The sequence below is a fragment of the Streptomyces vietnamensis genome (assembly GCF_000830005.1).
Classification (GTDB): domain Bacteria; phylum Actinomycetota; class Actinomycetes; order Streptomycetales; family Streptomycetaceae; genus Streptomyces; species Streptomyces vietnamensis.
The window spans coordinates 7630985-7687885 of record NZ_CP010407.1 but is presented as its reverse complement, the minus strand read 5'-3'; the positions used below and the strand labels follow the sequence as shown (position 1 = coordinate 7687885).

50 protein-coding genes and 1 pseudogene (2 of these 51 only partly in view) are annotated in these 56901 nt (G+C 72.6%); 22 read left to right on the top strand and 29 right to left on the bottom strand.

The window, feature by feature from the left end; genetic code table 11:
- Positions 1–128: the 5' end (the start) of an MFS transporter gene (locus SVTN_RS34340; RefSeq protein ID WP_063782299.1), read on the bottom strand. Its footprint begins 1351 nt before the window's first position; the window shows 128 of its 1479 coding nt (coding positions 1–128); it begins with the start codon at positions 126–128; its stop codon lies off the left edge, out of view.
- A complete protein-coding gene (locus SVTN_RS34335) occupies positions 125–1327 on the bottom strand; it encodes a M20 metallopeptidase family protein (protein WP_041132586.1) in 1203 nt (400 codons plus the stop codon). Before SVTN_RS34335 ends, SVTN_RS34340 begins: the two co-directional genes overlap by 4 nt.
- A gap of 104 nt (positions 1328–1431) precedes the next feature.
- Between SVTN_RS34335 and SVTN_RS34330 the strand changes: the two genes are divergently transcribed.
- The gene (locus SVTN_RS34330) at positions 1432–2493 is read left to right on the top strand and encodes an Lrp/AsnC family transcriptional regulator (protein ID WP_052499457.1); all 1062 of its coding nucleotides are present in this window, start codon (positions 1432–1434) and stop codon (positions 2491–2493) included.
- 209 nt (positions 2494–2702) lie between these two features.
- On the opposite strand, the gene SVTN_RS34325 is transcribed toward SVTN_RS34330, so the two are convergent.
- The 5 genes from SVTN_RS34325 to SVTN_RS34305 all read right to left on the bottom strand — a co-directional run bounded on the left by SVTN_RS34325 (position 2703) and on the right by SVTN_RS34305 (position 6162).
- Positions 2703–3044, bottom strand: coding sequence for a MerR family transcriptional regulator (locus SVTN_RS34325; protein WP_041132585.1), 342 nt, complete (start codon positions 3042–3044; stop codon positions 2703–2705).
- A 311-nt stretch (positions 3045–3355) separates the two neighbouring features.
- Entirely contained in the window at positions 3356–3709 is a 354-nt protein-coding gene (locus tag SVTN_RS34320) for an SCO5918 family protein (protein WP_052499456.1), read from the bottom strand.
- A 51-nt stretch (positions 3710–3760) separates the two neighbouring features.
- Positions 3761–4147: a CBS domain-containing protein gene (locus SVTN_RS43420; RefSeq protein ID WP_245727748.1), complete on the bottom strand. Its 387-nt coding sequence runs from the start codon at positions 4145–4147 to the stop codon at positions 3761–3763.
- A 46-nt stretch (positions 4148–4193) separates the two neighbouring features.
- Positions 4194–5702, bottom strand: coding sequence for a DEAD/DEAH box helicase (locus SVTN_RS34310; protein ID WP_041132584.1), 1509 nt, complete (start codon positions 5700–5702; stop codon positions 4194–4196).
- 256 nt (positions 5703–5958) lie between these two features.
- Complete coding sequence (locus SVTN_RS34305; protein ID WP_041132583.1) at positions 5959–6162, bottom strand: cold-shock protein; 204 nt, start codon at positions 6160–6162, stop codon at positions 5959–5961.
- 283 nt (positions 6163–6445) lie between these two features.
- Here SVTN_RS34305 and SVTN_RS43415 point away from each other — a divergent pair, with 283 nt between their 5' ends.
- Positions 6446–6574 carry a hypothetical protein gene (locus SVTN_RS43415; protein ID WP_342669698.1) on the top strand — a complete coding sequence of 43 codons (129 nt, stop codon included), beginning with the start codon at positions 6446–6448 and terminating at the stop codon, positions 6572–6574.
- Positions 6575–7025: 451 nt separating this feature from the next.
- On the top strand, positions 7026–8000 hold the full coding sequence (locus SVTN_RS41245) for a helix-turn-helix domain-containing protein (RefSeq protein WP_159026545.1): 975 nt from the start codon (positions 7026–7028) through the stop codon (positions 7998–8000).
- Positions 8001–8073: 73 nt separating this feature from the next.
- On the opposite strand, the gene SVTN_RS34295 is transcribed toward SVTN_RS41245, so the two are convergent.
- Positions 8074–11373, bottom strand: coding sequence for an AfsR/SARP family transcriptional regulator (locus SVTN_RS34295; RefSeq protein ID WP_052499454.1), 3300 nt, complete (start codon positions 11371–11373; stop codon positions 8074–8076).
- A 454-nt stretch (positions 11374–11827) separates the two neighbouring features.
- Here SVTN_RS34295 and SVTN_RS46270 point away from each other — a divergent pair, with 454 nt between their 5' ends.
- Complete coding sequence (locus tag SVTN_RS46270; protein ID WP_281192595.1) at positions 11828–11959, top strand: hypothetical protein; 132 nt, start codon at positions 11828–11830, stop codon at positions 11957–11959.
- Between the two features lie 99 nt (positions 11960–12058).
- A complete protein-coding gene (locus SVTN_RS34290) occupies positions 12059–13495 on the top strand; it encodes an aKG-HExxH-type peptide beta-hydroxylase (RefSeq protein WP_041132582.1) in 1437 nt (478 codons plus the stop codon).
- 231 nt (positions 13496–13726) lie between these two features.
- Here SVTN_RS34290 and SVTN_RS34285 read toward each other — a convergent pair whose 3' ends face one another.
- A complete protein-coding gene (locus SVTN_RS34285; RefSeq protein ID WP_041132581.1) occupies positions 13727–14008 on the bottom strand; it encodes a hypothetical protein in 282 nt (93 codons plus the stop codon).
- Positions 13969–14172: pseudogene (locus SVTN_RS42675) on the bottom strand (PrpF domain-containing protein); the annotation flags it as partial. The pseudogene SVTN_RS42675 and the gene SVTN_RS34285, both read right to left, overlap by 40 nt.
- 18 nt (positions 14173–14190) lie before the next feature.
- Here SVTN_RS42675 and SVTN_RS34280 point away from each other — a divergent pair.
- Positions 14191–15063, top strand: coding sequence for a LysR family transcriptional regulator (locus SVTN_RS34280; protein WP_245727747.1), 873 nt, complete (start codon positions 14191–14193; stop codon positions 15061–15063).
- Positions 15064–15228: 165 nt separating this feature from the next.
- On the opposite strand, the gene SVTN_RS34275 is transcribed toward SVTN_RS34280, so the two are convergent.
- From SVTN_RS34275 to SVTN_RS34260, 4 genes are all read right to left on the bottom strand, one after another.
- Complete coding sequence (locus tag SVTN_RS34275) at positions 15229–17853, bottom strand: RICIN domain-containing protein (protein WP_041132580.1); 2625 nt, start codon at positions 17851–17853, stop codon at positions 15229–15231.
- Positions 17854–17891: 38 nt separating this feature from the next.
- Positions 17892–20291: a non-reducing end alpha-L-arabinofuranosidase family hydrolase gene (locus tag SVTN_RS34270; RefSeq protein WP_041132579.1), complete on the bottom strand. Its 2400-nt coding sequence runs from the start codon at positions 20289–20291 to the stop codon at positions 17892–17894.
- Positions 20292–20548: 257 nt separating this feature from the next.
- The gene (locus SVTN_RS34265) at positions 20549–22183 is read right to left on the bottom strand and encodes a sigma-70 family RNA polymerase sigma factor (RefSeq protein ID WP_041132578.1); all 1635 of its coding nucleotides are present in this window, start codon (positions 22181–22183) and stop codon (positions 20549–20551) included.
- 219 nt (positions 22184–22402) lie between these two features.
- Entirely contained in the window at positions 22403–23131 is a 729-nt protein-coding gene (locus SVTN_RS34260) for a DJ-1/PfpI family protein (RefSeq protein ID WP_041132577.1), read from the bottom strand.
- Positions 23132–23272: 141 nt separating this feature from the next.
- Here SVTN_RS34260 and SVTN_RS34255 point away from each other — a divergent pair, with 141 nt between their 5' ends.
- Genes SVTN_RS34255 through SVTN_RS34245 form a run of 3 tightly spaced genes read left to right on the top strand, consistent with a single transcriptional unit; the run spans position 23273 to position 25535 of the window.
- Complete coding sequence (locus SVTN_RS34255) at positions 23273–23908, top strand: metal ABC transporter ATP-binding protein (RefSeq protein WP_041132576.1); 636 nt, start codon at positions 23273–23275, stop codon at positions 23906–23908.
- Complete coding sequence (locus SVTN_RS34250) at positions 23905–24783, top strand: metal ABC transporter permease (RefSeq protein ID WP_041132575.1); 879 nt, start codon at positions 23905–23907, stop codon at positions 24781–24783. The genes SVTN_RS34255 and SVTN_RS34250 overlap by 4 nt, the downstream gene beginning before the upstream one ends.
- Positions 24732–25535: a metal ABC transporter solute-binding protein, Zn/Mn family gene (locus tag SVTN_RS34245; RefSeq protein ID WP_041132574.1), complete on the top strand. Its 804-nt coding sequence runs from the start codon at positions 24732–24734 to the stop codon at positions 25533–25535. Before SVTN_RS34250 ends, SVTN_RS34245 begins: the two co-directional genes overlap by 52 nt.
- A gap of 65 nt (positions 25536–25600) precedes the next feature.
- On the opposite strand, the gene SVTN_RS34240 is transcribed toward SVTN_RS34245, so the two are convergent.
- Together SVTN_RS34240 and SVTN_RS34235 are read right to left on the bottom strand one after the other, a co-directional pair.
- Positions 25601–27256, bottom strand: a complete 1656-nt coding sequence (locus tag SVTN_RS34240) for a class I adenylate-forming enzyme family protein (protein WP_041132573.1) — start codon at positions 27254–27256, stop codon at positions 25601–25603.
- A complete protein-coding gene (locus tag SVTN_RS34235; protein ID WP_041132572.1) occupies positions 27253–29040 on the bottom strand; it encodes a CoA transferase in 1788 nt (595 codons plus the stop codon). The genes SVTN_RS34240 and SVTN_RS34235 overlap by 4 nt, the downstream gene beginning before the upstream one ends.
- A 144-nt stretch (positions 29041–29184) precedes the next feature.
- Between SVTN_RS34235 and SVTN_RS34230 the strand changes: the two genes are divergently transcribed.
- Positions 29185–30369 carry an acyl-CoA dehydrogenase family protein gene (locus tag SVTN_RS34230; protein WP_041132571.1) on the top strand — a complete coding sequence of 395 codons (1185 nt, stop codon included), beginning with the start codon at positions 29185–29187 and terminating at the stop codon, positions 30367–30369.
- Here the strand turns inward: SVTN_RS34230 and SVTN_RS34225 are convergent.
- Together SVTN_RS34225 and SVTN_RS34220 are read right to left on the bottom strand one after the other, a co-directional pair.
- Positions 30356–31444: a sugar ABC transporter permease gene (locus SVTN_RS34225; protein ID WP_078908616.1), complete on the bottom strand. Its 1089-nt coding sequence runs from the start codon at positions 31442–31444 to the stop codon at positions 30356–30358. The genes SVTN_RS34230 and SVTN_RS34225 overlap by 14 nt on opposite strands.
- Positions 31441–32661: an MFS transporter gene (locus SVTN_RS34220; RefSeq protein ID WP_041132570.1), complete on the bottom strand. Its 1221-nt coding sequence runs from the start codon at positions 32659–32661 to the stop codon at positions 31441–31443. The genes SVTN_RS34225 and SVTN_RS34220 overlap by 4 nt, the downstream gene beginning before the upstream one ends.
- Before the next feature lie 242 nt (positions 32662–32903).
- Here SVTN_RS34220 and SVTN_RS34215 point away from each other — a divergent pair, with 242 nt between their 5' ends.
- The 5 genes from SVTN_RS34215 (at position 32904) to SVTN_RS34195 (ending at position 39573) form a co-directional block, all read left to right on the top strand.
- Entirely contained in the window at positions 32904–33569 is a 666-nt protein-coding gene (locus SVTN_RS34215; RefSeq protein ID WP_245727745.1) for a hypothetical protein, read from the top strand.
- A 157-nt stretch (positions 33570–33726) separates the two neighbouring features.
- Positions 33727–34422 carry a sigma-70 family RNA polymerase sigma factor gene (locus SVTN_RS34210; RefSeq protein WP_052499452.1) on the top strand — a complete coding sequence of 232 codons (696 nt, stop codon included), beginning with the start codon at positions 33727–33729 and terminating at the stop codon, positions 34420–34422.
- A 377-nt stretch (positions 34423–34799) separates the two neighbouring features.
- Positions 34800–37076, top strand: coding sequence for a heavy metal translocating P-type ATPase (locus tag SVTN_RS34205; protein ID WP_052499451.1), 2277 nt, complete (start codon positions 34800–34802; stop codon positions 37074–37076).
- Between the two features lie 309 nt (positions 37077–37385).
- A complete protein-coding gene (locus tag SVTN_RS34200; RefSeq protein ID WP_245727743.1) occupies positions 37386–38015 on the top strand; it encodes a hypothetical protein in 630 nt (209 codons plus the stop codon).
- Between the two features lie 112 nt (positions 38016–38127).
- Positions 38128–39573 carry a PepSY-associated TM helix domain-containing protein gene (locus tag SVTN_RS34195; protein ID WP_041132565.1) on the top strand — a complete coding sequence of 482 codons (1446 nt, stop codon included), beginning with the start codon at positions 38128–38130 and terminating at the stop codon, positions 39571–39573.
- Between the two features lie 142 nt (positions 39574–39715).
- On the opposite strand, the gene clpB is transcribed toward SVTN_RS34195, so the two are convergent.
- From clpB to dnaK, 5 genes are all read right to left on the bottom strand, one after another.
- Positions 39716–42361, bottom strand: coding sequence for an ATP-dependent chaperone ClpB (clpB, locus tag SVTN_RS34190; RefSeq protein ID WP_041132564.1), 2646 nt, complete (start codon positions 42359–42361; stop codon positions 39716–39718).
- A 5-nt stretch (positions 42362–42366) separates the two neighbouring features.
- Entirely contained in the window at positions 42367–42729 is a 363-nt protein-coding gene (locus SVTN_RS34185) for a chaperone modulator CbpM (RefSeq protein WP_078908615.1), read from the bottom strand.
- Complete coding sequence (locus SVTN_RS34180) at positions 42726–43712, bottom strand: DnaJ C-terminal domain-containing protein (RefSeq protein WP_041132563.1); 987 nt, start codon at positions 43710–43712, stop codon at positions 42726–42728. The genes SVTN_RS34185 and SVTN_RS34180 overlap by 4 nt, the downstream gene beginning before the upstream one ends.
- Before the next feature lie 30 nt (positions 43713–43742).
- On the bottom strand, positions 43743–44408 hold the full coding sequence (locus tag SVTN_RS34175; protein WP_063782298.1) for a nucleotide exchange factor GrpE: 666 nt from the start codon (positions 44406–44408) through the stop codon (positions 43743–43745).
- Positions 44409–44472: 64 nt separating this feature from the next.
- Positions 44473–46365, bottom strand: coding sequence for a molecular chaperone DnaK (gene dnaK, locus SVTN_RS34170; protein WP_041132562.1), 1893 nt, complete (start codon positions 46363–46365; stop codon positions 44473–44475).
- A gap of 212 nt (positions 46366–46577) precedes the next feature.
- Here dnaK and SVTN_RS34165 point away from each other — a divergent pair, with 212 nt between their 5' ends.
- On the top strand, positions 46578–47003 hold the full coding sequence (locus tag SVTN_RS34165) for an Hsp20/alpha crystallin family protein (protein WP_041132561.1): 426 nt from the start codon (positions 46578–46580) through the stop codon (positions 47001–47003).
- Between the two features lie 259 nt (positions 47004–47262).
- Here the strand turns inward: SVTN_RS34165 and SVTN_RS34160 are convergent, their stop codons facing one another.
- Together SVTN_RS34160 and SVTN_RS34155 are read right to left on the bottom strand one after the other, a co-directional pair.
- Entirely contained in the window at positions 47263–47703 is a 441-nt protein-coding gene (locus SVTN_RS34160) for a hypothetical protein (protein WP_063782297.1), read from the bottom strand.
- A gap of 44 nt (positions 47704–47747) precedes the next feature.
- The gene (locus tag SVTN_RS34155) at positions 47748–48143 is read right to left on the bottom strand and encodes a hypothetical protein (protein WP_041132560.1); all 396 of its coding nucleotides are present in this window, start codon (positions 48141–48143) and stop codon (positions 47748–47750) included.
- A 238-nt stretch (positions 48144–48381) separates the two neighbouring features.
- Between SVTN_RS34155 and SVTN_RS34150 the strand changes: the two genes are divergently transcribed.
- On the top strand, positions 48382–48774 hold the full coding sequence (locus SVTN_RS34150) for a J domain-containing protein (protein WP_041132559.1): 393 nt from the start codon (positions 48382–48384) through the stop codon (positions 48772–48774).
- Here SVTN_RS34150 and SVTN_RS34145 read toward each other — a convergent pair.
- A complete protein-coding gene (locus tag SVTN_RS34145) occupies positions 48771–49583 on the bottom strand; it encodes a VOC family protein (RefSeq protein ID WP_041132558.1) in 813 nt (270 codons plus the stop codon). The two genes, SVTN_RS34150 and SVTN_RS34145, sit on opposite strands and share 4 nt — an antisense overlap.
- 180 nt (positions 49584–49763) lie before the next feature.
- On the opposite strand from SVTN_RS34145, the gene SVTN_RS34140 reads away from it, so the two are divergent.
- Positions 49764–50132, top strand: a complete 369-nt coding sequence (locus SVTN_RS34140) for an STAS domain-containing protein (protein WP_041132557.1) — start codon at positions 49764–49766, stop codon at positions 50130–50132.
- Between the two features lie 44 nt (positions 50133–50176).
- On the opposite strand, the gene SVTN_RS34135 is transcribed toward SVTN_RS34140, so the two are convergent.
- The gene (locus tag SVTN_RS34135) at positions 50177–51142 is read right to left on the bottom strand and encodes a pirin family protein (RefSeq protein WP_041132556.1); all 966 of its coding nucleotides are present in this window, start codon (positions 51140–51142) and stop codon (positions 50177–50179) included.
- Between the two features lie 104 nt (positions 51143–51246).
- On the opposite strand from SVTN_RS34135, the gene SVTN_RS34130 reads away from it, so the two are divergent.
- From SVTN_RS34130 to SVTN_RS34115, 4 genes are all read left to right on the top strand, one after another.
- Positions 51247–51591: a tetratricopeptide repeat protein gene (locus tag SVTN_RS34130; RefSeq protein ID WP_041132555.1), complete on the top strand. Its 345-nt coding sequence runs from the start codon at positions 51247–51249 to the stop codon at positions 51589–51591.
- Between the two features lie 52 nt (positions 51592–51643).
- The gene (locus SVTN_RS34125) at positions 51644–52117 is read left to right on the top strand and encodes a hypothetical protein (protein ID WP_041132554.1); all 474 of its coding nucleotides are present in this window, start codon (positions 51644–51646) and stop codon (positions 52115–52117) included.
- A gap of 106 nt (positions 52118–52223) precedes the next feature.
- A complete protein-coding gene (locus tag SVTN_RS34120) occupies positions 52224–52853 on the top strand; it encodes a DUF305 domain-containing protein (protein ID WP_041132553.1) in 630 nt (209 codons plus the stop codon).
- Between the two features lie 111 nt (positions 52854–52964).
- The gene (locus tag SVTN_RS34115; RefSeq protein WP_041132552.1) at positions 52965–53849 is read left to right on the top strand and encodes a F510_1955 family glycosylhydrolase; all 885 of its coding nucleotides are present in this window, start codon (positions 52965–52967) and stop codon (positions 53847–53849) included.
- 41 nt (positions 53850–53890) lie between these two features.
- On the opposite strand, the gene SVTN_RS34110 is transcribed toward SVTN_RS34115, so the two are convergent.
- Both SVTN_RS34110 and SVTN_RS34105 read right to left on the bottom strand, forming a co-directional pair.
- Positions 53891–55552 carry an amidohydrolase gene (locus tag SVTN_RS34110; RefSeq protein ID WP_041132551.1) on the bottom strand — a complete coding sequence of 554 codons (1662 nt, stop codon included), beginning with the start codon at positions 55550–55552 and terminating at the stop codon, positions 53891–53893.
- A 30-nt stretch (positions 55553–55582) separates the two neighbouring features.
- A protein-coding gene (locus tag SVTN_RS34105) for a purine-cytosine permease family protein (protein WP_041132550.1) crosses the window boundary here: on the bottom strand, positions 55583–56901 show its 3' portion. The gene runs 85 nt beyond the window's last position; 1319 of the gene's 1404 nt are visible here — the last part of the coding sequence; its start codon lies off the right edge, out of view — the gene reads right to left on this strand; the stop codon is at positions 55583–55585.

Here is a 56901-nt window from a genome sequence, read left to right as displayed (position 1 = left end):
ACGGCGGGCACCAGCACGGGGCCCGACCCCTGGAGGAAGCCGCTGATCAGCTCGAAGACGACCAGCAGACCGACGACGGCGGTGACCCGGGGCGCCGCCACCTCCTCCGTCCCGCCAGGCGCTCTCATGCGGACGCCCCTGCGGCGAGCCGCCGCTCCGCGAGCTCGGCGAGCAGCGCCGCCTGGCGGTGGAGCACCCGGTCGTCGAACACGGCCCGCGGGGAATGGTTCTGCGGCGCCTTTTCCACGTCCACGCCCTCGGGCGCCGCGCCGACCATCAGCATCGCGCCGGGCACCTTGTTCAGCACCAGGGAGAAGTCCTCCGAACCGTTGGCGGGCTGCGGGGCGTGCCACACCTCGCCCGCGCCGAACAGGTCGCGCGCCGTCTCCAGGGCGAACTCCGTCGCGGCCGGCTCGTTGACCGTGACCGGGTAGAGCATCTGGTACTCCACGTCCGCCTCCAGGCCGTGCGCGGCCGCGATCCCGCGTACCAGACGCGGCAGCCCCTGGGCCAGCCGCTCGTGGTTGGCTTCCGAGTAGCTGCGTACGGTCGCCTCGAACTCGGCCGTGTCCGGGATGACGTTGTGCTGCGTACCGGCGTGCAACCGTCCGACGGTCACCACCACGGGGTCGAAGACGTCGAAGGTGCGCGTCACCCAGTTCTGCAGCGCGGTCACCATCTCGCAGACCGCGGGCACCGGGTCCTTGGCATGGTGCGGAGCCGAAGCGTGCCCTCCCTCGCCCCGCACCGTCACCCGCAGGACGTCGGACGCCGTCATGACGGTGCCGGGCCGGGACGCGACCCAGCCACCCGGCAGCCGGTTGGCCGACACGTGGAGTGCGAAGGCCGCGTCGAGCGGCTTGCCCGCCGCGTCCAGGACACCCTCGTCGATCATCGCGCCCGCGCCGTTGTGTCCCTCCTCGCCCGGCTGGAACATGAACACCACGTCGCCCTGGAGGCTCTCCCTGCGGTCCGCGAGCAGCGTCGCCGCGCCGGCGAGTCCGGCGGTGTGCAGATCGTGCCCGCAGCCGTGCATCCGGCCCGGCACCTCGGAGGCGTACTCCAGCCCGGTGAGTTCATCCACCGGCAGTGCGTCCATGTCGCCCCGCAGCAGGACCGCCCCGCCGGGACGGCCACCCCGCAGCACGGCGGTGACGGAGGTCAGCTCCCGGCCGAGCGTGATGTCGAGCGGGAGACCGTCGAGCGCGGCGAGGACTTTCTCCTGCGTACGCGGCAGCCGCAGACCGAGCTCCGGCTCGCGGTGGAGCGAGCGGCGCAGCCGCACGAGATCGGGCTGGAGTTCCCTGGCGCGTTCCAGTACAGACATGCTGTGTCGACCTCCTGGTACGGTTCCGGCTTTCGGTGGGGCAAGACTGAAGTACTCACCGTCCCGTCGACTCTGAATCGCAGGAAACACGCAAGGGGCATCGAATGACGCAGCATTCCGCGCACGGTGCGGTACGGGCGCTCGACGACGTCGACCAGGCCCTGGTGCACGCACTGCAGATCGCCCCACGATCCGGGTGGAACGAGATCGGCACCGTACTCGGCCTCGACGCCGTGACCGTGGCACGACGCTGGCAGCGGCTCACCGAAGCCGGCGCCGCCTGGATCAGCTGCTCCCCGTCGCCCGCCCTCGCCTCGGCGGGACAGGGACTACTCGCCTTCGTCGAAGTGGACTGCGCCGGCGGCAGCCTGCTGACCGTGGCCCAGGCCCTCGCCCGGCTGCCCCACGTCACTGCCGTCGAACACGTCAGCGGAGACCGCGACCTGCTGCTCACCGTGATGGCACCGGACCTCGCGGCACTCACCCACTGGATGACCCGCGGCATCGGCGCCATGCCCGGCGTCATCGCCAGCCGCACCCACCTGGCGAGCACCGTCTACACAGAGGGCAGCCGCTGGCGGCTGCGCGCCCTCGACCGCACCCAGATCGCCCGCCTCGTCGACACTGACACCGCCCGCACCGGGGCACCCGTCTTTCCGCTCACCGACCTGGACCACGCCCTGGTCGCCGCCCTTTCCATGAACGGCCGCGCCACCTACCGCGCGCTCGCCGACGCCTGTGGGGCGAGCCCGGACACGGTCCGCCGACGACTCGGCCGGCTCTTCGCCGCCGGCATGCTCCAGACCCGCTGCGAGGTCGCACGCCCCCTGTCGGAGTGGCCGGTCACCGTGATCCAATGGGGGCGCGCGGCCGCGGGAGAGTTGGAACGCGTCTCGCGCGGAGTCACCGGGGCCCGGGAGGTACGGCTGTGCGCCGGCGTCACCGGCCGGAACAACGTCCTCATCATCGCCTGGGTGAAGTCCCTCACCGACGTGCAGCGCTTCGAGGTACGACTCGCCCAGCGCGTTCCCGGCCTGGAGATCACCGACCGGGCCGTGGCACTGTGGCCGCTGAAGCTCAGCGGCCATCTCCTCGACGAACAGGGCTACCGCATCGGCGGCGTCCCCCTGGACGTTCGCACGGCCGGAGCGAGTACCCGCGCCTAGGTGAGGAGGCCGGGAGTCCGGCCGCTCGCCTCCTCGGGCGCGGCACTTCCTCGCTGTGTCCGGTACCCGGCGATCAGCAGTCGGGCGGGGCTTCCTTCCCCGAGCCCACCGACGCCGAGGGAGGGGCGAGGAGCCCGACCGTTCGCGGCCCGATGCCGATCGCACAGCGTCTCGTGCGACGCCGTGCCCGTCGATCGCCCGGAACCGCTTCAGTCGGCAGTGGTGTCATCGGCCTGCTGAGCCGCTGCGCGGCGGTACTCGGCGTTGATGCGCTGGGCTTCTTCGAGCTGGTCTTCCAGGACGATGATGCGACAGGCGGCCTCGATGGGGGTTCCCTGGTCGACGAGTTCACGGGCGCGGGCGGCGATGCGCAGCTGGTAACGGGAGTAGCGGCGGTGGCCGCCCTCGGAGCGCAGCGGGGTGATCAGGCGTGCTTCTCCGATGGCGCGGAGGAAGCTCTGGGTGGTACCGATCATTTCGGCGGCCCGGCCCATCGTGTAGGCGGGGTAGTCGTCGTCGTCAAAACGGTCGTACGAGTCGTCTGCTGTCATTTGCACCTCTCCGCGGAACGCGTTGAGGGGCCCTGGTGCCGTACGGCACCAGGGCCCCGAAGGAACTACTACACCATCTGCCGGTCCTGATACCGCGCCGGCCTCCTGTGTCCGTCGCCCCGACCCGGCTGCTGTCGGGGGCGAGGGGATCGCGATCGCCCGACCGGAGACCGCCTCACTGTCGATGTCCCGCGGCACCCGGGCTCACCGCCCACGCCCCGCGTACGGAAGGCCCGCCCGGCAGCACTTCGCCCCGCCGGATGACCCGGCGGGGCGAAGTCGAGCCCGAGGAGTGCGCCGACCGGGCCCTCCTACCCGTTCGGGTGTCGGCTCGCGTTCGTCCGTATGCGGGGCCAGGCCCCCGTCGAGGCGCCGAGCAGCGCGGAGGCGTGCCGAAGAGGGTCGGAGGCGGGGAGCGGCGCGGGCGTCAGGGGAAGGCGGCGGCAGATGAAACCGAGCTTGGTCAGGGCCCGGATGACCTCACCGGCGGTGAAGTCGCGGCGGTCCTGGCGGGTGATGACCTGGCCGACCTGCTTGACGGGGTAGTGGCGACGGCCGATGGTCACGGACTCGCCGGTGATCTCCTCGGGCTTGACGCCCTTCATGGAGTCCAGGACACCGCTCTTGGTGAGCTCGAAGGGGAAGCGGGCGATGACACAGCGCACGATGCCTCACAGGTGAGAGGAAGGGGTCGGTTTCCGCGAGGGCGCGGGGGTTCAGGCGAGGGCGAAGGCAGGCCCGGAGGCGTCCGGGATGCCGTCCCGTTCGTCCATGACGCACGCGACGAGGAGCCGGACGTGGGTTCCGGCGGGCCCGGCGGGCGGCGTGCCGTCGCGGGGCAGATCGCGCAACCGGAGACGGTCCGTGTAGGCGGGGCTGTCGCGGACGGCGGTGAGCTGGGCCGGGGTGACCAGCCCGGTGCACAGGCCGTCGTCGTCGCGGACGAGCAGACGTCCGGCGCGGGCACCGGCCAGGACGGCCAAGGCCACCTCGACGGTCATGTGGTCCCCGACCTGGAGTCCTTCCATGTCCACGAGGTCGGTCACCGTCCTTGCCGCGGGGACGGCAGGGGTCGAACGGGGCTGCGTCTGGACCGGTGTCACCACGTGCCTCCTGAGGGGATGGTTCGGCTTCCGGATCACCTGGTGCTCAGGCCGCCGTGTCGGCGGAACGCCGTGTGCCGGCGCGCCGCGCCGCCGGGGCGGGACGGCGCCGGCCGCGGGAGGTCGCGTCCCGCTTGCGCTGTTCGACGGGCGGCGCGGTGATCGTCACGGGAATGCCGGACGGGGTCCGCGCGCCGGTGATCCGGGCGAGTGTTTCCTCACCCGAGTGGACCTGGGTGGTCTCGGGCACGATGCCGGCGGTCGCCATGAGGCGGGTCATGTCGCGGCGCTGGCCGGCGGTGACCAGGGTGACGACGCTGCCGGACTCGCCGGCCCGGGCGGTACGGCCGCCGCGGTGGAGGTAGTCCTTGTGGTCGGTCGGCGGATCCACGTTGACGACGAGGTCGAGGTGGTCGACGTGGATGCCGCGGGCGGCGACGTTCGTCGCGACCAGGACGGTGACGTGCCCGGTCTTGAACTGGGAGAGGGTACGGGTGCGTTGGGGCTGCGACTTCCCGCCGTGCAGGGCGGCGGCCCGGACACCGCAGGCGAGGAGGTCCTCGGTGAGGCGGTCCACCGCGTGCTTGGTGTCCAGGAACATGATCACCCGGCCGTCGCGCGCCGCGATCTCGGTCGTCAGCCGGTGCTTGTCGGCACCGCGCACATGGAGGACGTGGTGCTCCATCGTGGTGACCGCGCCCTGGGAGGGGTCCACGGAGTGGACGACGGGATCGGTGAGGTAGCGGCGGACCAGGAGGTCGACGTTGCGGTCCAGCGTCGCGGAGAACAGCATCCGCTGGCCCTCGCGGCGGACCTGGTCCAGGAGCGCCGTGACCTGCGGCATGAAGCCCATGTCGGCCATCTGATCGGCCTCGTCCAGGACGGTGATCGAGACCTGGTCCAGCCGGCAGTCACCGCGGTCGATGAGGTCCTTGAGGCGGCCGGGGGTGGCCACGACGACTTCGACGCCCCCGCGCAGCGTGTTCGCCTGCCGGCGGATCGGCATGCCGCCGACGACGGTGGTCAGGCGCAGCTTCACGGCGCGGGCGTAGGGCGTGAGGGCGTCGGTGACCTGCTGCGCGAGTTCCCGGGTGGGGACCAGGACGAGCGCCAGCGGCCGGCGGGGCTCGGCGAGCTGTCCTGCGGTGCGGGCGAGCAGGGAGAGACCGAAGGCGAGGGTCTTGCCGGAGCCGGTCCGGCCGCGGCCGAGGACGTCACGGCCGGCCAGGGAGTTCGGTAGCGTCGCGCCCTGGATGGGGAACGGCACGGACACGCCCTGCGCGGTGAGCGCGGCCAGGAGGCGTCGGTCCAGGGCCAGGTCGGCGAACGTCTCGACGGGGGGCAGCGCCGGGGTGACCGTCTTCGGCAGGGCGAACTCGCCCTGCGCCGGGGCGGGCCGCCGACGGCCTCCGCCGAAGCGCCCCGGAGCTCCCGACCGGCTCGGGGCGGACGAACCGAAGCGGCTGCTCAGTCCCGAACCGGCGGCGGAGCCGTACGCGCGGCCGCCGCTGCGGCGGGCTCGGGAGGAACGGCCGTTCGTGCGTGTGGGGTTCATTCAGAACCTTCCTTGATGCGGCACGTATCGAGGAATTCCGGCGGCGGGCGAGCGGCGTCGGGAATCACGGGCACGGGCCGAATGAAATGCGACCGGCAGACGGCGTGGCCCAGGGCGAGAAATTTTCGGTGCAACTGGGCAGCTGAAGAAATGCGAGAGGCGCAGGCGTACGTGAAGGGCCTGCGAAATGCATGCAGCTGGGGCCCGCACCCCGAGGGATGCGGGCCCCAGCTACGTGTTACGCGTCGGCGCGGCGTCAGGCGGAAACGATGTTCTCGGCCGTCGGGCCCTTCTGGCCCTGCGCGATGTCGAAGGAGACCTTCTGGCCCTCCTGGAGCTCGCGGAAGCCCTGGGTGGCGATGTTGGAGTAGTGGGCGAACACGTCAGGGCCGCCACCCTCCTGCTCGATGAAGCCGAAACCCTTTTCCGCGTTGAACCACTTCACGGTGCCAACAGTCATGTCATTTCTCCTTTGGGGCAGTACGCCGGAATCCGTACCGTACGGACGCCGTGTCGCCGCGATGATGCCCTGCCCGGAAAAATGACCGGAAATGTAAAGCGCTTCCGTGCGGCGTGGGGCCGACGAGAGGCGCCTGAAGTCTGGGTACCAAAACTGCAACTGATTTCGACAGTAGCACGTCGCCGCAGACCGTGGGTGATCGAAATTTCCCCCTGCGTGTTGCCGGTAAAAACTCTCCGAGCGAGGGTGGCTAAATCCTCAGGTCGCGGATGCAGGTATTCCTTTGAAGCGGGTCGTGCTGGTGGTGGACCGCGACCGCGTGGTGTGGCACGCGCGCTTCCCGGTGACGGACATCCCGGCGGCGGTGGACGAGGCGCTGACGGAGGTGCGGCGCCTGGCGACAGAGGACTGACGACACCCCCGCGGGCCTCTCCCCGCCCCTCCCCCACCCATGGGCGGAGGACCGCCCAGGCCGGGCTGCCCCGGGGCCGGCGCGGGCCACCGGCCCTCGCCCGCCCCGTCCACGTGGCCGACGGCACCTGGTGGGGTCCGTGCCCGTGTCGGCTCGTTCCGGCGCTAGTCGGCCGATAGCGCCCGGTGGTGATCCTTGAGTCGTCGTCACTGGTCGCAGGCGCGGCAGACGCGTGATCCGCCCGTCTGCCGTCCCCGCCTCCGACACACGTGACGTCGACGGATGTCGCTCACCGCCGAAAGGCTGGAGCGCGCCGGAGAGGAACGGCTGCTTTCGCAGTGGGGAAACGGGGGAATGGGTGGGCTGGTCAAGCGTGGCGGCTCCTGTCGTTTCGGCGGCGGGTCGATTCGAGTCCTTCCGCGAGACGGTGTCCGATGGAGTGCTGTCCGACGTGTCCCGGGGACGCGGCACCGGACACCGGATCGATGTCCGCGAAGAGGTCCTTACCGAAGGCGTTGCCCACGAGGGGGCCTCCGTCGACGAGACCTGCGAGGGTGGGGCCCGTATCAGAAGTCTGGGCCTGGGACCGGTGCGGCTGACGGCGGGTGACGTCCTGCCAGGGTGCCGGGACGGCCTGCGGGTTCCGGTCCCGAACGGTGGCCCCGACGAGTACAGGCTGGCGTGGCTGACCGACGCGAGCGGCCCGGGCGCCCCGTCCGGCACGGAGGCGCCGCCCCGGAGCACTCTGGTGCTCAGTGACCCCGTACGTCCGACGGCCGTCCCTCCCGCGGAAGCGGAGGGCCAGGTGCGGGCCGCCGTCCTCCACATACCCCGCGCCTCACTCGCCCTGCGACCGGATCACGTCGAGCTGCTCCTGGCCCGGCCGATCTCCACGGGCAGCGGCAGCGCCGCCGTCCTCGCCGCCTTTCTCGCCACACTGCGAGAGCACGGTGCCGAATGCCGGCCCGAGGAGCAGAGCCGCATGGGCGCCATCGCCCTCGATCTGGCGACCGCCTGTCTGGCCGAGCAGCTGCGAGTCCTGGAGACGGGCACGGACGAGCCCCGGGCGCAGGCGCTGCTGCGACGCGTTCACGGCTTCATCGCCCAGAACCTCGCGGATCCGGACCTCACGCCGCGGACGATCGCCCGCCGGCACCACATGTCCCTGCGCACCCTGTACGGCCTCTTCAGCCGGCAACCCGCCAGCGTCGCGACGGTCATCCGCCGCGGCCGCCTCGAGCGCTGCCACGCCGACCTCGTCCGTCCGGATCTGCGCCACCTCAGCGTCCAGGCCATCGCCTCGCGCTGGGGCTTCACCAATCCGAGCACCTTCAGCCGGGCCTTCCGCGAGGCATACGGAATCAGCCCCACCGAACACCGCGCGACCGCCTCGGCATCCGCACCGCCCGGTCGGTCCGCCGCCTGACGGGTCGGATCCGGCGCGCACCGCCGCAAGGACGCCTCGCCAGGGCCTGGAGGGGAGCGCCGGGCGCAGGAGATCATGCGGACGACTTCGGCGCGCCGGACTCCTCGTCCCGGTCGTCCGGCGCTTGCGAGCGGGCGCGGGACAACACCTCCTCGGCGGCGATCCGGCCGGGTCGGTGGCCGCTCTCCGCCAGGATCGACACGGCGCGCTCGGCGTGCTCGGCCGCCTCGACCGGTCGCCCCTCGGCGAGGCGGAGGCGGCCGATGACCGTCAGAGCCTGCCCCTCGAGAATTCCGTAGCCCTCGCGGCAGGCTCGTTCCAGGGCGTGCCGGACGTACGCATCGGCCTCGGCGAGGTCGCCCCGCAGGAGGCGCGCCTCGGCCCTGCCGATCAGGATCGCCGCCTCTGTGTGCCGGGCGCCGGTCTGTTCGGCGAGGCCCTGCGCCCGTCGGTAGATCTCCTCGGCTTCGGCGAGCTGGCCGAGAGCGGTGCGGACGGACGCCACGGTCTGGAGTGCGGCCGCCGCGAGACGCCCCTCCTCTATCTCGTCCGCCAGTGCCGCGGCGGCCAGGGCGAGGTCCAGGGCGGTGGAGTGGTCGCCTCTGTCACGGTGCCAGTCGGCCAGCCCCCGGAGGGTTTCCGCCTCACTGCCGCGGTTGCCGAGCTCCCGGTGGATGGCGAGGGCTTCGGTGAGGCACTCGAGTGCCTCCTCGGAGCGCCCCAGGAGCCCGAGGACCTGGCCCAGGTTGCCCCGGGTGACTCCTTCGGCTCCTCTGGAGCCGATGCTTCGGCTCAGTTCGAGCGCCGTGGCGTTGTGTCGTTCGGCCTGACGGAGGTCCCCGAGTTCTTGGCGGAGCAGGCCCATGTTGCCCTCCATGCTCAGCCGGAGCAGGTTCCACCGCGAGTCCGCCGGCAGGACGTCGACAGCCGCCTCGTAGCGTTTGACCGCGTCGCGCAGTTTCCCCGTGAGGATGCCGACCAGGCCCAGGTTGATGAGTGCCTGGGCCTTGCCCTCGGGCCAGTGCGCGGTTTCCGCGTCTGCCAGCACCGCCTCGTAGTGCCGAGCCGCGCCTTCGTACCGGCCGAGGCTGCGGTGCGCGTCGCCGAGGCTCATGCGGGCGGTGGCTGAGCCGATCGCGTGGTGTGCGCCCTGCGCCGCCTCGAGCCCCGCCTCCGCCACGGAGACCCAGTCCGGGCCGGTTCTGACCAGCCAGAAGTAGCCGCGCAGGGCGTCGCACAACTCCCAGGAGGCGGCGGGCAGGCCGAGCGCCGCACCTCTCTGCGCCGCGATGACCAGGTTGGTGTGCTCACGACTGAACCACTGGCGTGCCGCGGTCTGATCGGGCAGGACCACGGTACCGACGGTGCTTTCCCCGGCGCCTCGGGAGGAGTCCGCGTCCACCTCGTCGGCGGTCTCCGCGTCGGCGTGCCCGGCGGCCTGTCCGGGGTCGAACGCGCGCAGCTTCTCCGGATAGAGCAGCCGGGCCCCGGCGTGCACGCCCGCGAGGTAGTGGTCGTAGAGGCGCCGAAGGGCCGCGGCACGCTCCTCGGGGCTCTCGTCCGCCGCCGCGCAGCTCTCGGCGAACAGCCGCAGCAGGTCGTGGAGGCCGTACGTGTCCGGGTCGGTCTGACCGACGAGATGGACGGCGACGAGTCGCCTGAGCAGCTGCGACGTCCGTGCGACGGGCAGCCCGAGCAAGGCGGAGGCGCCGGCCGCCGTCATCGTGGGTCCGGGGACGAGACCGAGACGGCGGAAGAGCCTGCGCTCGTCGGGTGACAGCGACAGGTAGGACAGGGAGAGGACCGCCTGCAGGTTGCTGGCCTCGTCGTCCGGCACACTGAGCGCGGCGAGTCTCCGGTCCTCGTCGCGCAGCCGGTCGACGTGGCCGGCCACCGGGCGGTCCCCGCCGGCTTCCCGTACGTTGACGGCCGACACCCGCAGTGCCAGGGGCACGTACCAGCACAGTCGGGCCAACTCCGCCGTCGCCTCCGGCTCGGCCGCTACGACGGACGCTCCGAGGAGACGTTCCAGCAGCTCCGCGGCCTCCTCCGGAGTCAGGGCGTCCACTCGGAGATGGCGGGCGCTGTCGCGGACCACCAAACCGGCCAGCACGTCCCGGCTGGTCACCACCACGTGGGACCCCGGGGTTCCCGGAAGCAGAGGGCGCACCTGGTCGGCACTGCGGGCGTTGTCGATGACGACGAGGACGCGCTTCTCGGCCAGCAGGGTGCGGTACAGACCCGCGGCACGGTCGGGATCGTCGGGGATCCGGTCCGCCGGGACTCCGAGCGCGTAGAGGAAGCTCGCGAGCGCCTCCACGGACGTGACCGGCCTGGTCGTCGCGTAGCCCCGCAGATCGATGTAGAGCTGCCCGTCCGGGAACCGCGCTCGGGCGCTGTGACCCCAGTGCACCGCGAGCGCGGTCTTCCCCATGCCGCCTTGCCCGTCGATGGCGGTGATGACCATCGGTCCGTGGGTGCCCGAGGCCCCGGCCCATTCGTCCAGGGCTCGTAGATGGGCGCTGCGGCCCGTGAAGTGCGCAGTGTCGGACGGGAGTTGCCTGGGAGGAGGCACCTGCCCCGCGTTCCGGGAGGCGGCGGCACGGGAAGCGGCCGCGGTCGGTGCCGCGAGGGCCGGACTGTCGGCGAGGACCGCGCGCTCCATCTCGCGCAGCGCGGGGCCCGGTTCCAGACCGAGCTCCTTGACGAGGACCCGACGTCCCTCACGGTAGACGTCCAGCGCGTCGGCGCGCCGGCCGGCCCGGTACAGCGCCAGCATGTACTGCGACCGCAACCGTTCCCTGAGCGGTTCCCGCGCGAGCTCGCGCCGCATCTCGCCCAACAGGGCGTTGTGGCGGCCGAGGCGGAGGTCGATGTCCATCAGCTTCTCGAACGCCGAACGCCTCGCCTCTTCGAGACGAGGCGCCTCCACCTCGGCGAGGTACCGGGACGCCGTTCCTTCCAGCGCCTTGCCGCGCCAGAGCCCCAGGGCCCGCCTCTGGAGCCGGGAGGCGGCGACGAGGTCGCCGCGCTCCTGTGCGCCTTCGGCCTGTGCCACCAGATCGTCGAAGGCGTGGACGTCGAGCCGGTGCGACTCCAGGCGCAGGACGTACCCGCCCGGCTCGGTGACCAGGGGATCCGATCCGCACGCCAGGAGGACCTTCCTCAGCCGTCGGATGTAGTTGTGGAGCGTCGTTCTCGCGGTCTTGGGCGGGTTCGTTCCCCACAGGCCGTCGATCAGGTCCTCCGTCATGACGACACGGTCGGACCGCAGGAGGAACATGGTCAGCAGCGCCCGGTGCTTCGCCGCCGATATCGGAACCGGCTGCCCCTCGTGCAGGACTTCTTCCGGCCCCAGAAGACGGAACTCCACTGTCCTCCCCCTTGGCACGGCCGGTGTTCCCGTCCGCGCCGACGTCGGTCGCGCGATGGCGCGATGTGATCATGCCAGGTCAAGGCAGCGCGGGAGCAGGATATTTCCGCGTGTCACGAGCCTCCGGAGCGGCTCCGGAGGTTGCGGGGCGGGAGCCTGCAGGCGCCGGGCCGGTGGCTGCCCGCGTGGACGAGGACGGTGGTCCTGCGTGCGGTGCGGGCGAGGCGTGGACGCACGCACGGGATCGCCTTGCACGGAACGCAAGGCGATCCTGCACGTGAGGAACACACCGGCGCGTCCCGCGAATCTAGGTTCATCAGTGCTGGAGACGACGCCGAGGCGTAAGCACCCCGCTCCGTGGCGATGGTGGCCACGCAGCGGGACGGCCGCGGCGGCTGATCCGGCAGACCGTTTGTCCGTGAACACCCTGCCGGGTGTGGAGCAAGGAGACGACATGCCGTCCCAGACCGTGGAAATGCCCCAGATGCGGGTGACCGCCGAGTCGGCGCCGAGCATCACCACCGACGCCCAGTACGAGCGCGCCTGGTACCCGCCCTACCTCGCGCCGGTCGGTGCGGCGAAGTAAGCCGTGACGCGGCAGGCCGGTCGTCGGACTTCCGGCGGCCGGCCTGCCGTGTCCTCACCCGTACCGTCCCCACGCCTCACGAGGTGCATGTTGTCGCCGTTGTACACACAGATAGACAGAATCCTGGGAGCGGACCCGCACTTCGGCGCCGCCGACGCCATCGAGGCCAGGAACATCGCACGCTACCGGCTGGGCCTGACGGTGCTCGCCCGCCGGTTCCCCGACGCGGCCGACCGGTTCGAGCGGCTCGGCAAGGCGGACGACGCCGTGCTGCGCCCCTTCCTCTACGACCCGGTGCTGAGGAACGCCTTCGAGGACGACCTGCTCGCCCTGGAGCACCACCGGCACGACCCGAGCGAGTTCGCGTCGCACCTCGCGGAGGTCGACCTCGACGCCGAGGACGGGCTGGGGCCGTGCGAACGCCTCATGACCCCGCGCCGACGCCCCTGGGCGAGCCGTGGCGTCGGCTGGGTGTGGACGGAGGTCGAGCCGGGCTCGGCCGGACTCCCGCTCGCCCGGCGGCTGGAGGAGCTCAAGGACGGGACCTTCTCCGACATGCGCGAGGCTCGCCGGATCAGCCCCGACGAGGAGCTGCTCGCGGGGCTCTCCCGGGGCGCCGAACTCCTGGCCGAACTGCTGCCGTACGCCGGGGCGGGAGTCTTCCCGCACATCTCGTTGGTGGGTCTGGCCCGGGGCGAGAGCGACGACGGCGAGCTGTACTCGCTCTCCGGCGGCGATCCGCTGCCCTCGGCCCTGTTCATCGCTCCGGAGCAGCTGCGCGATCCGTGGATGACCGCGGAGATCCTGTTGCACGAAGGACTGCACCTCAAGCAGTTCGACGTCCTGCGCACCGGCTCGCTCGTCGCCGACCCGGGCCACGAGATCGAGATCCCCTGGCGGCTGACCCCGTGGTCGCTGACCCGGGTCCTGGCCGCACTGCACGTGTACGCGCACATGGTGCTGTTCTTCGCGGCGGCGGGCGAGGCCCCTGCCGAACTCCGCGAGCGCTTCGGTGAGCCGCCGGTCACCGAGGACGTCGGCGTGCCCACTCCGGGCAGCCGGGCCGCGGTGGAGGGCGGGTACACCACGAGCGCCGAACGGGCCGCCTACCTCGGGCGGCAGGCACTCGAGGTGCACGGCGGGGCACTGACACCGGCCGGACGGCGCTTCGTCGAATGGCTGATGGACGCCGCCGCCTCCCTGGCGCCTTCCGTACGGGCGAACGCCGCCCGGGAGCCCGTCCCGAGCTCCGCTCCGCACGTGCCGCAGCCGGATCCGCGCGGCTACCGCAAGATCGAGCCGGTTGCCGTCTGCCCCCTGCCCGAGCAGGACCAGCTGCTGGCCTTCGCCCCTGACACCGCGAAGTTCCACTGGCTCAACCAGCACGCCTGGCTGATCTACGCCCTCTGCGACGGCCGTGAACTCGCCGCGATCCAGGAGCAGTACGCCCAGCACGCGGGCTCCGACCCCGCCGGACTGGCATCCGGCCTCGCGGGCCTGGTCGCGGCCGGCCTCGTCGAACCCGTCGTCGGCTGAACCGGACGTGCGATGCCTCCCGCCCTGCCGTCCCGCCCACGCACACGCACGCCACTCGCGGGCGTGGGCGCGGGCGCCGGGAACCGATGATTCCTGCAGGCCGGCACGGGGCGGGCCGGGGCCGGCGCCGACCGCGTCCGCATCCCCCTGGTCCTGCACACGGAATCAGCACGGAGGGCGCCGTCCATGGTCCGGCTCGGCGCCCTCCGCCGTCCGTCGTCGGTCCTCGCGCTATGACCAGGGCAGGACCAGGGCGCCCCAGGCGACGACGGGGCCGAGGGCGACGATTCCGCCCGTGTAGCCGATGACCTGGCGGTAGAAGCGGCGGGAGTCCACCCCACGGGCGTTGCTGAGGACGAGTGCTCCGTTGGTCGAGAAGGGAGAGGTGTCGAGGATCGTCGTGGAGACGGCGAGCGCGGCGATCAGTCCGGCACCGCTGAGGTGGCTGGAGAGCAGCAGCGGTACGGCGATGGGGCGACGCCGGTGGCGCAGTTGCCGCAGTTGCTCGTCCACTCCACCGAGCCCGTCCCGATGCCGACTTGGGCGAACAGGTAGTCGACGTCGACGCCGGGCCGGGGTGAGGCGCTGACCACGGCCGCTTTCGAGGTGGTGGGGGTCGCCCCGCCGACCCCGTCCAGCTCCACGGGGTCGGTGGCGCCGTACGCGGCGACCAGCAGCCGGCGGAAGCCCTCGGCATGACCACCTCCGCCGCCTCCCAGCAGATGTCCCTCCTTGAGCGGGAGGCAGGCCAGCCCCTGATCGAGAGGCTGCCGAGCGGTATCCGGCCCACCCCGGCGGGTGCCGCGCTGGCCGAACGCGGTCAGGCCATCCGCCGGGAACTCCGTGCCGCCCAGGCCGACCTGGACTCCTTCACCGCCCTCGACCAGGGCACCCTGCGGCTCGGTTCCTTCCCCACGGCGAGCGCGTCCCTGCTGCCGCTGGCGCTGACGCGTTTCCGACGGCGCCACGCCGGCATCCGCATCGAGGTACGCGCCGGAGTCCTCGCGGAGCTCAGGGAGATGCTGCACACCGGGGAGGTGGAGCAGGGGCTGCTCTGGGACTACGGATGGAACCGCCTCGACGATCCGGCGCTTGCCGTCACTCACCTGCTTGACGACCCCACGGTGCTGGTCGTCCCCGCCGACTCGGCCCTGCGCACACGTCCCTCCGTGCGCCTCGGCGATCTCGCCGACCAGGAGTGGATCATCCGCGCCGACAACCATCCCGTCGCCGACGTCCTGCGCCGAAGCTGCCGCCAGGCGGGATTCGAGCCGCGCCTCGCCTACTCGTCGCACGACTACCAGGAGGCGCAGGCCATGGTCGCCGCCGGTCTCGGCATCGCGCTCGCACCCCGTCTGGCCCTCACCAGCCGACGCAGTGACGTACGCCTCCTGCCGTTCGCCTCCGACGTCCCGGCCCCCACCCGCCGCATCCTTCTCGCACGCGCCGCGGCACGCCCCGCCACCCCACCGGCCCAGGCGATGGCCCGCGTCCTGCGCACGGTGGCGCAGCGCTTCACCGCCCCGGACCTGCACCGGGCCCAGCTGGGGGCGGTCCGGCGGGGCTGACGCCCGCACAAGACCCAGGCCCCGCTCCGCAACCGCCGCCCACGGGCCGCTCTACAGCGGAAAGCCGCCCTCCGACCGAGATGTCCCATCGGCCAGGAGGGCGGCAGTCCGTCAGTGATCGCGCGTCAGCTCACGCGTCGAACATAAGTGCATCCGGTGTCGGGGTCAGGACGGGTCGCCGTACTGGAGGCCGCGGCCGTTGGTGCCGACGTAGACGCGGCCGTAGGTGTCCGGGTCTCCGGTGATGACGCCGACGCCACCGATGCTGCCCCACTGGTGGGCGTCGTCGTTGACGCGGACCCAGGTGGCGCCCTTGTCCGTGGAGCGGAAGACTCCGGTGACGTCCTTGACGGTGCCGATCAGGTAGAGGGCCTGGTAGGAGGCACCGGGCGCGGCCTTGCCGAAGCCGAGGGCGGAGGCGGACTTCACCGTGGTGAGCGCGGTGAAGGTGCGGCCGCCGTCGGTGGAGTGCAGCAGCCCCTGGCCGCCGCCGGCGATCCACAGGTCCCCGGCGACGCCGGGGACGGCGGTGAGACGGCCGGAGGGCAGGTTGCCGGCACGCGGGCTGAAGGTCGCTCCGCCGTCGGTGCTGGCGTAGAGCGTGCCGCCGGACAGGGAGTAGAAGGTCCTGGCCGAGGAGCGGTCGGCGACGACGACGGCGTCGGTGCCCAGTCCGCCGACCCTCGACCAGCTCGCACCCTTGTCGGTCGACCGGTACGGGACCTGACCGGCCTGGGTCCAGACGATCGTGGAGCCGTCCGCCGCGAGCGCGACATGCCCGTCCTGGGCGCCGGCCACCGGCTCCGCCTTGAAGCCGTTCCAGGTGCTGCCGCCGTCGGTGGAGTAGGCGCCGTCCTGCGCGCCGCCGTGGCCGACGCGGACCATCACCCCGGGGTTCGACTGGGCGAAGTCGATGTCGGTGCTGTTGGCCATCATGGGGTTGTCCAGCCGCCCGGCCGGGACCTTGTTCAGGTCGTCGTGCCGGAAACCGCCCTGGTCGCCCATGGCGGTGACGACGGCGGCGCCGCCGGGCGGGGCGATCGCGTCCATCAGCGCGGTCTCCTCGAGGCCCCGCGCCCCGGCGGCCCAGTGGCTGGTGCCGCCGCTGTCGGTGGCGTTGGCGTCCTTGCTGCGCCAGATGCCGTTGCCGGTGCCGTACAGCACGTGCCCGGAGTCGAAGGGGTCGATGGCCAGGGCGGTCATCCAGTGCCCGGTGTGGGTGCCGACGTACGGGGCGGCGGAGGCGTTCCGCACCGACTTGTCCGCCAGTGCCTTCCAGGTCGTGCCGCCGTCGGTGGTGCGGTAGATCTCGTCCTCGGGCCACCAGCGGTCGAGGGTGGTGACCATCACCGTGGACGGCCGGCGCGGGTCGACGGCAAGGCCGGAGAAGCCGTAGCCGCCCTGGGACGGGGAGACGTTCTTCCACGTCCCGCCGGCCGGTGCGTACTTCCAGACCGAGCCCGCCGTCACGCCGTTGGGTCCGAGGGCGTTGGTGTACGTCAGGTACAGCGAGCCGTCTCCGGAGAGCACGCCGTGCTGCGGGAACTGGCCGGTGGGCTGTCCGGGGACGGCCTGCCAGGTGGTGCCGCCGTCGGTGGAGCGGTACAGGGAGGTGGACCTGTCGGCGACGCCGACGTAGACCGTGTTGCTGCCGGCCGGGCCGTACGTCACGAAGGAGATGCCCGCGCCGCTGCTCGCCCCGTCCTTGACGGGGAACGAGGAGACCTGCCGCCATGTCGCACCGCTGTCCGTGCTGCGCCACAGGCCGTTCTTGCGGGTGCCGAGGAGCAGGGTGCGGTTGTCCGAGGGGTCGATCACCAGCCGCTCACCGGCCCCGCGGCCGTCCTCGTTGCCGCCCAGCTTGAAGGGGAGTTCGGTGCGCTGGAAGGTGCGGCCCCGGTCGGTGGAGCGCAGGATCGCGCCGTTGCCGGCCCAGTCGTTGGTGTAGGTGCCCGCCGCGAGGTAGAGGCGGTTCGGGTCCACGGGGTCGGTGGCCAGCGCGTCGATGCCCAGCAGGTTCCAGTCCTTCTCGCCGAGCCAGTCGGTCAGCGGGATCCACTGCTCGGCCGCACTGTCCCAACGGTAGGCGCCGCCCATGTCGGTGCGCGCGTACAGCAGCCCCCTCTCCCGGGGGTTGAACACCAGCCCGGTGACGTAACCGCCGCCCACCACCTGGGCGTTCTTCCACGCGTACGGTCCGGTCCCGGTGGCCGGGGCCTCGGCCGTCTTCACCAGCTTCCACTGCTGGTTGGTGCTGCCATGGCCGCCGTACTGGATGACCGCCGCGCCGTCGGCCGTGGAGCCTCCGGAGACGTCCAGGACCTGGCCGCTCCTGCGGGAGGTGAAGGTGACGGCGTCGGAACCGCTCACCCCGTCGAGCCGCCACTCCTGGGAGGTGGAGGAGCTGTCGGTCTGCTGCTCGGCGGCAGCCGCCTGTGCGGTCGAATCGCCCGCTATGCCGAGCACTTTGCCGCTGTTGCGGTTCACCAGCTCGTAGTAGCCGTCGCCGGTGGACCGCAGCCGCCACTGCTGGTTGGCCGTGTTCTGATCGGTCCACTGCTGGATGCGGGTGCCGTCGGCGGTGGAGAAGGCGTTGACGTCCAGCACCTTGCCGCTGCGCACCGAGACCAGTTTGTAGTAGGCACTGTCGTCGACCGTCGCGGCCTGCGAGTCGTCCTGCACGAACAGGAGGTACGGCACGACGGTGGCGGGCACACCGAGCAGCAGGACGGTGGCGGTCCTGCGACGGCGGTGACGTCCGCGGCGCCCGGCGTTGGTGGGGTTGTTCATGGGGGGTTTGCTCCTTGTGCAACCGTGGATCGGGCAGGTCAGCGCTGCAGGGTGAGGACGCCCGGCCGGTACGGCAGTCGGTCGTAGGGGCCGTCCGCGGTGGGGGACTTGCCCTGGTAGAGGAACTGCAGGTTGCAGGGGTCGATGGTCATGGTCTGGTCGGGGTTGGTGCGGATCAGGTCACCGTGGCTGATGTCGTCGGTCCAGGTGGCGCCGCTGTTGGCCTTGCCCGCGAAGGGGCTGCTTTCGCTGCCGGCCTGCGGGGTCCACGCACCGCTCAGGCTGGTGGCGGTGAACGAGCGGAAGTAGCGCCGCTCGTTGGCACCCCGGGCCTCGACGATCATGAGGTACTGGTTCCGGCCCTGCACCTTGTAGACCTGCGGCGCCTCGAAGAGGTTCTTCGCCGTGTCGCTCATGACCGTCGTGTACGACGAGCCGAAGCTGCCGGGGAAGTTCCCGATCGGCATGCTCGCCCGGTAGATCTTGCCGTTGTCGCCGGCGAAGAACAGGTACATGTTCTTCTCGTCGGCGATCAGGGTCTGGTCGATCGGTCCGGTGCCGGATTCGGTGCGGGGGATGCTGCCGGTGAACAGCGGCTGCGGCGCGGACCAGCCGTTGGGGTCGGTGGGGTCGCTGGACGTGCGGTAGCTGAAGGGCGAGGCACCCCACTGGTACGCCAGGACCCAGATCTTCTTGGGTGCGAAGTAGAACAGGGTGGGCGCCACCGCGTTCTGGCTCATCTTCGTCTGGCCGGCCGACGCCATGTCGGACCAGTTCGTGAAGGGGCGGAACGCCATCGAGCCGTACGAGGTTCCCGACGCGCTCGACGCGTAGACGAGGTGCTTGCCGCCCAGCATCACGTGGGTGAAGTCCTTCACCGCGGCCCATCCGTTCGACGGCTGCGCGAGGGGACCCGTCGAGCTCCACTTGTACGTCGTCGGGAGATCACACGTGCCGCTGCCCGTCCCGGACGGGGCGGTCCAGGTCCACTTCTGGTTGTTGACGGACGCGCAGGCGTACAGCTGGATCGTGGTGCCGTTCGCGGTGGCGGCGCCGACGGCGTCGAGGCACAGCCCGGACTGGACGCCGGTGATCGAGCCGTCGGTGTTGATGTTCCACTGCTGGTTGGCGCCGCCGTTGCAGTCCCAGACGATCACCGGGGTGCCGTTGGCGGTGCCCTTGTTCTTGGCGTCCAGGCACTTGTCGCCGTGCACCTTCAGCTGCTTGGCGGCGGTGTGGGCCCAGCGCTGGTCGGCCTGTCCGCCGCAGTCCCACAGGTGTACCCGGGTGCCGTTGGCGGTGGCGGAGTCGGGGGTGCCGACGCAGCGGCCGGAGGCGACGCCCTTGATCTCCCCCGTACCGTCGGTCGGCTTGCCCGGGGTGGTACCGGAGCCGGAATGGAGAGCGTCCATGACGGCGGTGTACGCGGGCTTGGGCTTGCCACCGCTGTCGAACAACAGCGGGCTCTCACCGCTGCGCCAGGAGTCGCTGTCACGGACGCCCCACACCGTGATGCCGGTGCACCGGGCCACGGACAGGCAGGTGCCGACCGCGTTCGCGTAGTGGACGGGTGATGCCTGGGCGATGTCCAGCTCGGTGATCTGGACGTCGACGCCCAGGGCGGCGAAGCCGGCCAGGGTGGTCTTGAAGCTCGCCGGCGGGCCGCCCGCCCCGAAGTGGCTCTGGAACCCGACGCAGTCGATGGGCACGCCGCGGGACTTGAAGTCCTTGACCATGCGGTAGACGCCCTGGGTCTTGGCGTCCGACCAGTTCTCGATGTTGTAGTCGTTGTAGCAGAGCTTGGCCGAGGAATCGGCCGCTCGGGCGGTGCGGAACGCCTCCTCGATGAAGCCGTTGCCCAGCACCTGCTGGAAGACGGAGTCGCGGAGCCCGCCGCTGCCGCCGTCGGCGAACGCCTCGTTGACCACGTCCCAGGCGTAGATCCTGCCCTTGTAGTGGGTCAACTCGGTGGTGATGTGGTGGTTCATCACGCCGCGCAGTGTGCTCGCGTCGCGGATGGAGCGGACCCAGGAGGGGAGCTGCGAGTGCCAGACGGTGGTGTGGCCGCGCAGGCGCTGGCCGTGCGCCAGGGCACGATCGACGATCCGGTCCGCGGGGCCGAAGTTGAAATTGCCGCGGGACGGTTCGACGGCGTCCCACTTCATCTCGTTCTCCGGGGTGACCATGTTGAACTCCCGGTCCGCGATCGCGGTGTACGCGGAGTCGCCGAGCCTGCCGGCGGCCACGGCCGTACCGAAGTACCTGCCCGAGGGGGCGGCCTGGGTGCCCAGGCCCGCGGCTCCGGCGGAGCTGGGGAGGAGCGTCACGACGCCGCCGGCCACCAGCGCCGTGGCCGACAGTCCTATCGCCCATGTCCGGCGCCGCCGGCGGAGCCGGTGGAGGCCCTTCGCCCTGGGTTCGTGGGTGTGTCGCGTCATGTGAGGGGCTTTCTTCAGGGGATACGTCAGTGGGGAGGTCGGGACCCTGCCGCGCCGGCACGTCGTGACGGGCGGCGGGAAGGACACCCCTGAAGTGGAGGCTTCCGAGCTCGCGGGCTCGTAACAGAAAAGTCGCGCCGTCCGCAGGATTGCCCAGTGAGGCATCTCGCAGGCAGAAAGCGTTATGCCGGACGCAGTGGCCTGGTCGCGCCCGTGGAAGAGGGGCGCCGCACTGCTCTGCGGCAAAGGAGCGGTGCTCAGGCCCCGGGGCTGCGCACGATGAAGGAAGCCTGGCCGGCGAAGGCCCGCGTGCCGTCGGAGCCGTCGAGCCAGATGCCGCCGTCGCGGTGGCGGAGGACCGATCCCGGATAGTTGTGCGCGTGCAGGGTCACGGACCCGGCGACCGCACCGGGACGGGGACAGAAGGTGGCGTCTTCACGGAACAGTGCGCTGCCGTCGTCGGTGCTCAGCCGCAGCCGCAGGTACTGGTGGCGGAGATACCGGCCGTCCGCGGCGCGGAAGGTGACGCACCGCGTGTCGGCCAGTCCCCCGACGACCGTGAAGGTGACCCGCTGACGTGCCTGCGCGCCGCTGGACGCGGCGACGCTGCCGAGCCCCGCGAAATCGCCCGTGTACGTGACGAACAGGCCGGGACTGTCCGCGGACTCCAGCGACTGCGCGCCCAGCGGAACGGTGCCCGCGACGGCGGACGGGCCGACCGAGGCCGGGCTCACCGGGGACGGAGTCGCCGACGACGGACTCGCCGGGGACGGACTCACCGACGCCGGTCCGGCCGAGGCGGTGGTGCGCGAGGGAAGGGGCGCGGGAGTGCCGACCGTGGGAGCGGCGGTGGCGGTGGCGGTGGCGCCGGGCACTCGAGGCGCCGGTTCGGGCCAGGTCGCGTAGGTGGCGGTCCCGGCGATGAGCACCGCGCCGGTCGCGAGGCTCAGCAGCGGATGAGCGGTCACCGTCTGGAGTTTGCCGATCAGAGCGCCGTGCAGGCCGCTTCCCCCCGTCGCCGTCGCCGTCGCCGTGCCGACGGCGACGGGGGCCGCGGCCAGCCCGGCGGCGCTCGCTGCCGTACCCGACAGCAGGCCCTTGGCGACCAGTGCGGCGATCAGTGCGGCCGGGACGGCCAGCGTCGTGAGGCTGAGGGGCAGCAGTTCGGCCGGAACCCGTTCTGCCGACGTCGTCCCGCAGACCGGGCAGTCACGTGTGTGCCGCGCGATCCGCTTGCGCCACACCGACGCATGGTGACCGTCCCAGCCGACGACCGTCCCGTCCAGCTGCGGACAGCGCGGATCGGCCTCCAGCGCGGCGACGATCGTCCGGCACAGTTCCAGCTGCTCGCGCATGCGTTGCAGGCGCACTCCGACGTGCGCGACCGTGAGCCCCGTCGCGGCGGCCATGTCCTCCCGGCTGAGCAGGCCTGCGCACTCCTGCCACCACAGCGACAGCAGCACCCGGTGGTCCGGGTCGAGCCACCGGCCGGCTTCGACGACCCGGCGCCGCTCGTCCGACACGTGCAGCCGCAGGATCGTCACGTCCACGGGCTCGGCGCCGGCGTCCGGTATCCGGTGTGCCTCGTCGATGACCGTGGTCCGGTCGGCGAGGGCGTGCTGCCGGTGCCAGTGGGTGTTGATCTGGCGGAGCGTGATCGACACCAGCCAGGACCGGAAGCTCTCCGGGGCACGCAGGGCGGGCAGGTCGCGCACCACACGCAGCAGAGTTTCCTGGACGACGTCGTCGACGTCGGCGTGCCCGCTCAGCGCTCGCCCGACGATGTTGTACAGCAACGGCAGGTACGCGGCGATCAGCTCCTCGCGCGCCCGATCGTCACCGGCCTGCGCCGCGACGACCAGATCCGCGTGGTCTGCGTCCTTGAGCCCCATTCCCACCTTCTCCAGGGGAGCGATCCGCCGAGTACGGCGGCACACCCTAGCCTCGACGAAGGCGTACGGCCAAAGCCTGCGCCTCGGGCGGACGGTCCGGCCCGTGCCGACATGGCAGGCCCGGTGCCCGGGCTCGTCCGCAGATCCCGGGGCATCCCGTCCCCCCTGCAACGTCAACGCCTTCCTCAGCGGTGTCGTCCGTGACGCGGCCGAAGCGTCTCAGCCGGCCTGCGCCGACGTCCACACCGTGCCCCGTGCCTCGTACTCGAGCATGGTCTCCAGGCTGTTCGCCGTGTCCGGGCCGAGTTCGCGGCGGGTGAGCCAGAGGGCGAGGTCGAGGCCGGAGGTGACGCCTCCGGCGGTGACGAGGTCGCCGTCGTCGACGACGCGGGCGTTCTTCAGCAGGCCGCCCTGCTGCTGGAGGTCGGGCCTGGCCTTGTGGTGGGTGGTGCAGGGGCGGCCCTTGGTGAGGCCGACGGCGGAGAGGAGCATGACGCCGGTGCAGAGGGCGCTGATGGTGAGGCCGGAGCGCACGGCGGAGGCGAGGGCGTGCGGCAGGGTGCCGCGGTCGATCTCGGCCCAGACGCCGGGGCTGTCGCGACGGGCGTAGCCGCCGCCCGGGACGACGAGCAGGTCCGCCTCGTCGGGGGCCCAGGGGCGAAGGCCCCGGACGGTCGTGCCGTAGGCCGCGGTGACCGTGCGGGCGCCGGTGGCCGAGACGTAGCGGACCTCGACCGGGCGCGGGGTGAAGAACCCGGCGGCGGAGAAGACCTCGTACGGGGCGGCGAAGTCGAGTTCCTCGACGCCGTCGAACATCACGACCTGGACGCGCAGCGGTCCGGTGGGTCCGGTCGGCTCGGCGCCGGACGCGGGGACGGCGGCCGTGCCCGCGAGGGCGCCCGTGGCGCCGAGGGCGGTGGTGGCGCGGAGTAACTGCCTGCGGTTCATGTGGTGCTCCTGTCCTGGAGTGGCGATCAGAGAGGACGTCGGCCCACGTCGGCCTGGAGTTCCCGCCGTGGCGCGGGAACTCGGCGTCTTTCCCGTACGACTCCTTCACCGCACCAGCACGGCAGCGGCGAGAGGCAGAGGATGGGCGGACTGGACATACGCATGCGCGGAGTCGCCTGCCGGCACGGCCGCAACGAAGCCGTGGTGGGGGTGGATCTGGAGATCGCCGCCGGTGAACGGGTCGCGCTGACCGGGACGAACGGGTCCGGGAAGACGACGCTGCTGCGTGCGGTCCTCGGGCTGCACCGGCAGGTGAGCGGCAGCATCGAGGTCGGCGGACGCGGGGCGCGCTCGGCCGCCGAGTGGGCGTGGCGGCGCCGGTCGTGCGCCTGGATCCCGCAGAAGCCGGCCGCCGGACGGTTCCCGCTGCGCGGGGACGAGCTCCTGGAGAGCAGTGGGGCGCCGGGCGAGGCTGCGGATGCCGCGGAACGTCTCGGGGTCGGTGCCCTGGCCGCGAGGCCCGTGGGCACCTTGTCCGGTGGCCAGTTGCAGCGGATGTATCTGGCGCGGGCGATCGGTTGTGTCGCGGCGGGCGCTCAGGTGCTCCTCGCCGACGAGCCGACAGCCGCCCTCGACTTCGAAGGGCAGGTGGAGGCGGCCGACGTGCTGACCGCGCTGCCGGTCACGCTCGTGGTCGTGACCCATGACCGGGCGCTGGCGGAACGGTGCGACCGGGTCCTGGAGATGGCCGCCGGCCGGTTGCGGGAGGTGCGGTGAACGCGCTCGCGGCCGGTGATCTCGGTGCCATGCTCCAGCTCGTGCCCGTCCAGCGGGCAGGGGTGGCCCTGCTCCTGGCGGCCGTCGGACTGCCCGTGATCGGGGTCGTCATCGTCGGGCTCGACATCATGCCGGTGCGGTTCGCGATGATGCACGTGGCACTGCTGGGCATCGCCGTCGGCCTTCTCACCGGGCTCGATCCGATGCTGTGTGCCCTCGTGGCCTGCGCCCTGTCGGGGGCGGCAGTCGCCCCGCTGGCCCGGACCCCGGCCGGCCTTTCGGGGGCGATGGGCTTGCTGATGAGCCTGGCCATCGCCGCCGCGCTCCTCCTCCTCGCCGTCTCCGGCGTCAACGCCTCGGGCGCCTTCGCTCTCCTCTGGGGGTCGATCCTCTCGGTCGGCACGGCCGACCTCGTGGTGCTCGGCGCACTCGCCGTGGTCGTGCCGGCGTTGTTCTGGTGGCGGCGCCGTGAGGTGGCGCTGCTGTTGTACGACCGGGAGCTCGCCCAGTGCTCGGGCGTGCCCGTACGTTTCCTCACCACCGCGCTTCTCGTACTCGTCGCCGTCGCGGTCGCCGGGGCCATCAAGCTGACCGGCGCACTCCTCGTCGACGCCCTGACCCTGCTGCCGGCGCTGGCCGCCCGCCGCCTCGGCCGCTCGCTGTGGTCGATCACCCTGTGGGCGGTCGGCATCGGTGTCGCCGTCGACGCGACGGGTTTCCTCCTGGCCCTTTGGCTGGACTGGCCTCCGGGCCCGGTCCTCGTCCTGACGGCGGGGACCGTGGTCCTCGCCGCGCATCTCATCCCCGAACGGAGAAACAGCTCATGGCGCGCACCCGCGTCCGCACCACCCGCATCGCTTCCCTCGTCGCACTGAGCGCGGTCCTGCCGCTGCTCACCGGGTGCGGGGGCGAGGACACCTCGTCCTCCGCCACCACCGACCACAAGGACCACAAGCCGGTGGTCGTCGCGACGACCACCTGGGAGGGCGCCTTCGCCAAGGCCGCCGGTGCCGAGGACGTCACGGTGATCGTGCCGCAGTCCGTCCACCACGCCCCCGACTACGACCCGAAGCCCTCGGACCTGGCAGCGATCGCGAACGCGGACTTCGTGCTGTACGCGCCGTTCGAGCCGTACGCTCCGAAGATCAAGGAGGCGGCCGGCTCCAAGGCGAAGCTGGTCGAGGTGAACCTCGACAACGACCCGACGAAGGCCGGCGCCGAAGTGACCCGCCTGGGCGGCCTGTTCGGAACGAAGGAAGCCGCCGCCCAGTGGAAGACCCGTCTCGACGGCGAGGTCACGAAGCTGAACGGCGAGCTCAAGGCCGCCTGGCCGGGCGGGAAGAGCCCGGCGGTCGTCGCCCAGGTCTTCAGCACCTGGGCGGCCGGACTCACGGGCGCCACGACGGTCGGCACGTACGGCCCCGAGCCGGTCACACCCGCCCGGCTCGCCTCGCTCTCGGCGAAGAAGCCCGCGTTCGTCCTCGACAACGCCCACATGTCGACGGGCACGGTCCTGCCCGATTCGGGCGCCAAGCAGGTCGAGATCGTCAACTACCCGGGCGAGGACCTGGATCTCCTGGCGGTGTACCGCAATGCGGCGGCCGCGTTGAAGAAGGCCATGGGCTGAGCCCGAACAGCCACATGGGGGAGGGGGAGGGCCGCCGGCGGCGGCCCTCCCCCTCCCCCATGGCGTCACGCCTCGACGAGGGCGGTTCCCCGCTCGACGATCCGGCGCCGCAGCGCGGCGCGATCGGGCTTTCCGGCGGCGGTGAGCGGTAGTTCGGGCAGCACGAGCAGGTGCTCGGGGTGCTTGTGCCGGTCGAGTCCGCGCCCGGCCAGGTACACGCCGAGTTCCGTCAGCGTCGGGACCGTGGAGCCCTTGCCCACCAGGCAGGCGGCGAGCCGCTCCCCCATCAGCGGGTCGGGCACTCCGACGCAGACGACGTCCCGCACCTGCGGATGGGCCACGAGCTCGCGCTCCACCTCGGCGGGGCTGATGTTGGCGCCGCCGCGTATGACGATGTCCTTGAGACGGCCGACGACGTGGAGGACGCCCTCGTCGTCGAGGAAGCCGAGGTCGCCCGTCCGGACCCAGCCCTCCGGAGTGCGGTAGCGGGCGTCGAGGTCGGGGGAGGCCACGTAGCGGAGCGGGGTCATCGGTCCGCGCGAGACGATCTCCCCGATCCGTCCGTCGGGCAGCTGCTCGTGCGTGTCGGGGTCGGCGATGCGGATCTCGGCGACCCGGGGGTCGGGGCGGCCCGCGACGACGCCGGAGCGGTCGGTGGGCGGTATGGAATGCCCCAGTCCCGTATGGCAGTTGACGCCGTCCGCCGATCCGTAGAGGTTGACGACCGGGCAGCCGAACGCCTCGGCCGCGGCTGAAGCGGTGGCTTCGTCGAGGGGTGCGCCGCCCAGGACGAGCGCGGTGGGGGTGGGCAGCGGACCGTCCGTCTTCTCCAGGACCTCCAGCATCATCCGGATCATGGTGGGCACGCCGAGGATGTGGGTGGGCTCGTGTTCCCGTACGGCGGCCAGCGCCGCCTCGGGCGTGAAGTGGTCGAGCAGGACGAGGGTGCCGCCGTGCCGGGCGAGGGTGACGGCCGTGCCGTTCGAGCCGAAGGCCGAGCCGAGCGGGACGAGGAAGAGGCAGCGGGGCGGTGTGCCGTCGGGCATGAGGGAGGCGAGGAAGTTGCCGCGCCCGCCGGCCAGGGCGTTGTGGGAGTAGGCGATCATCTTCGGCTCCGCCTCCGAGCCGGAGGAGACGAGGATGCGCGCGGCGCTGTCGGGGTCGGGGCGGGCCGGGACGAAGCCGGTGGGGTCGGTCCGCAGCAGCCGGGCCAGCGGAATCGTTCCTTCAGGGGCGGTGCCGCGTCCCGCGGCGATCACGTGGCGCAGGGCGGGCAGCGCCGGGGCGAGGGTCTGGAGGTCGGCGGCGTGGTTCTGGCCGCGGTGTTCGATCGCGGCGATGACCGCCACCGCCTCCGCGCGGCGCAGGAGGCACTCGGCTTCCACGGCGCCGCGCCCGACGGGGAAGGGGAGGGCGATGGCGCCCAGTGCGGCGAGGGCGAGATCCGCGATGACGGCGTTGCGGTTGTTGGGGAGTTGTACGGCGACGACGTCCCCTGCGCCGATGCCGAGCCCGCGCAGGCCCTCGGCCAGACATCGGACCTTGCGGTCGAGCGCCGTGTAGCAGAGCTTGCCCTTGGCGTCGATCACGGCGGTGCGGTGCAGGTCGGCGATCTGTCTCGCCCGGTAGAGGCTGTAGAGGTCGAGGTCCGGGCAGGTGCCGTCCACCACCCAGGAGCGGCGGAGTTCGACGGGCAGCAGGTCGGTCAGGGTGACGGTCACGCGTGGCTCCAGGGGTCGGGAACGGCGGGGGCACCGTGCGCGTCCCGGCTGATCGAGCCGGACAGGCGCGGGTCGTGGTGGAGTGCGGACAGGTCCGTGGTGACGGCGGTGGCCGTCAGGCCGTGGCCGCGCAGCCGGTCCAGGGCGTCCTCGGTGCACATGCCCGTGACGTCGTGCGCCGCGGCGGCGGGCGCGCTGGTGTCGCTGGGGGCGATCCAGCCGTCGGAGGTACGGAGCGGGTGCCGGAATCCGGCGGGGCGTCGGGGATCGGTGCCGGTGGCGGCCTGTCGCAGGGCGGGGGCGAGGAGGGTGTCGGCCGCGCCGAGCAGCGAGGAGTCGACCCGTACGCCGTGGCCCGTGCGCTCGCGCAGGAGCAGGCCGGCGAGGACGGCCTCGGTGCCGTGCAGGCCGCCCAGGACGTCGAGGAGCGTCATCAGGGACGGTACGGGCGGTTCTCCGGCCGCATGGACGGCCTCCCCGACGCCCGTGCGGGCCTGCACCATGAAGTCGGTGCCCATGGGGGCGCCGTCGAGCCGGTCCGCCCAGCCGCCGGTGTAGGCGTAGACGAGGGACGGGTTCACGGCGGTCAGGTGCTCGGCGTCGAGTTCGAGTGCGGCGGCCTTGCCCGGGGCCCAGTTGTGGACGAACACGTCGGCGTCGGCCACGAGTTCGCGCAGCCGGCTCCGGTCACCGGGCGCCTTGATGTCGATCTCGACGGCCTCCTTGCCCCGGTTGAGCGCGAGCCAGCGGGCGGAGATCCCGTCGCAGGCGGGCGGCATGCCCCGGAGCGGGTCGCCGCCCGGCGGCTCGACCCGGATCACGCGGGCGCCGAGCAGACCCAGCAGGTGCGCCGCGAGGGGTGCTTGGATCCGGCGGCCCGCCTCAAGGACGGTCAGGCCGGCCAGGGGCCGGTCCGCTGTGGCCGCCGTGCCCGTCGCAGGGTGGCCCGGGCCCAGCGCGCGCAGGGTCCACGGGTCGGCGCCGTCGTCCTCGGCGGCGCGCTCGGCGAGCGTGCGCAGGCGGCAGACCTCGGTTCCCGACAGCGCGGCGGCCTGCCGGATCCGCGCCCACGTGTGCCGCCCGGTCACCTCGTGCAGGTCGACGGGGAAGGGTGCGCAGGCGGTGGCGTACCGGAACTGGAAGGGCCGCCAGCCCGCTCGTATCGCGTCGGCGGGAGCCTCCAGGGCGCGCCAGTACTCCGCCCAGGCCCCCGGGTCGAGCGTCTCCAGCTCGAACAGGACGCCGTCGGCCGAAGTGAACGGCGGCCCGCCCGGAGCCGGTTCGACGGCTTCCGACTCGTCGGCACCGGCGGCGGCGAGGTACTGGGACACGGTGAGCAGCCCGGCTCGGTCGGCCGTCGTCGTACGCGCGCGAGTCGGCGAGCTGCCCCGGGCCTGCCCGATGAGCCCGGCGAGCAGACCCTGGACGGTGAGCACGCCGGTGGCGGTGGCCAGACAGTCGACACCGAGGCCGCGCGGGGCCCCGTGGCGGCGGCCGTGGACGGCCATCACTCCGGTGGCGGCCTGGGCGGTCGCCTCGTCCTCGATCCCGGAGCCGGCCGGTCCCCAGGCGGTACGGGCCGTGACGGGCCCGAACCCGCCGCCGCCGAGTGCGATGTCCCCCGGGCCGTCGCCGCGCACCGTCGCCCCGAGCCGCCTCAGATGGTCGGAGACGACGCGGGTCAGGGCCTCGGGGCCGCCGATGTCGCAGCGCAGTGCGTCGAGCGGACGGTCTGTGTCGAGCGGACGGCGGACCACGGTGTGGGCGGTCGCTGATGACGCCATGGCTCTCCTCTCCTGGCGCGGCGGTGATGGCCGTCGCACGGGGGCTTTCACGGTCACGGGAACTGGGGAGCCGGTACGCCCGACCACTTCCACGGGCAGGCAGTCGGACACGCGTTCTGTCGAGTTCCCGAGATGGAGGAAACAGTGACGGATCATGACGTAACGGATGTCGACCTGCTGCGAAAGAAGGTCTCCGCGTTCGTCCGTGACCGCGTCTTCCCCTCCGAGTCGGATCTGGACGCCGGTGGTCCGACCGCCAGGGACCTTCGAGAGCAGCTGCGCGTGGAGGCCCGCGAGTCCGGCCTGTGGGCGCTCCCGTTGCCGGCCGAACTGGGCGGCGGCGGGCTGGCCTTGAGTGCGTACGCGGCGATCGCCGAGGCCGAGGGTGCCAGTGACCACGGCCCCGCGGCCCTCGGATCGGCGTCCCTCCTCGACGTGACCATGCTGTCCCGGCACGGCTCCGCACGGGTGGGCGCGGAGTACCTGCCGCGCCTGGTCTCCGGCGACCTCCGTACCTGCTACGCGATGACGGAGCCGGACACGCCCGGGACCGAACCCGCACTCACGGCGACCCGGGCGGAGCGACGGCCCGGCGGCGGCTGGCGCGTCACCGGCCGGAAGTGGTTCGTGTCGAACGCGGGCGACGCCGACCTCGTGACCGTGCTCGCCCGCACCAGCGGACGGACCGGAGACCGCACCGGGCTGTCCCTGCTCCTCGTGCCGACCGGCTCCCCCGGGTTCCGGGTCGTGCGCGAGCTGCCGATCCTGGGCGCGACCGGGCAGTACGAGATCGAGTTCGACGGTGTCGAGGTCGACGAGGAACACCTCGTCGGCGACACCGGGCAGGCTCTGGCCGTCGCCGGCGAACGTCTCCAACTGGGGCGGACACTGCGGGCGTTGCGGTGGCTCGGTCAGGCCCAGCGGGCCTTCGACCTGCTCTGTGACCGCGCCGTGGCATGTCGGGGCGCACGGGGACCGCTCGCGGACCGCCAGCTCGTCCAACAGCACGTTTTCGAATCCTTGTTGGCGCTGAGGACGGCGCGGCCGCTCGTGTACGAGGCGATGGCGCTGGTCGCTGACGGACGCGACGCCCATGTGGAGGTCGGCCTGGCGAAGACGGCGGCTGCCCGCACGCTCCAGGCGGTCGCGGACCGGGCCGTCCAGGTCTTCGGCGCGGCCGGACTCGGCCCGGACACGCCCCTGCCGGCGCTGTTCCGTACCGGGCGGACGGCCCGGATCCTCGACGGGCCGGACGAGCAGCACGTGTCCGCCGTGGCCCGGCGCGTCCTGCGGAGCCGTCAGGGCGGCCCTGCCGTCACACCCGTCTGAGGTCGACGCGGCCAAGGCGGGCGGCCAGGCCGAGGGCCAGGAAGAAGTCGCCCCAGACGAGTTCGTGGCGGACGGCCGTGCCGCTGTGCGCGTCGTAGCAGCCGTCGAGGAGCATGCCCGCCGGTCGGGTCCCGCCCGGCCGGGTGAGGTGGTCGTGCGCGAGCCGGTGCAGGACGGCCTCCGCGCGGGACGCGCACGCTGTCGACCACCCGGCTCCGGAGACGAGCGTGAGCTTCTGGAGGGCGACCGCTGTGACGGCGGCGGCGGAGGTGTCGAGCGGGCCGTCCGCATGATGGGCGTCCGTCGGGGGAACCAGGGGGCCGACGAGCATCGCGCAGTCGGCGAGGAGGAGTTCGGCCGCCCGGGTCAGCCGATCCGTGCGCCAGGACGGGGCCTCCGCGAGCAGCAGGGCGTCCGCGACGGCCAGGAGGAGCCACGCCTCGCCCCGAGTCCAGCCGCGAGCGGGATCCGCTTCGGCCAGCCAGCCGTTCGCCTCGTCCCGGCGCCATGCCGGGCGGGGCCGCCCGGTGCCCTCGCGGGGCAGGCACAGGTCCAGGTGGCGGTGCAGGTGAGCTGCGGCCGCCACCTGCCCCTCGGGTCCGGCCGAGGCCAGCAGGGGTACGAGACCGGGGACGCCGTCCGTACGGGCCCGCATCCGTGCGCCGCCGAGGGCCGCACCCCATGGGACGAGACCGAGTTGCGGGTCGAAGGCGCCTACAGCGGCCTTCGCCGCGCGCCGCTGCAGGGCCCCAGCCGCCGCGTCCCCTGCGGCCAGGGCCGTGCCGTACCAGAGGATGAGGCCGCGGGTCGCGGTGTCCGCTTCGGCCCAAGGGGCGAGCCGTGCGGTGACGGTCGCGGCAGCCGTGCGGTCCTCGTCGCTCCCGGTGTGGCCGGCCCTGAGCCACAGAAGTCCCGCCCAGAAGCCCCCCGTCCACGATCCTCGTCCTGTGGTCGTCCAACGGCCGTCGGCCGGGTCGGCGTACAGGGGAAAGCGGTCACCCACCTGCTCCGAGGTCTCCCCCGCGCGGCGAAGCACCAGGTCGAGAGCTTCCTCCGCCCAGCCCATCGCGGTCATCGCGGACCGTCCGCACGCGTAGGGCGGTCCCGTACCGCCCAGGCGAGCGCGACGGCCCCCGCGACGGCGAACTCCCCCGCGACGAGGACCCAGCCCTGCCCGTACCTCCCGCGCTCCGCCAGGAGCCCGAACAGCGGCGGGCCCACGGCGAACCCGGCGAAGAAGCCGGCGGCGACCAGAGCGGAGTCCTGGCCGGTGCGGCCCGGAGCGGAGCGCTGCATCACCAGGACCATCGACACGGCGTTGCCGGACACGGCGAACACGCCGACCGCCACGGCGGCCACCCACACCAGCAGGTCGACGCGGACGGCGGCGGCCAGGAGCACGGCCGCGCCCACCGCTCCGCCCGCGAGCAGGCCCGGCAGCCACGGGGCACGGCCGGGGGTGGCGGCCCGGGACCAGCCGACACGGCCGGCGATCCCCGCGACGCCGAGGACGGCGACCAGCGCGCCCGCCACCGTGGGCCCCATGTCGAGGCGTTGGGAGCCGAACAGGGCGAGGTAGGTGTTGACGGAGGCGATGCCCGCGCCGAGGAAGAGCGAGAAGGCGGCCAGCCAGGGTACGGGACCACCGGGGCGGGACGGTGCCTGACCGCTCGCGGCACCCTTCGGCGGCGGTGCGTCGGCCGGCAGCGCGCGCCAGGCCCACAGGGCGGCGAGGAGCGCCGCACCGGCGGCCACCCAGACCGCACCCCGCCAGCCGATCGCGCTCGCGACCACGGCGAGGGGCAGCCCGGCCACGAAGGCCCCCAGCTGGACACCGGACTGCTTGGCGCCGGTGACCGCACCTCTCCTCGGCGCCGGTACGGACGCCAGGATCGCCTTGTTCGTCGCCGGGTTGGCGAGCGCCTGGGGCAGGCCGCCGAGTGCGACGGCCACGAGCAGCAGGCCGGAGCCGGGCGCGGCACCGATCAGGCCCAGTGCCACCGCCGACAGGGCGAGCAGGGTCACGAGGGCCCGGCGGGGGCCGACGCGGTCGACGATCCGGCCACCGAGGGGCGAGAGGACGGCCGCCGTGCCGAAGCCCACCGTGGTGGTCAGGCCCAGCACGGTCTCCGAGACACCGAGTCGGTCGACGAGACGGGGGCCCAGCGCTCCGAGCAGGAAGAGCTGCATCATCGAGAAGGCCATGGCCGTCGTCAGGAGCGCGGTCAGCCCGTGGGCCGTCCCCGCTCCGGTACCGGCAGGTGTCTCCGCCGCCGTACCCGCGCTCCTCACCGCGTGTCCCCTCCCCCGTCCGGCGCTCGGGCCGAGCGCCGTCGCCCTGGAGGAGTCGTCGCGACCGTGCGGGGAGTTCCCGAGGCGCCCTTGTGGGGCGCGTCACAGTCGCGTACTCATGTCCCGACAGGTCGAGGGGGCGGGCCCGGCAAGGCCGTACCCGCCCTCATGCCTCCGGGGAGGGGTGCAAGGATGGGCGCGCCATGACACCAGGCCGATGTTCGCGAGGAGTGCGGGCCGCGATGTTCGCGGCCGTCTGTGTGCTGCTCGCCGCCACCGGCCACATCCTGATGTCGGGGCGGGGTGTGCCCGCCTGGACGCTCTCCCTCGCCTTCGCCGCCACCGTGGCGGTCACCTGGGTCCTCGCGAGCCGCGAGCGCGGCCTCCTCGCGGTGACCGCGGCAAGCGTGGTCGTGCAGAGCGCGCTCCACACGGCGTTCTCCTGGTCCCAGCCGACGACGTCGATGCCGACGACGGTGCCGTCGATGCCGATGTCGATGTCGATGCCGATGGGCGACGCGCATGCGGCACACGCGCACATGTCGCACGCGGCCATGGGCCACGTGGACATGACCCCGTCCGTCGGCATGATCTCCGGGGCTCCGGCGGAGCACGACATGACAGACATGTCGTCGTCCTTCGGCATGCTGTCGGCCCACCTCCTGGCTGCGCTCCTGAGCGGGCTGTGGATGGCGTACGGCGAGCAGGCGGCGTTCCGCCTCCTGCGTGCCGCGTCCCTGCGGCTCTTCCGCCCGCTGTGTCCACTGCTCGCGTTCTTCGTCCCCGTCGCACGGAACCGGCCTCGCTTCCGGCCGGTGCGGGCCGGTGACGAGCGAGCTCCCCGGCAGCTCCTCCTCGCCCATTCGCTCATCTCCCGAGGTCCTCCGCAGGCACTCGCTGTCCTCTGACAGCCGGCTCCCCGAGCTCGACGGCTCAGTTCCGTCCCTCGGGCATCGGTCGTGCCGCTTCCGCTCGGTCGCGGCAGGCCGTACCAGTCACCGGCACGGCGCCGCCCTCATCCGCGCGCCCGGCCGGATTCCCTTTGCCTCGTAAGGACTTGTGGCGATGACTCCTGCCCACGACACCCTCCTTCAGCGTCCGCCGAGGACCTCCCGTTCGGCACACGCGCCGGACGCGGACACCGACGCGGCGACGACACGGCTCGCACTGGCCGCCCGCGACGGCGACCCGGCCAAGGCCGACCTCTTCGTACGTGCTCTGCACCGCGACGTCCGGCGCTATGTGACCTACCTCAGCGCCGATCGCCAGGCGGCCGACGACCTCACCCAGGAGGTGTTCCTCCGCGCGCTCGCCGCACTGCCCCGTTTCGAGGGGCGTTCCTCGGCCCGCACCTGGCTCCTGTCGATAGCCCGCCGTACGGTCGTCGACAGCCTCCGGCACGCGGCCGCACGGCCGCGCCTCTCCGACCGCGACGACTGGCAGGCAGAGGCCGAGCACACCCAGCCGCGCGGGCTTCCCGGCTTCGAGGACGGCGTCGCGCTCGCCGAACTCCTGGCCACGATCCCGACCGAGCGGAAGAACGCCTTCGTCCTCACCCAACTGCTCGGCCTGCCCTACGCCGAGGCCGCCGAGGCCATCGGCTGTCCCGTCGGCACGGTCCGCTCGCGGGTCGCACGGGCCCGGACGTCCCTGGTCGCCCTGCTGCGGGGCGAGGAGGAGCCGACTCCCGCGGCCGTGCCTGCGTCGCGCGACGACGTGCCGAACCGCAGACGGTTCACGCGGGCACCGGCGCTCGCCTGACCGTTCGCCCCACCTGCACGGCAGGGGCTGAATCGCGGTGCGGCACCGCGATTCGGCCCCTCCCCGTCTCCGGGAACCGAACCGCGCGGCCGTCCGACTCCTCCGGAAACACGGCCCGATCCCTCCGGCGCCGTACGACGTCCTCTGGAGAGGCGACCGATGGACAAACCACGAGGAACCCCGTCCTCTGCGGGAGCGACGGCGCGGTTCGCCTCACCTCCCGTCGTCCTGGGGGGATTCCTTCTCCTGCTGGCCCTGGTCTTCATGGGCTCGTACGCGCTGGGAGCGGCGGTGGGGCCGATCGGGCCCGCGTCGGACCCGCCTTCGGCGACGAACCCGACGCCCGACACGGGGCACGTGCACCACGGAGGCCACTCATGACACCCGGACCGGCTCCCGCAGATCCGGTGACCACGGCCTCGGTGACGACGTACTTCCGGGTCGGCGGCATGACCTGCGCCGCGTGCGTCAACCGGGTCGAGAAGAGACTCTCCCGAATGGAAGGAGTCGCCGCCTCGGTCAACCTGGCGACCGGCCGCGCACGGGTGAGCCACCCCGTCGGCCTCCCCGTCGAGGAGCTGGTCGCCACGGTCGAGAAGGCCGGCTACTCGGCGACGCTTCCCGAACCTCCCTCCGACCCACGGCCCGCCCCCGTCCAGGACGGGGAGGGCGGGGAGCACCGACGGCTCGTGATCACGGCGGTCCTCGCTCTGCCGGTGCTGATCCTGTCCATGGCTCCCGCCCTGCAGTTCCGCAACTGGCAGTGGCTGTGCTTCGCGCTGGCAGTGCCGGTGGCCGCGTGGGGAGCGTGGCCGTTCCACGTCCGGGCGCTGCGCGGACTGCGCCACTCCACGTCGACCATGGACACGCTGGTGTCGCTGGGCGTGGTCGCGTCTTTCGGCTGGTCGGTGTACGCGCTCTTCCTCGGCGGGGCGGGGGAGCCCGGCATGCGGATGCCGTTCACCCTGGCCCCGTCGGTGGCCGGGGACGGCATGGCGCACGTCTACCTCGAAGCGACCGTCGGCGTACCGCTGTTCGTGTGGGCGGGCCGCTTCCTCGAGGCGCGGGCCCGACGGGGCACGGGGGCGGCCCTGCGGTCGCTCGCCGGGCTGAGCGTCAAGGACGTGGCGGTGCGCGAGAAGGGTGGCGGCGAACGCCTCGTACCCCTTGAGCGGTTGCGTGTCGGCCAGACGTTCCTCGTACGGCCCGGCGAGCGCGTCGCCACCGACGGCGAGGTGGTCGAGGGCGGTTCGGCGGTGGACCTGTCCCTGGTGACCGGGGAGAGCGAGCCGGTCGAGGTCGGACCGGGGTCCGTGGTGGTAGGAGGTTCGGTCAACGTCGCGGGGCTGTTGCTCGTACGTGCCACGGCGGTCGGTGCGGACACGCGCCTCGCCCGCATCGCGCGGCTGGTGGAGGAGGCGCAGACCGGCAAGGCCCGTGAGCAGCGGCTGGCCGACCGGGTGGCCGGCGTCTTCGTCCCCGTCGTCCTCGCCCTGGCCGTCGGCACCCTCGGCTTCTGGCTGGGGACGGGCCGGGATGCCCAGTCGGCGGTCACGGCCTGCGTGGCCGTCCTGGTCGTGGCGTGTCCGTGCGCGCTGGGCCTGGCCACGCCGACGGCTCTCCTGGCCGCGACGGGGCGGGGAGCCCAGCTCGGCGTCCTGGTCGGCGGGCCGAAGGCGCTGGAAGGGCTGCGGCACGTCGACACCGTGGTGCTCGACAAGACCGGCACGCTGACCTCCGGCCGGATGACGGTCGCCCGCGTCACCGCTGTCCCTGGTGCCGGTGGCCTCGACGAGGCGGCCGTCGTGAGGTACGCGGGGGCCATGGAGCAAGGTTCGGAGCATCCGCTGGGCCGGACCCTCGTCGCACACGCACGGGATCAAGCCGATGCGGAACTTCCCGGCGTCGTCGACTTCCGCGCCCTGCCGGGCAGAGGAGCACGCGGTGTCGTCGACGGCAGGCTGGTCGAAGTCGGCTCGCCGACGGGCGAGTTGCCGGCCGTCCTCGCCGACGCGCTGACGACGGCCGAGGCCGCCGCCCGTACGCCGGTCCTCGTTCGCGTCGGCGGGGAGGCGGTGGCTCTCGTCGAGATCGGGGACGCGGTGCGTCCCGGCACCTACCGAGCCGTGGATGCGCTCCGCCGCCTCGGCGTACGTCCCGTCCTGGCCACCGGAGACGCGAAGGCGCCGGCCCTGGCCGCGGCCACCGGCCTGGGCATCCAGGAGGTCCACGCCCGCTGCACCCCCGAGGAGAAGGCCGCTCTCGTGCGCACCCTGCGGGAACGGGGGCACCGGGTCGCGGTCGTGGGCGATGGTGTGAACGACGCCGCCGCGCTCGCCGGCGCGGACCTGGGCATCGCGGTCGGCAGTGGCACCGACGCCGCCATCGGTGCCGCGGACGTCACCCTCGTACGTACGGGAATCGAGGCCCTGCCCGATGCCGTACGCCTCGCGCGACGAACCCTGGCCACGATCCGCGTCAACCTCGTCTGGGCGTTCGGCTACAACGTCGTGACCGTGCCCCTGGCGATGCTCGGCCTGCTCAACCCGATGGTGGCGGCGGCCGCGATGTCGGCGAGTTCGGTCCTGGTGGTGGGCAACAGTCTGCGGCTGCGTGCCTGGCGTCCCCCGACACGGCGGCGCCGGGTCCGCTGACCCCGGCGACGGCCGACGGCCCGCGCTGTTCCCTTCCGCGACGCGGGCCGTCGGCGTTCGCCCGCCTCAGGCGGAAGGCGTGCCCACGGTCACGGTCAGGCGTTCGTCCGGTTCGACCCGCTGTGATTCCGCCCACCCGGAAGGGGCCGATCACCGGCCACGCGCTCGACGCCGACCATCACCATCCGGCAACCGCCTTGATCTGCAAGGTTCCTGACGCCCAGCCAGTGTCCGGCGGCTCGCCTCCGGAGATACGTGTACCACACACGGGCATCGGACTGCTCTCCGGGCGGTGGATACCTTGTGCCCGTGCACGAACGGGACAGCTGGCCGAGACGGACCTCAAGGGGTCTGCTCTGCGCTTCCGCCGGCATGTGCCTGGGCGCGATCAGCCATGTGGCGGCCGGGGGATCGCTGCCGGGGGTTCGAGGTCTCCTGTTCCTGTTCACCGCGCTGACCGTGCTGGGCACCGTTCTCCTCGGTGGTCGGCGACGGCGCTTCGACGTCACCACGCTTGTCCTGGGTGCGTCGCAGTTCGGCCTGCACCTGGCCTTCCACCAGCTGTCGATGATCCCGTCCGGTGCCGCTGCCGGTCAGCACGCCGTGCCCGGACATCACGGCGACGCACACGCCCACATGCACCCGGCGGAGATGGCCCACGCGGGCGCCGGCTCCGGGCACTCCATGACGGCCGCGATGACCTCGGCTCACGCTCTCGCGACGCTGGGGACCGCCCTCTGTGTCATCTACGGGGAACGGGTCCTCCGGCACCTGGCCGCACTGGTCCTGCCCCGCCTCGACTTCTCCGCCCTCGGACAGGTTCCGGTCCCGCCCGAACGCCGGATGCCGGTCCCGCCGACCGACGGCCATGTCCACGTCGGCGTACTCCTCGCACGCAGCCACCCCCGGCGAGGCCCTCCGTTGGTGACGTCCGCCTGATCGCCCGTACGCGATCACGACACCCGCCCTCCGGGCGGCTCCCATCACCATCCATCGGCTTCGTCGTACGCGCGCGCTCAAAGCGCCGTGCGTACACCCTTGGGGAACACGCATGTCTTCAACCATCGATCAGGACCCACAGAGAACGACCGCCGCCGCGGAGCCGGCGCCCGCCGGCCGCTCCTGGCAGGGCATACGCGCCCTGCTGGTCCGCCTCCACTTCTACGCCGGGGTGTTCGTCGCCCCCTTCCTGCTCGTCGCCGCGCTCACCGGCCTCGTCTACGCCTTCGCGCCGCAGCTCGACCAGCTCGCCTACGGCGACCGGCTGCACGTGGAGCGGGTCGGCGACCACCCCCGCCCGCTGGCCGAGCAGATCGCCGCGGCACGCGCCGCGCACCCGGAGGGCACCCTGGCCTCCGTCATCACGCCGGCCGAGCCGGAGGACACCACCCGCGTGGTGCTGTCCGTACCCGAGCTGGGCGAGAAGCAGCGCACCGTCTTCGTCGACCCGTACACCGCCGAGGTGAAGGGCGAACTCACCACCTCCTGGGGTTCGACTCCGCTGACCACCTGGCTCGGCGACCTCCACAAGAACCTCCAGCTGGGTGAGACCGGCCGCGTCTACTCCGAGGTCGCCGCGAGCTGGCTGTGGGTGATCGTCGCCGGCGGCCTGATCCTGTGGCTGGGCCGCAGCCGAGGGCAGCGCGCGAAGTCCACGAAGGGCGTCCTCCTCCCCGACCGTACGGCCCGAGGCGTTCGGCGGACCCGCAGCTTCCATGCCGCGACCGGCGTCTGGCTGGCCCTCGGCCTGCTCTTCCTCAGCGCCACCGGCCTGACCTGGTCCCAGTACTCCGGCGAGCGCTTCGAGCGACTGCTCGACGCCGCCAAGGGGCACGCGCCCGAGCTCGACACCCTGCTGCCCGGCGCGCAGCCGCCGGCAGAGGAGGAAGGCGGCGAGCACGCGGGGCACGCCGGACACGGCGCGAGCGCGCACTCCGCAGATCCCGATCCGGCCGCCTTCGACGCGGCCCTCGCCGTCGCCCGCAAGGCGGGCCTGGGCGGCACCGTCGCGCTCACGCCTCCCGCCGACACCTCCAGCGCCTGGGTCGTGGCCCAGAAGGACGACGTCTGGCCCGTGCACTACGACCAGGTCGCCGTGGACACCACCAAGGGCGAGGTCACCGCGCACACCCGGTGGGCGGATTACCCGCTCCTCGCCAAGCTGACGAAGCTCGGCGTCCAGGGCCACATGGGCGTGCTCTTCGGCCTCGCCAACCAGATCGTGCTCGCCGCCCTCGCGATCGGCCTGATCCTGATCACCTTCTGGGGCTACCGCATGTGGTGGCAGCGCCGCCCGACCCGCGAGGACCGCTCCGCCCTCCTCGGCAAGGCCCCCGCGCGCGGCACCTGGCGACGCCTGCCCCTGCCGCTCCTGATCCCGGGCATCCCGGCCGTCGCCGCCCTGGGCTGGGCCCTGCCCGTCCTCGGGTGCACGCTCCTCGCCTTCCTGGTGGTGGACGTGCTCGTGGGCGTCGTCCGGCGCAGCCAGGCCGCGTAAGCGAGAAGAAGGGAGGGTGCGCATCCCTCGCACCCTCCCTTCTTCGAACGGAACAGGGCCTCGATGATCCGGCCCGCGCGACGAGCGCGATCCGCAGGGTCTGGGCGCGCCCCTCGTATGCCTCCGGGGTGCCCCCGTGGGGTCACGCTGCCCGTGCCCGCGGCGGCGGGCCGGTCTCGGGGGACGTCCAGGTGACGGTGAGCCGGCCGTCGGAGGCGTCGAGGGTGATCGTGGCGCCGTCGGGGATGTCACCGGCCAGCAGGGCCCGTCCGATGCGGGTTTCGACCTCGCGCTGGATGAACCGCCGCAGGGGCCGGGCGCCGTGGACGGGGTCGAATCCCTCGGCCGCGATGTGCCGGCGGGCCGCCTCGGTCAGGCGGAGTTCGAGGCGGCGGTCGGCGAGCCGGTGGCGCAGGTCCTCGGTGAGCAGGTCCACGACCCGCTCGATCTCGGGCAGGGTGAGCGGTTTGAAGAGGACCACGTCGTCGACGCGGTTGAGGAACTCCGGCCGGAAGTGGGCGCGCAGTTCGGCCATGACGGCGGCGCGTGCCTCCGGCTCGATCTCGCCGTCGGGCGTGACGCCCTCCAGCAGGTGCTGGGAGCCGATGTTGCTGGTCATCACCACCACGGTGTTGCGGAAGTCGACGGTGTGGCCCTGGGCGTCGGTGAGGCGCCCGTCGTCCAGGAGCTGGAGGAGGGTGTTGAAGACGTCCGCGTGGGCCTTCTCCACCTCGTCCAGGAGCACGACGGAGTACGGCTTGCGGCGCACGGCTTCGGTGAGCTGGCCACCTTCCTCGTAGCCGACGTAGCCGGGCGGGGCGCCCATCAGGCGGCTGACCGTGTGCCGTTCCTGGTACTCGCTCATGTCGAGGCGGACCATGTTGTCCTCCGTGTCGAACAGGGCGGCGGCCAGGGTGCGGGCCAGCTCGGTCTTGCCGACGCCGGTCGGGCCCAGGAACAGGAAGGAACCGATGGGGCGGCGCGGGTCCTTGACCCCGGAGCGGGCTCGGATGACCGCGTCCGCGACCAGCTGCACGGCCTCGTCCTGGCCGATCACGCGTTCGTGGAGGATCTCGTCGAGGCGCAGCAGCTTCTTCCGTTCGCCCTCGAGGAGGCGGCTGACCGGGATGCCGGTCCACCGGGAGACGATGGAGGCGATCTCGTCCTCGGTGACGACCTCGCGCAGCAGGCGGCGTCCGCCCTGCCTGACGGCGAGCTGCTCCTCTTCGGCCCGCAGGCGCCGCTCGAGCTCGGGCAGCCGGCCGTGGCGCAGTTCCGCGGCGCGGTTGAGGTCGTACGAGCGCTCCGCCTCCTCGGCCTCGTACCGTACGTGTTCGATCTCCCGGCGCAGGGTCTGCACCTTGCGCAGGGCCTGGCGCTCCGCCTCCCACTGGGCGCGCAGCGCGTCCGCCTCGGCGCGTGCGCCGGCCAGTTCCCGGCGCAGCTCCGACAGGCGGTCGCGGCTGGCCGGGTCCTCTTCCTTGGCCAGGGCCGCCTCCTCGATCTCGAGGCGGCGCACGCGGCGGCTAAGCTGGTCCAGCTCGGCGGGCATCGAGTCGATCTCGGTGCGCAGCATGGCGCACGCCTCGTCGACGAGGTCGATGGCCTTGTCGGGGAGGAACCGGTCGGTGATGTAGCGGTGGGAGAGGGTGACGGCGGCGACCAGGGCACCGTCCTGGATCTTCACGCCGTGGAAGACCTCCAGGCGTTCACGCAGGCCGCGGAGGATGGACACGGCGTCCTCCTCGCCGGGCTCGTCGATCAGGACGGGCTGGAAGCGGCGTTCCAGGGCGGCGTCCTTCTCGACGTGCTTGCGGTACTCGTCCAGCGTGGTGGCGCCGATCATGTGCAGTTCGCCGCGCGCGAGGAGCGGCTTGAGCATGTTCCCGGCGTCCATGGCGCCTTCGGCCGCCCCGGCGCCGACGACGGTGTGCATCTCGTCGACGAACAGCAGGATGCGGCCCTCGGCTGCGGTGACCTCGTGGAGAACGGCCTTGAGTCGTTCCTCGAACTCGCCGCGGTACTTCGCGCCCGCGACCAGGGAGCCCATGTCGAGGGCGAAGACGGTCTTGTCGCGCAGGCCGTCGGGGACGTCGCCGTGGGCGATGCGCTGCGCCAGTCCCTCGGCGATGGCCGTCTTGCCGACGCCCGGGTCGCCGATCAGCACGGGGTTGTTCTTGGTCTTGCGGGACAGGATCTGCACCACCCGGCGGATCTCCGTGTCGCGCCCGATGACGGGGTCGAGCCGACCGGTGCGGGCCTCGGCGACCAGGTCACGGCCGTACTTCTCCAGCGCCTCGTAGGTCGCCTCGGGTACGGCCGAGGTCACCCGCTGGTTGCCGCGGACGGCGGTCAGGGCGTCGAGGAACCCTTCGCGGTCCAGGCCCTGTTGGTGCAGGATGCGGCCGGCCGCGCTGCCGGTGCCCTCCGCGAGGAGGGCGAGCAGCAGGTGTTCGACGGAGACGTATTCGTCCTTGAGGCGCTTGGCCTCCTGCTCGGCGGCGTCGAGGAGCCGGGCGAGCCTCCGGGTGACGTAGACCTGGCCGGGCTCGGCGCCGGGGCCGGAGACGCTCGGACGCCGGCCCAGTTCCGCCTCCACGGCGGCCCGGGTCCGGTCCGGGTCGCCGCCGGCCGCACTGAGCAGTCGGGGGACGAGTCCCTCGCTCTGGTCGAGCAGGGCCATGAGGAGGTGCTCGCCGTCGACCTCGACATGGCCGAAGCGCAGCGCCTTGGTCTGGGCGTCCCGCAGGGCTTCCTGGGACTTCTCGGTGAGTCGGTTCGTGTCCACGGATGTCACCTCCCGTGCGTGGCGTCGATGTCGGGGTGCCGCCCGGCGAGGGCGGCTTCCAGCTGTTCGATGCGGTCCAGCAGGTCGAGGACGACGGCCAGGGCGGCGTAGTTGAGGCCCAGGCCGGCGCGGAGCCGCTGGATGCGGGCGACCCGCGTCACGTGGGCGGTGCCGAACCACAGGCCTCCGGCCCGATCGGTGTCGGGCTCCAGGAGGCCCAGGGTGACGTAGCGGCGTACGAGGTCGGGGTGCAGGCCGGTGAAGCCGGCGAACTCGTCGATGCCGACGCCGACCGGGTACGCGCCGTGCACGGCGGTCACGCGGGCGAGCGGGTAGCGGTTGCGGTGGTGGTGCGCCACGGTGCTCATCCCCTTCCGCCGGCTGGGTTGCGCGGGTCGAAGCGGGAATCGGCGGCGAGGCGCTCGAACAGCTCGCGCTCGGCGGGCGTCAGGTCGGCGGGAACGGCGATCCTCACCTCCGCGTACAGGTCACCTGCGGGGCCGCGCGGGTTGGGCATGCCGCGTCCGCGCAGCCGGAGCCGTCGGCCGCTGGAGGAGCCCGGCGGCAGGTCGACCCGGGCCGTTCCTCCGGGGGTGTCCACGGGGACCGAGGCGCCGAGCGCGGCCTCCCACGGTGTGACGGGGAGGTCGACGGTGATGTCGCGGCCCTCCACCCGGAAGCGGGGGTGCGGGGCGAGGCGTACCCGCAGGTACAGGTCACCGGCGGGGCCGCCGCCGCTGCCGGCGCCGCCCTGCCCCGCCAGTCGGATGCGCTGACCGTCCGTCACACCGGGCGGGATGGTGACCTCGTAGCCACGCGGTCCGGAGGCGGTGTCGAGGGTGAGGCGCCTGCGGCCGCCCGTGTAGGCGTCCTCGACGCCGAGCGTGACCTCGGCTTCCCGGTCGGCGCCGGGCATCCGCCCGAATCCGCCGGTGCCGGCACGTCCACCGGCGCCGCCGAACAGTCCGCCGAGCAGGTCCTCGAAGTCCATGCCGCCGAACCCGGCCTCCCCGAAACCACCGGCGAAGCCGGGCCCGCCGCCGGTGTCGACGTACACCCGTCGGCCGCCTCCGGCCCCGAAAGGGCCGCCCGGCCCGCCCGGTCCGGCCGCGGCGCCTTCGGGCACCTGCTGCCAGGCGTGCCCGTACCGGTCGTAGCGCTTGCGGTTGTCGGGATCGGAGAGCACCTCGTACGCCTCGCTGATCTCCTTGAACCGCTCCTCCGCGCCCGGGTCCTTGTTCAGGTCGGGGTGCCAGCGGCGGGCCAGGTTCCGGTACGCGCGCTGGACCTCCTCCGTACTGGCGGTACGGGACACCCCCAGCACGTCGTAGTAGTCACGGTTCTGCGCCATCGACCACACCACCGATTCGTGTCGTGCTTCTCAGCTCCGTGCCTCTCGTTCGTCCGGTCCGGCCTGCACGGCCACCGTCGCGGGCCGCAGCAGGCCGCGGTCGCTGCCGTAGCCGGCGCGCAGCACCTGGACGACGGTGCCCGGCGCGGCCTGCGGGTCCTGACGGACCTGCGCCGCGTCGTGGAGGGCCGGGTCGAAGGGTTCGCCGACCGCCGCGATCCGCTGGTAGCCGAGCCGGGCGAGCACGGCGTAGGCCTGTCGGCACACCCCTTCCACACCGGCGATGATCGCCTCCGGGTCGGCGGCAGCGTGCTGGAGTGCCAGCTCGAGGTGGTCCACCACGGGCAGCCAGGCCTCGCTCACCCGGTCGCGCTCGGCGAGACGCACCTCCTCCAACTGCCGCTCGTGGCGCTTGCGCTGGTTCTCCGTCTCCGCCACGGCACGCTGCCACCGGTCGTGCAGCTCCTCGACGTCGAGCTCCGGCAGCACGGGAGGAACACCGGAACCGTCGGCGTCTTCGGACCCCGGGCGGACCTCGCCGGAGCCGGCGGCGTCTTCGGGGCTCCGGCGGACCTCGCCGGAGCCAGCGGCGGCCGGGCCCGGTCGCAGGCCGTGCTCCCGGGCCTGGTCCTCGGCCCCGCCGTATCCCGCCGTGTCCCTCATCGGGACCTCGGGTTCCCGCGTCTCGTCCTTCATCGTCGATCACTCATTCCGCAATCCGGTCTGGATCTCCTCGCGCTCCGTCACCGCACCAGGCCCGTCACTCCGGCCTGAAGTCGGCGTCGATCACGTCGTCTCCGCCGCCCGGTCCGCCCTGGGGTCCCGGCCCGGTCGCGTCGCTTCCGCCGCCACCGCCGGCGCCACCGGGGGACGCCAGCGCGTGCAGCATCTGCTGGAGGTCGCCGGTCAGGGACCGCACGCGGTCCAGGGGGGCCTCTTCCTTGACGGCCTGCCGGGCATCCGCGATCAGCGACTCGGCGCGGGCCTTGTCGTGGACGGCGACGGAGTCGCCGAGCTCTCCCAGCCGTCGCTCGACGTGGTAGGCGATGCTGTCGAGCTCGTTGCGCGCCTCGACGAGTTCGCGGATACGGGTGTCCTCGGCCCGGTTGCGTTCGGCCTCCTGGACCATCCGCTGGACCTCGGACTCGTCCAGGGTGCCGCTGCCGGAGACGGTGATGCTCTGCTGGGCGCCGGTGTCCTTGTCCTTCGCGGACACGTGGAGGATGCCGTTGGCGTCGATGTCGAACGTCACCTCGATCTGCGGCGTGCCCCGGGGTGCCGGACGGATGTCGTCCAGGCGCACCCGGCCGAGCACACGGTTGTCCGCGGCCCGCTCGCGCTCCCCCTGCAACACCACCACGTCCACGGCCGGCTGGTCGTCCTCGGCGGTCGTGAAGGTCTCGCCGCGCCGGGTGGGGATCGTGGTGTTGCGCTCGATCAGCCTGGTCATCAGCCCGCCCAGCGTCTCGACGCCCAGGGAGAGCGGGGTGACGTCGAGCAGCAGGACGTCCTTGACCTCGCCCTGGAGCACGGCCGCCTGGACGGCCGCGCCGAGGGCGACGACCTCGTCGGGGTTGACCGACATGTTGGGGTCCTTGCCGCCGGTCAGCCGTCGCACCAGCGCCTGCACCGCGGGGATGCGGGTCGATCCGCCGACGAGGATCACCTCGTCGAGGTCGTCGGCGGTCACCTTGCCGTCCGCCATCGCCTGCCGGACCGGTCCCATGCACCGTTCGACCAGGTCGCCGGTGAGCTGTTCGAAGGTCGACCGGGTCACGGTGGTCGTGAGGTGCTTCGGACCGGCGGCGTCCGCGGTGACGAAGGGCAGGTTGATCTGCGTCTGCGCGGTCGTGGACAGCTCGACCTTCGCCTTCTCCGCCGCCTCGTACAGCCGTTGCAGCGCCTGCGGGTCGCGGCGCAGATCGATCCCGTTGAGCCGCTGGAAGTCCTCGGCCAGGTGCTCCACCAGCCGCCGGTCGAAATCGTCTCCTCCGAGGTGGGTGTCGCCGGCGGTGGAACGCACCTCCACCACGCCGTCGCCCACGTCGAGGATGCTGACGTCGAACGTGCCACCGCCCAGGTCGAAGACGAGAACCGTCTCGTGCTTCTTCTTGTCCAGCCCATATGCCAGGGCGGCCGCGGTCGGCTCGTTGATGATCCGCAGCACGTCAAGGCCGGCGATGCGGCCAGCGTCCTTGGTGGCCTGCCGCTGCGCGTCGTTGAAGTACGCGGGCACCGTGATCACCGCCTGGGTGATCTTCTCGCCGAGCTGCTTCGCGGCATCGTCCACGAGCTTGCGCAGCACTGCGGCGGAGATCTCCTCCGGGGCGTACTGCTTGCCGCGGACGGAGAACCGCGCCGCGCCCTCAGGGCCGGCCACGACCCCGTAAGAGACCTGTTCCGCCTCCACGTCGATCTCGTCGAGGCGTCGGCCGACGAACCGCTTCGCCGAGTAGACGGTGCCTTGGGGATTCAGTACGGCCTGGCGGCGCGCCATCTGCCCGACGAGCCGTTCACCGCTCTCGGTGAACGCCACCACCGACGGTGTGGTGCGGCCGCCCTCGCTGTTGGTGATCACCCTCGGCCGGCCGCCCTCGTAGACGGCGACCACGGAGTTCGTCGTACCAAGATCAATACCCACAGCCTTGGCCATCGCTTGCCTCCACACACTGCTCGCTCCGAGCGTGTCCTGCCTCCAGGGCGTGGCCTGCTCACAGGGACCGGGTCACCGCCCTGGCTCCATAAAGCTCACATATTCATGGGATAAAACTTGAGTCTCCTCTTGTCAAGAAGAGTGCCGAGAGTTATACAAGAAGCGTCGGTACCCGATCGAACGGCGCACGAAGCGAAGGAGTTGATGATCAGATGCTGATGCGGACCGATCCCTTCCGTGAGCTGGACCGGCTCACTCAGCGCGTGTTCAACGGCGCGCAGGCTCCCGCGGCGATGCCGATGGACGCTTGGCGCGAGGACGGCGTGGTGTGGGTCAAGTTCGACCTGCCCGGTGTCGACGCCGAGTCCCTGGACCTGGACGTCGAGAAGGACGTGCTGACCGTCCGGGCCGAGCGGAAGGCCGAGATCAAGGAAGGCGCGGAAACGGTGATCTCCGAGCGTCCCACCGGCACGTTCAGTCGCCAGCTGTTCCTCGGAGAGACGCTGGACACGGAGAACATCGAAGCGACGTACGACGCCGGTGTGCTCAGCCTGCGCATCCCGATCGGCGAACAGGCCAGGCCGCGCAAGATCCAGATCGGCACCGGCAAGCACACGGACAAGGAACTGCAGTCGTAACGGGGTCGAGGGGCGTCCCGCCGGGCCGGGCCCGGCCGGCGGGGCACCCGCAGCCGGGTCCCACGGCGCCGGCTCGCCGTGGGGCCCGGCTACGTCCACATGTCCCTGCAAGCATGTCCCCGCAAGCGGCATGCCCGTATGACCCGTCTCAAGGCCTCAGGGCCCCGTCCCAGGCCTGCGGACCTCTCAAGGCTCCGTACCGGCCGCGCCCGGGAAGAAGCTGATCAGGGTGGCGGCACCGTCCTGATGGGCTTCCGCCTCACGTGGCCGCGTCGGTGTCCGGCTGCCGCGAGGCGGCGACCTCGGTGCCGGCGCCGCCGGGCCGGCGGTCACCCCGGTGCCGGCGGGCGGCGAGCCGGACCGCCTGCACCGCACCGTCCGAGTCGACGGTGGACACCGCGAGGCGGGCGAACCGGCGCCCCGGGAACAGTTCCACCACGGCCACCGGGCCCGGGGCCCGGACGGCGACGAAGTCGACGCCGTCCGCATGCCGCCTGGTGCCCGTACAGAAGCGCCCCGGACGCCAACGACCTCGTGCGACGGTCCCCCGCAGGGCACGCCACCAGTCCGGCTCGACCCACGCTTCCCGCACGTCGCCGAGGGGGACCCGCACACCCTTGCGGCGCACCAGGAGCGCCTCACGCCATGACAGCCGTACGACCACGTCGTCGTTCTGGACCAGCAGGTGGGCCACCGCCATCGACCTCCTCCTCGTACACCGGAGACCTCCGTGTACCGGTGCGCTCAGCCGGTCGCCGCCGCCCCGGCGCGCTCCATGGGCGGCCTGGACTGCTGCGGCTGGCTGTGGGCGGACGCGCCGAGCAGCGGAGCGCCATGCCGCTCGGGGCGGTGGCCGGGCGCGTCGACGATGTTCTCGCGCGGAGTATCGGCGGGTCCGGGGGCCGCCGGAATGCGCCTGCGGGCGAGGATGCGGCCCACCCACCTGCGACCACACCTCGGGCAGGGGACGGCGCCGGCAGGGGTGTACGGCGAGGGCACGGCCACACCGTCGCGCGAGAAGTACTCCCAGTCGCCGCCTTGATCGTCCCGGTACTGCTGGACGTCGTAATCGGTGCTCCACTCGTGCCAGCAGTGCCCACAGGTGAACTGGACCCGCTCAAGTGCGAGTTCGGTGATCATCCCTCTCACCTCTTTCCCCGGGTCGGTCCTTCACGGGTTACGGTCTTTCTCCCTTCGAGCAATTATGTCGACAAAGCGCGGAAAAGGTTTATGCCTGACCTCGAACGGCTCCACGACAAGGAGGCGGGAGGAAACAACGGCCCGGCACCTCTTGAATCTGCGCCGACGGCGGCCTATGAACGTGTTGGAGGCCTTGTCGGCTCTCTGGCTTCGGCCGGCTCGCAGGAAGGTGAGAAATGTGACCGCACTCAGGCGACCGGACCCTTACGCGGTGCTCGGCGTCGACCCGACCGCCTCGGCCGAACAGATCACGAGTGCCTACCGCGCATTGGTCCGCGCTCTGCATCCGGACGTCCACCCGGAGCAACGGGCTCAGCCCCAAAAGCTCGACGAGGTGATGACCGCCTACGCCACGCTGCGTGACGCCCGGAAACGGGCGGAGTACGAAAGGCGCCGCGCGGCCGAATTTCCGCACGGAGCGGCGATGCCTGGGGCGGCGGTGCCGGTCCGGCACACCGCGCGCCGTACACGGTGGTCCGTACAAGCCGTGTGCGTCGTGGTCGTCGGCCCGGCATCGGCGCCGCAGCGCCGCGGTTGGCTCGAGGCGGGGCCCGTCCGCATCGGGTTCTAGCGGGCGGGAGGCTGCTGGGGCCACGGTGCCGCCGACACCTGGTCGAGGGTGAACAGTGCGCCGTCCGGGTCGCGTAGTGTCGCCTGCCCCTCCCCGGTCGGCCAGGGGCCGTCCTGGACGATCGTGCCGCCGCCTTCCACGGCCGATCCGGTGGCCGCCTCCAGCGACGGGACCGTGAAGTGGACCAGCCAGCGGGGCCGCAGGTGCGGCCCGGGGGCGGCTTCCTCGACGGGCCCGCTGTTGAGGCGCGCCACGGCTTCGCCGTCGCGCCGCAGGACGACCTGGTCCTCCTCGTAGGAGATGTCGCAGCAGCCCGCGCCTTCGGCGCCCCAGTCGAGGACCTCTCCGTAGAAGAGGGCGGCGTCGAACGCGTTGCGGGTGTGCAGCTCCAGCCACAACGGGGTCTGTCCGCCGACCCGCCAGTCGGACAGGACACGCCCCTCCCAGATCCCGAACGTCGCGCCCTCGCGGTCGGCGACCAGAGCCGCCCGCCCGCTCGGCGGGTAGGGAACCGGGCCGACGCCGACCGTGCCGCCGCGTTCCCGGACCCTCGCCACCGCGGCGTCGGCGTCGTCGACCGCGAAGTACGGAGTCCAGGCGACGGGCACCGCGAACTCACCGGCAACGGCAGCGATCCCGGCCACCGGCGTGCCGTCCGCCTCGGCGACGGAGAACGCCCGGCCCAGCGTGCCCCGCCGGAACGACCAGCCCAGAACCGTGCTGTAGAACCGTTCGGCGGCGCTCCGGTCTCGCGCCGCGAGGCTCAGCCAGCAGGGGGCGCCGATCAGATCGGAGGTGACGAGGACCATGGGGTCGCTCTCCTTTCCCGGCCGGTGTACGCGAGGCGGAGTGACCGCCCGGCGGGTGTCAGGCAGCCTCTTGACGCGCGAGAGGAAGAGAACTACCTACTTATATTGAACAGACGATTCTCATGATTCACCCCCTCGGAAAAGCGGCAAGGTGGCCGCGGGCAGAGGGAGGCGGGCCCCATGGACTACCTTTCTGTCTCCTCCTACCACTACGACGGCTTTCCTGTCATCGAGGTCTCGGGCGAACTCGACTTCGAGACCCGTGAGCAGCTGGGAAAGCGCCTGCACAAGGTCATCAGCACCCACGACCCGGCGCATGTGATCGTCCACCTGAACGGCCTGGAATTCTGTGACGCGGCCGGCCTCGCCGTGCTCGTCGCCGCGAACCGTCAGGCCGGGCAGCGCTCCGGCGGGCTCCGACTCGTGAGCCGGAAGCCCTCGTTCAGACGCCTGTTGGAGACCAACGGGCTGAGCGACTCCCTGCCCCTGTACAAGAGCCTCGCTCAGGCCGCCGGCCAGCCCGTGGGGGCGAGAACCGGTCAGAAGTGACAAGCGGCCCGCCCCCACATCGACACCGGACAGAAAACACCAGGTCAGCGCACCCGCCCTCGCGCCTTCAGCTGGGTCGCCGGGACCTCCGGCGCGTCCAGCCGGTCGCCGTCGTACCCCTTCACCTCGCCGAAGCGGGAGCCGGTCATCCAGTCCTCCCTCGCCTGGCGGATCTCCTCGTCGGTGCGGCCCACGAAGTTCCACCACATGACGATCTCCTCCTCGAAGGGTTCGCCGCCGAGGAGCATCAGGCCCGCGTCCGAGAGGGCGCGGAGGGGGAGTTCGGTGCGGCCGCAGCCGAGGTAGAGCATGGAGCCGGGCAGGACGGGGACGCCGTCGACGTGGGCCTCTCCGGACATGGCGAGGACCGCGTACTCGAAGTCGGGTTCCAGGGGCAGGTCCGTCTCGGTGCCCGCCGCGAGGGCGAGGTCGGCGCCGACCAGCGGGGTGTACGTGGTGCCCGGCGAGGCGGCGCCGTCGAGCTCGCCGAGGACCACCGTGGCGGTGAGGCCGGGCGCGGTGACCCGGGGCAGTTCGGCGTGGTGCTGGAAGTGCGGTTCCACGTGCCGGTGGGCGTCGGGGAGTGCCACCCAGAGCTGCGCGCCGTGCAGGAAGCGGGCGTGCGGGCGGGGGCTCTCCTCCGAGTGGGAGATGGCCCGGCCGGAGGTCATGAGGCCCAGTTCGCGCGGGCGGATCGTCTGCAGGACGCCCGTGGAGTCACGGTGCAGCACCTCGCCCTCGTGGAGCCAGCTGACGGTCTGCAGGCCCATGTGCGGGTGCGGCGGGACCTGCATGCCGGGCTCGTCGGCGATGTCGTCGGGGCCGTAGTGGTCGACGAAGGCCCAGGCCCCGACCATGCGCCGGCCCAGGTTCGGGAGCAGCCTGCGGACCTCGGTCGACTCGCCGAGCTGGACGCGGCGGGGGCTGAGCAGCTCCCGTACCGGTTCGGCGACGACGAAGCCGCGGCCGCCGCACACCGTCAGCGAGGCCTGACGATCGAGATTGCTCATGTCGCTCAACCATCCTTAAGTGGAATGTTCAACCAACCGGCGGTGTTGACCTGGTCGACCACCTCACAGGGTGGCAGATCCGGGGCTCTGGAAAGGGAGAGCAAGTGAGCGACACGTACTACGAGTTCGGAACGGCCGGGGAACGCTGGGAGCGTGCGCAGCTGTTCTTCGACGCCAAGGAGTACGGAACAGCCGTCCGCATCCTGCACGGCCTCGTCGCCGAGCACCCGGAGCAGACGGCCCAGCGGCTCCTCCTCGCCCGGGCCTACTACCACTCCGCGCAGCTCTCCCGCGCCGAGACCGAGCTGCGCACGATCCTGGAGCGCGACCCGGTCGAACACTACGCCCGGCTGATGCTGGGACGCACCCTGGAGCGCCTGGGCCGCCCGGACGAGGCCGCGCCGCACCTGCGGATGGCCGCCGCCATGACGGGCGACACCCTGTCCTGACGCGAACCTGATACCCCCGCACGGTATCGTCGGGGCCAGGAGGCCCTGAATCGTGCGCGCACACCGAGCGGAACGCGGCAGACGAGCAGGAGGTGCCATCGGGCACCTCCTGCTCGTCGTCGTGCTCGCGCTCGGGGTGTTCCTGATGCACTCCGTCGGTCACCCCGAGGGCTCCGGCGGAAGCATGCACGGCAGGGAAGGCACGGCCGACACGGCCACCGCTTCCGCCCCGCACCACGGTGCCTCCGCGCACGCCGCCGCCCCCGGAACTCCGGAGCGCGCCGCCGCCCCGCACGACGCCGGGGACTCCGACGCCCGGCACGCGCCGGGGTCGGGGACGGACATGACCACCCTCTGTGTGGCCGTCCTCGGCGCCTGGCTGCTCGCCGGTCTCCTCCGGGCGGCCCTCGGGCGCCGCCCCGACTGGCTCGCCCTCCTTCTCGCGCGGCTCACCCCCGCGCTCGGGCCGCACGCCCCTCCCCCACGTCCCCCGGACCTCGCCCAGCTGTCCGTCCTGCGGATCTAGACCGACCCCGACGCGCCACGGGCCCCTTCGCGCTGCCCGCGCGCACCTCCGGTCCTCCCTTCCGCCCGTACGTCGTACGTACACACAGCACCCACGAGGTCTCACCATGCGTGCCTTCACGAACCGCACCACCCGCAAGCTCGCCCTGGCCGCCGCCCTCGCCGGAGCCGGGCTGCTCCTCACCGCCTGCGGCACCGACGACGGCATGAGCGGCATGGACCACGGCGGCACGTCCGCCTCGTCCTCCGCGACCGCCTCCGCTCCGGCCGCCGCCGGCGACACCGCCCCCGGCGGCTTCAACGACGCGGACGTCATGTTCGCGCAGATGATGATCCCCCACCACCAGCAGGCCCTGGAGATGGCGAAGCTCGCCGATGGCCGGGCCGAGGACCCCGAGGTCAAGAAGCTGGTCACCGCGATCGAGCAGGCCCAGGACCCCGAGATCCAGAAGATGAAGACCTGGCTCAAGGGCTGGGGCAAGCCGGAGTCCGCCGGACACTCCATGGGCGGGATGATGTCCGACCAGGACATGAAGGACCTGGCCGCCACGAAGGGCAAGGCCTTCGACCAGAAGTTCGCCGAGTTGATGATCGCCCACCACGACGGCGCCGTCGCCATGGCGAAGGACGAGCAGAAGAGCGGCGGCAACGCCACGGCCAAGAAGCTCGCCGACGACGTCGTGCGGACCCAGTCCGCCGAGATCGCCCAGCTGAAGAAGATCCTCGACCGGCTCTGATCCGGTTCCTCCCCGGCCCACGCGCGCGTGCGTCACGGCGGCCCGTCCCTGAAGGGGCGGGCCGCCCCGCCGGCGCGCCCGCGTGCCTCCCGTACCCCTGGCGAAAGAACGATGAAGACGTACTTCTCCGGCCGCCCGGCCACGACCCTCGGCGCCGCCCTCACCGCCGCCGCCCTCGCGCTGACCCTGACCGCCTGCTCCTCCGGGGACCCGGCCGACGATGCCGCCGGTGCCGGATCGGCGCTCAGCCACATCCACGGCCTCGGGCTGCGCGACGGCACCCTCTACGTCGCCACCCATCAGGGCCTCCACCGCCCGGACGCCGACGGCCGGCCGGTCCTGGTCGGTGACCGCCGCGACGACTTCATGGGCTTCACGGTCACCGCGAAGGGCGACTTCCTCGCCAGCGGGCACCCGGCGTCCGGCGGCGACGGGCCCGCCGACCTCGGGCTCATCACGTCGACGGACTCCGGCCGCAGCTGGCGGGAGAAGTCCCTCGCGGGAAAGGTCGACTTCCACGCGCTCGACACCGCGCCCGACTCCACCGTCTACGGCTACGACAGCGCGAACGGCCTCCTGCGGGTCAGCGCCGACGGCGTCACCTGGGAGGACCGCGCCGCGCTCCGCGCCCTCGACATCGCCGTCTCCCCCGCCGCCCCCGGCACCGTCCTCGCCACCACCGAGACCGGCGTGGCCCGCTCCGCGGACGGCGGCAGGACCTTCGCCCCGGCCTCCGAGCGGGTCCTCGCGTACGTGTCGTGGGCCGCCCCGGACGCCCTCTTCGGCATCGACCCGGAGGGCGTCCTCTTCCGCGGGACGGCCGGGGGCACCTCCTGGACCCGGATCGCCACCGTGCCGGGCGGCGCCCCGCAGGCGCTCACCGCCGTGGACGCCCGCCGGCTGCTCGTCGCCACCCAGGACGGGGTGTACGAGTCACGTGACGCGGGCCGCCGCTTCGTGCGGCGGATGGCGGTGGAATCCGGCGGCGGCCACTGAGAGGCCCCTGAGGCCTGTCCGGCGGATCAGGGCGACAGCCCCTACGCCTCCGCCCTGCGGTCCACGACCACCTCGCCGCCCACCACGACCGTCTCCGCCACCGTGCCCGGGATCTCCTCGGGGGCGATGCGCAGGATGTCGCGGGAGAGGACGACGAAGTCGGCCAGCTTGCCCACCGTCAGCGAGCCCCGCTCGTGCTCCAGGAAGTTGGCGTGGGCCGAGCCCATCGTGTAGCCCTCGACGGCGGTGGCGACGTCGATCGTCTCGCCCGCCGTCCAGGCCTCGCCGCCGCCGGGCGGGCGGCGGGTGACGGCCGCGTGGATGCCGACCATCGGGTCCATCTCGGCGACGTTCCAGTCGCTGGAGAGGGCGAGGACCGCGCCGGCCGCGTGCAGGCTGCGCAGCGGCCAGGCCTTGTGCCAGCGCTCGGGGCCGACGTTCTCGGCCCAGTCCTGGCCCGGTCCGGCGATGTCGGGCGCGGCGTGCCGGGGCTGCATGCAGGCGATGACGCCGAGCTCGGCGAAGCGCGGGGTGTCGGCCGGGTCGAGGCACTCGACGTGGACGACCTGGTGGCGGGCGTCGCGCGGCCCGTTGACGGCGCGGGCCCGCTCGACGGCGTCGAGGACGGTGCGGATGCCCCGGTCGCCGGTGGCGTGGACGAAGCACTGGAAGCCGCGCGCGTCGAGCCGGGTGAGCAGCTCGGCGAACTCCTCGGGCGGGTAGAAGGTGTCGCCGCGGTGGTGGGAGCAGCCGGCGTACGGCTCCAGGAGGGCGGCGGTGCGGGGTTCGACGACGTCGTCGATGTACAGCTTGAGCGGGCCGACGCGGAGGCGGTCGTCGGCGTACGCGGCGGCCGCCGTCTCGAAGGCGTCCAGGTCCGCCTCGGTGGTGCCGCGCGGGTGGAAGAGCGCGGCGACGATGCGGGAGCGGAGCCGGCCCTCGGCGCGGGCGCGCTCGAAGAGGGCGAGGTCGTCGAGGGAGTTCTGCGGTTCGACGACGGTGGTGATGCCGTAGCCGATGGCGTCGTCGAGGCTCTTGGCGAGCCGGCCGTACTGCCGGTCGGTCGAGGCCCAGGGGAGGCCGAGCGCGCGCAGGGCGCGGTGGCCGTCGCGGGAGAGGCCCTTGACGGCGAAGTCCTTGACGAATCCGGTGGGTTCGCCGGTCTCCGGGTCGGTGACGGCCCGCCCGAAGGGCAGGTCGGTGTGGTCGCGGTCGACGCCGAGCCTGCGGAGGGCGGCGGTGTTCAGCCAGGCGGTGTGGACGTCGTAGCTGAGGACGAGGGCGGGGGTGTCGCCGGTGGCCGGGTCGAGGTCGGCGGCGGTGGGCATCCGTCCGTCGGGGATCGCGGAGTAGTCGAAGGCCTCGGCCTCGATCCAGTCGGCGTCCGGGTGGGCCTCGTGCCAGGTGCGGACGCGTGCGTGGATCGCGTCGAGGGTGCGGGCTCCGGCGAGCTGGACGCAGGCGTCGTCGGAGCCGAGGCGGACGTGGTTGTGGGCGTCGACGAAGCCGGGCAGGACGAGCCGCCCGCCGGCGTCGAGGATCCGGGTGTCGGGGCCCGTCAAGGCGGCCGCTTCGGCGTCGGGGCCGAGCCAGACGATGCGGCCGGCGCGGACGGCGAGGGCCTCGGCCTCGGGGAGCGCCGGGTCGACGGTGTGGATGCGGGCCCCGGTGAGGACGAGGTCGGCGGGGGCGGTGTGGTTCATGGGGCGGAACTCCGTGTCGTACGGGGGTGCTTACTGGACGGGGGCGACGGTGCGGCGGGCGAGGAGCACGTACACCAGGGCGGAGACGACCGCGCCGAGGAGCGTGAGGTCCGCGCCGCCGAGCGGGGCGACGAGGGGGCCGGTCCACAGCTCGGAGTCGCAGGTGAGCGCGGAGAAGACGAGGCCGGCGAGGAGCGCGGTCATGCCGGCCGGGTGCCAGCCGGAGCGGTACCAGTAGGTGCCGCCCGTGTCGGCGTGCAGGCCTGCGGAGTCGTAGGTGCAGCGGCGGAGCACCATGTCGGCGAGGAAGACCCCGCCCCAGGGGGCGAAGACGATGATCAGGAGGGAGAGGAAGGAGAGGAGGGAGGTGGTGAAGTCGGTGAGGAAGAGGGCGCCGAGGGAGCCGACGGCGGTGACGGCCGCGCTGATGACGATGGCGCGGGCGCGGCTCCAGGGGATGCCGAGGACCTGGAGGTTCAGGCTCGACGAGTAGAGCGTGATGATCGAGTTGGTGACGGAGCCGCCGAGGACCAGGGCGAGGAAGAGGGGCTGGAACCAGCCGGGGAGGAGGCTCTCGGTGCCCGCGACGGCGTCGGTCATGTCGGCCTGGGTCGCGGCGGCCACGCCGGCGACGCCGAGGGCGACGGAGGAGACGAAGCCGCCGAGGGCGCCGCTCCAGGTGACGGCCCTGAGGCTGGTCGTGCGGGGCAGGTAGCGGGTGTAGTCGGCGGGCATGGGGAGGTACGAGAAGGGGCCCGCGAGCATCACGACGAAGGCGAGGCTCCAGCCGGAGGCGCCGGGCGCGGCGGCGGGGGCGGCGGTGTCGGCGCCGGGCAGGACGAGGACGAGCAGGGCGGCGAAGCCGGCGGCGAGGACGTACGCCATCCAGCGTTCGGCGAACTGGACGGTGGCGTGGCCCCAGAGGGCGACGGCGAAGGTCAGCGCGAGGGTGACGGCGAGCGCGAGGGCGCGGGCGGTGTGTCCGCCGTTCCAGCCGAGGTCGGTGAAGAAGGCTTCGAGGGCGAGGGTGCCCACGACGGTGTTGACGATGGTGTAGCCGATGCTGACGATCCAGTTCAGCAGGCCGGCGGGCCAGTTCCCGCGGCGGCCGAAGGCGGCGCGGGAGATGACGAGGGTGGCGGTGCCGGTGCGCACGCCGCTGAGTCCGGCCGCGCCGATGGCGAGGAAGGAGAGGCCGCCGAGCACGACGACGGCGGTGGCCTGCCAGAAGGAGAGCCCGAAGGCGACGGCGAGGGCGCCGTTGATGACGTAGGTGAAGGTGAGGTTCGAGCCGAACCAGAGCCAGAAGACGTCCTTGGCGCCGCCGTGCCGTTCGGCGTCGGGGATGG

Coding starts and splice junctions, on each gene's coding strand:
- SVTN_RS34325 (WP_041132585.1), bottom strand. CDS start 3,044: ATGACAGCAGACGACTCGTACGACCGTTTTGACGACGACGACTACCCC.
- dnaK (WP_041132562.1), bottom strand. CDS start 46,365: ATGGCCAAGGCTGTGGGTATTGATCTTGGTACGACGAACTCCGTGGTC.
- SVTN_RS34185 (WP_078908615.1), bottom strand. CDS start 42,729: ATGAGCACCGTGGCGCACCACCACCGCAACCGCTACCCGCTCGCCCGC.
- SVTN_RS34280 (WP_245727747.1), top strand. CDS start 14,191: ATGACCACCTCCGCCGCCTCCCAGCAGATGTCCCTCCTTGAGCGGGAG.
- SVTN_RS34110 (WP_041132551.1), bottom strand. CDS start 55,552: ATGAACCACACCGCCCCCGCCGACCTCGTCCTCACCGGGGCCCGCATC.
- SVTN_RS34160 (WP_063782297.1), bottom strand. CDS start 47,703: ATGGCGGTGGCCCACCTGCTGGTCCAGAACGACGACGTGGTCGTACGG.
- SVTN_RS34115 (WP_041132552.1), top strand. CDS start 52,965: ATGAAGACGTACTTCTCCGGCCGCCCGGCCACGACCCTCGGCGCCGCC.
- SVTN_RS34155 (WP_041132560.1), bottom strand. CDS start 48,143: ATGATCACCGAACTCGCACTTGAGCGGGTCCAGTTCACCTGTGGGCAC.
- SVTN_RS34275 (WP_041132580.1), bottom strand. CDS start 17,853: ATGAACAACCCCACCAACGCCGGGCGCCGCGGACGTCACCGCCGTCGC.
- SVTN_RS34235 (WP_041132572.1), bottom strand. CDS start 29,040: ATGGCGTCATCAGCGACCGCCCACACCGTGGTCCGCCGTCCGCTCGAC.
- SVTN_RS34335 (WP_041132586.1), bottom strand. CDS start 1,327: ATGTCTGTACTGGAACGCGCCAGGGAACTCCAGCCCGATCTCGTGCGG.
- SVTN_RS34305 (WP_041132583.1), bottom strand. CDS start 6,162: ATGACTGTTGGCACCGTGAAGTGGTTCAACGCGGAAAAGGGTTTCGGC.
- SVTN_RS34120 (WP_041132553.1), top strand. CDS start 52,224: ATGCGTGCCTTCACGAACCGCACCACCCGCAAGCTCGCCCTGGCCGCC.
- SVTN_RS34165 (WP_041132561.1), top strand. CDS start 46,578: ATGCTGATGCGGACCGATCCCTTCCGTGAGCTGGACCGGCTCACTCAG.
- SVTN_RS34270 (WP_041132579.1), bottom strand. CDS start 20,291: ATGACGCGACACACCCACGAACCCAGGGCGAAGGGCCTCCACCGGCTC.
- SVTN_RS34225 (WP_078908616.1), bottom strand. CDS start 31,444: ATGACCGCGATGGGCTGGGCGGAGGAAGCTCTCGACCTGGTGCTTCGC.
- SVTN_RS34145 (WP_041132558.1), bottom strand. CDS start 49,583: ATGGTCCTCGTCACCTCCGATCTGATCGGCGCCCCCTGCTGGCTGAGC.
- SVTN_RS34330 (WP_052499457.1), top strand. CDS start 1,432: ATGACGCAGCATTCCGCGCACGGTGCGGTACGGGCGCTCGACGACGTC.
- SVTN_RS34210 (WP_052499452.1), top strand. CDS start 33,727: ATGACTCCTGCCCACGACACCCTCCTTCAGCGTCCGCCGAGGACCTCC.
- SVTN_RS34135 (WP_041132556.1), bottom strand. CDS start 51,142: ATGAGCAATCTCGATCGTCAGGCCTCGCTGACGGTGTGCGGCGGCCGC.
- SVTN_RS34245 (WP_041132574.1), top strand. CDS start 24,732: ATGGCGCGCACCCGCGTCCGCACCACCCGCATCGCTTCCCTCGTCGCA.
- SVTN_RS34175 (WP_063782298.1), bottom strand. CDS start 44,408: ATGAAGGACGAGACGCGGGAACCCGAGGTCCCGATGAGGGACACGGCG.
- SVTN_RS46270 (WP_281192595.1), top strand. CDS start 11,828: ATGCCGTCCCAGACCGTGGAAATGCCCCAGATGCGGGTGACCGCCGAG.
- SVTN_RS34265 (WP_041132578.1), bottom strand. CDS start 22,183: ATGGGGCTCAAGGACGCAGACCACGCGGATCTGGTCGTCGCGGCGCAG.
- SVTN_RS34205 (WP_052499451.1), top strand. CDS start 34,800: ATGACACCCGGACCGGCTCCCGCAGATCCGGTGACCACGGCCTCGGTG.
- SVTN_RS34215 (WP_245727745.1), top strand. CDS start 32,904: ATGTTCGCGGCCGTCTGTGTGCTGCTCGCCGCCACCGGCCACATCCTG.
- SVTN_RS34195 (WP_041132565.1), top strand. CDS start 38,128: ATGTCTTCAACCATCGATCAGGACCCACAGAGAACGACCGCCGCCGCG.
- SVTN_RS34180 (WP_041132563.1), bottom strand. CDS start 43,712: ATGGCGCAGAACCGTGACTACTACGACGTGCTGGGGGTGTCCCGTACC.
- SVTN_RS34255 (WP_041132576.1), top strand. CDS start 23,273: ATGGGCGGACTGGACATACGCATGCGCGGAGTCGCCTGCCGGCACGGC.
- SVTN_RS34310 (WP_041132584.1), bottom strand. CDS start 5,702: ATGAACCCCACACGCACGAACGGCCGTTCCTCCCGAGCCCGCCGCAGC.
- SVTN_RS34260 (WP_041132577.1), bottom strand. CDS start 23,131: ATGAACCGCAGGCAGTTACTCCGCGCCACCACCGCCCTCGGCGCCACG.
- SVTN_RS34140 (WP_041132557.1), top strand. CDS start 49,764: ATGGACTACCTTTCTGTCTCCTCCTACCACTACGACGGCTTTCCTGTC.